Source organism: Gilliamella sp. CG35, from assembly GCF_046635745.1.
GTDB lineage: Bacteria > Pseudomonadota > Gammaproteobacteria > Enterobacterales > Orbaceae > Gilliamella > Gilliamella apicola_I.
Genome location: NZ_JBIDFH010000004.1, coordinates 57672 through 115342, shown reverse-complemented (window position 1 = coordinate 115342; position 57671 = coordinate 57672). Strand labels below are relative to the sequence as shown.

Genomic DNA, 57671 nt, shown 5'->3' with positions numbered 1-57671 from the left:
GAACACATTATTGCCCATATCGAACAAAATTTATTGGTCTTCAAACAAGAAAATAAACCACTGGATATGAGTATCGCTATTCATAGTTATCTAGCACAGTTCCCTCGGGAACAACATTTTGATATTGCAAGATTATTTATCGATCAGGCTATTCGTTTAGGGATTGCCGAAAATGATTTACTCGGTATCCCTGCCGAATGGAAACCTATTAACGATTATGGAGCTAAGGTACAAGCACATGTCATCAACAGATACTAAAGATTTAGAATTAGAACAAACAGCTCATCATCTTGATGAAGTCATGGGGCACATTGCGTCAAGTTCCCAAGCATCTATCGATAAATATATGCCCGTTAAATTAGCACAGGCAATTGCCAATCCTCTTTTTCCTGAGCTTGATAGTTTATTGCGTTCCGGACGTCATATCGGTATAGATGAACTGGATAATCACGCCTTTTTAATGGATTTTCAACTCGAACTGGAACAATTTTATCAACGTTATAATGTCGAATTAATTCGTGCACCAGAAGGCTTTTTCTACCTTCGTCCTCGTTCAACAACATTAATCCCCCGTTCGGTATTATCAGAACTTGATATGTTAGTTGGTAAAGTTCTTTGTTACTTATATTTAAGTCCTGAACGGCTAGCGCATGAAGGTATTTTTACTTTACAAGAACTCTTTGATGAACTTGTTTCGTTAGCGGATGAAAGTAAATTACTTAAATTAGTTAATCAACGGTCGACTGGATCAGATTTGGATCGGCAAAAGCTATTTGATAAAGTCAAAACTGCACTTAATCGATTACGTCGTTTAGGCATGATATTTTTTATTGTAGGAAATGACAGTAGCCGTTTTCGTATCAACGAATCTATCTTCCGTTTTGGTGCAGACGTGCGTAGTAGTGATGATGCACAAGAAGCGCAATTACGTTTAATTCGAGACGGTGAAGCAATCAAAATCGAATCATCGCTTATCCTAGACGATGATAATAACGAAGAACAAGAAGAAGATGTTAATGAGGAGATTGAATAATTATGATTGGACACGGTAAGTTTCACTCATTAACCCTAATAAACTGGAATGGTTTTTTTGCCAGAACATTTGAATTAGATCAACTTGTCACCACGCTTTCAGGGGGGAATGGGGCAGGTAAATCCACAACCATGGCGGCGTTTGTGACCGCATTAATTCCTGATTTAACACTATTACACTTTCGAAACACTACTGAAGCCGGTGCAACATCAGGATCACGTGATAAAGGTTTACACGGTAAATTAAAACCTGGCGTTTGTTATTCCATGCTTGATGTCATTAATTCACGTAATCAGCGAATTATATGTGGTGTTCGATTACAGCAAGTGGCTGGGCGTGATAAAAAAGTCGACATCAAACCTTTTCTATTACAAGGTTTACCTGTTGGCATTAGCCCAACTGAACTGGTAACCGAACGTTTAAATGATAAACAAGCAAGAATTTTATCCTTGCCTGAATTAAAAGATAAAGTCGACACAATAGAAGGCGTTATCTTTAAGCAATTTAATTCAATTACCGATTATCATTCGGTTATGTTTGACTTTGGTGTATTACCTAAGCGCTTACGTTCCTCATCCGATCGTAGTAAATATTACCGATTGATTGAAGCGTCACTATATGGTGGTATTTCAAGTGCGATTACTCGCTCACTTCGTGATTACTTACTTCCTGAAAATAGTGGTGTACGTAAAGCGTTTCAGGATATGGAAGCGGCACTTCGTGAAAACCGAATGACACTAGAAGCTATTCGGGTGACTCAATCTGACCGAGACCTATTTAAACATCTTATCACTGAATCAACCGATTACGTGGCTGCGGATTATATGCGTCATGCTAACGAGCGTCGTGTACATATTGAATCGGTGCTGGGTTTGCGTCGTGATATGTTCAAAACACAAGATTTGCTTATTAGTAACCAGTTCCGCCAAGTTGAAATGGCAAAAGAACTTAAAGAGTTTCAAGATGCACAAAGTGACTTAGAAACCGACTTACAAGCAGCCAATGATCACCTTAATTTAGCGCAAACTGCGCTACGCCAACAAGAAAAAATTGACCGTTATCAAGCTGATTTAGATGATCTCAATTTAAAACTTGAAGAGCAAAATGAAGTTGTACTTGAAGCGAATGAACAGTATCAAACCTATCGAGATCAAGTGGAACACACCGAACACGAAGTGGATGAAATCAAAACGCAATTAGCGGATTATCAACAAGCACTTGATGTACAACAAACCCGTGCCATTCAATATCAACAAGCTTTGCAAGCACTAAAAAATGCTCAATCTTTATGTCAATTACCCAAATTAGGCATAAGCAATATCGAAAATCATTTTGAGATTTTTGAAGAAAAACAAAAAGAAATAACTGATCAAGTGCTTGAAATGGAGCAAAGACTCAGTGTTTCTGATGCGGCGATAAATCAATTTGATCGGGCATATCAATTAGTGGTGAAATTAGTTGGCGATGTTGTTCGTAGTGATGCTTGGCGTGCAGCGAAAGAAGCATTAAGACAATGGCCGTCACAATGTTATCAAGCTGAACAAGCTGAACATTTACAACTCCAACTTGATGAATTAGAACAACGCTTTTTTGAACAAAAAGAAGCCGAATCACTATTAACCCAATTCTGTAAGCGTATTGGTCGCCAAATTGAATATGATCAACTTGACGAGTTAAAACAAGAACTTGAAATACAACTTGATGAAAACGCAATATTTGCCAATGAATCAAGTGAAAAACGAATCGAATTCAGACAAGAACTTGAACAAATTCAATCCAAAATAGCGGATTATCGACAAAAAGCACCAATGTGGATAAAAGCACAAGATGCCTTAATTGCCTTACAAGAGCAAACTGGACAAAGCTTTACCCACAGTCAAGCTGTCACGCAACATATGCAACAGCTACTTGAACAAGAACGCGCATTAGTTACAGAACGCGATCAGATAACGTTCAAACGAAATCAATTAGATATTCAAATTGAACAACTTAATCAACCAAGTGGGGTTGATGATGGTCGTTTATCGGCATTAGCTGAGCGATTTAATGGTGTATTACTTTCTGAAATTTATGAAGATGTCACCATTGATGATGCACCTTATTTCTCAGCCTTATATGGTCCATCACGTCAAGCAATTGTGGTGCCGGATTTGTCGCAAGTTAAAGCGCAACTTGAAAATCTGACCACCAGTGAAGAAGATTATCCAGAAGATATCTATTTTATTGAAGGTGATCCATCCTCATTTGATGATAGTGTTTTTGATTGTGAAGAGATGAATAAGGCTGTATTAGTTAAAACAGGTGAACGCCAATGGCGCTTCTCCAGTTTTCCAAAAGTTCCGTTATTTGGGCGAGCAGCACGTGAAATTCATCTTGAAAAACTATCATTAGAGCGAGATGAACTGCATGAACGTTATGCTAACCTCTCATTTGATTTACAAAAATTACAACGTATTGAACAAAATGTTGGTCAATTTATTGGTGAATATTTATCGGTTGCCTTTGATATCGATCCCGAAGCTGAAGCGCAAAAATTAGCGACAAGACGCAATGAAATTGAACGTCAATTAACATCACAAGAATCGATTGATAAACAAAATCAACAGCAAGTTGCCAATTGTAAAGAGCAATTAGTGACAGTAAACCGATTAGTTGCTCAAATGCATTTACTGGCTGATGATGATTTAGCGGATAGAGTAGATGAATTGCGTGAACAGGTTGCTGAAGCACAAGATGCGGCGCAATACGTCAGCCGTCATCGCCATACAGTTTCTGAGCTTGAACCGTTAGTTGCTGTATTACAAAGTGATCCTGAGCAAAACGAAGCATTACGTGAACAATACAACATCGTTAAAGCACAGCAACACACTATTCGCCAGCAAGTCTTTGCACTTACGGAAGTGATGCAACGCCGGGCTCACTTTAGTTACGAAGATTCAGCTGGAATGTTGAATGAAAATACTGATTTGAACGAAAAATTGCGCGCTCGATTAGAAATTGTTGAAGCACAAAGAACTGAAGCACGCAGTCAAATGCAGCAATATCAAGATAAGTATAATCAATATAATCAAACGTTAGCTTCACTAAAAAGCGCCTTTGAAACTAAACGAGATATGCTTAATGAACTGCATAAAGAAATAGATCAAATTGGTGTGAAAGCGGATGCGATCACTGAAGAACGTGCTCGAGCTCGTCGTGATGAAATTCATCAAAAACTGAATAGTAATCGTCAACATTGTACTTCGCTTGAAAAGCAGCTCATTATGTGTGAAAGCGAAATGACCCAAATGCAAAAACGACTTGCTCAAACACTGCGGGATTATAAACAGCTTAAAGAACAAGTTGTTGAAGCCAAAGCAGGGTGGTGCTTAGTATTACGTCTAGTTAAAGAAAACAGTGTTGAACGCCGATTACATCGTCGTGAGCTAGCTTATTTAAGTGCAGATGAACTACGTTCAATGTCGGATAAAGCGTTAGGTTCATTACGTTTAGCGGTCAATGACAACGAGCACTTACGTGATGTATTAAGACTATCCGAAGATCCAAAACGACCAGAACGCAAAATTCAATTTTATATTGCCGTTTATAAACATCTTCGCGAGCGAATTCGCCAAGATATCGTCAAAACGGATGACCCAATTGAAGCCATTGAACAAATGGAAATTGAATTATCACGCTTGACCGAAGAATTAACTTCACGTGAGCAACAGTTAGCGATCAGCTCAAAAAGTGTAGCAAATATTATCCGTAAAACTATTCAGCGTGAACAAAACCGTATTCGTATGCTTAACCAAGGTTTACAAGCGGTGGCATTTGGACAGGTGAATGGCGTACGATTAAATGTCACGATTCGTGAAGCTCACTCATCACTGTTAGCGGCATTAGCAGATGACCAGAACGAGCATCAAGATCTCTTCAGCAATAACCGCATAACCTTCTCTGAAGCGTTAGCAAAACTTTATCAACGTTTAAATCCTCATATCGATATGGGACAACGAACCGCACAAAACATTGGTGAAGAATTACTTGATTACCGCAATTATCTAGAAATGGACGTTGAAGTTAATCGGGGTGCAGATGGTTGGTTACGTGCTGAAAGTGGTGCATTATCAACCGGTGAAGCAATCGGTACCGGTATGTCAATACTATTAATGGTTATACAAAGTTGGGAAGAAGAATCCAAACGCTTACGTAATAAAGATATCTCGCCATGTCGTTTATTATTCTTGGACGAAGCCGCTCGACTTGATGCCAAGTCTATTGCCACACTCTTTGAACTTTGTGAACGGTTAGAAATGCAGCTTATTATTGCTGCACCTGAAAACATTAGTCCAGAAAAAGGGACAACCTACAAACTGGTACGTAAAGTGATCAACAATCAAGAACATGTTCATGTGGTTGGATTAAAAGGCTTTGCATAACGGAATACTGGATTGATTTATACCACCTCTTTATTGATGAAAGTCGATAAAGAGGTTATTGTCTGATATTAAATTCCTCAATTAGCTTTTAATAAAAAGAATATCAAAATTGACTAGGTACGGGTTAACAATATCCAGAAGAGTGTTTTACCTTCATTTTTGAAACCTACAACTATAGAATGCTGAAAATATAATTAATTGTGATGAAAAACAAAAAATTATTTTAAATGAAGATTACCTTGTTATTCTGATAAAACAACAAGGCTGTCGGTGTAAAAATAGGATTAACTAATTTTGTTGATTGGACTGATTATCTTCTGAGTTATTATTTGTTTTTTCTTTAATTTTTTTTACCCTTCCTGAAGCTACTGAGGCCATTCTACCAATTGTGTCTCTTAATATTTTACCATCGTCGGTTTTAAACGATACTTGTTGTTCAGTACCATTTTGATCCATTTCAAAATAGGCCGCTTCACCAAATCCTAGTTTACTAGCATAGAATAGATGAGGAACACTACCGCGAGTGGAATTATATACTTGTACTGCGGCATTATAAGCTTCTCTTCGTATCAGAACGGAGTTTTCAATTTCATCTAATTGAACCATTAATTGTTGGTAAGTTGTATTGGCTTTTAAATCAGGATATCGATTAGCTAACATTTGAACATTCCCTAAGATCTGAGAAGTCTGTGATGTGCGGGTAGCTGCGTTGCTAATGCTGTCACTTTCAGTAATGGTAAAGTGTGTAAGCTTTTCGTGATTCCCATAGCTCGAAGCAATATCAGAAAGTCGTTGTGCTATATCTTGTCTCTTTTTGACCGTAGCATAAATATTAGCCTGTGTCTGCTTAACATTTTCGGCTAAACCACGTAGTTTATTATAGGCAAAGAATAACCAACCGGTGATAAAAATTAGAATAATAATAATAGTTGATAACATACATATCCTTATTAAATATCCAATAACTCTTATGTCTAACTATAAGATTGTTAAATTGATGATGCAAATTAACATAAAAATACAATTTTAACAACTAGTTGTTAATTATAAAATTTTTGAAACTGATTAAGTTTTAAGGAAAATTTAGATATTCACATAGGATATTTCTTATTTTAGTTATCGCCATTATCATTGATTTGTAAAGATAATTTTAGAAATGCTTTTTTAGTAAACTAACGTGAGTTTTCAATACAAATCGAGTTAGAAGAATAAAATTCTAATTTGTGGTGACCGATTAAATTTCATTTTTAAAGAAAAATATAAGTTAATATAATTAAAAAGCAAATTATCGATTTGCAAATCCTTATTATATTAACTTATTTGCTATCATTATTTTGAATTAATAATTACTCAAATCTGATTGCCAAAGGATATACGGATCATAATCATCATCCCCATCTGGTAAAGCTCCTGTTTTTGGCGCCTGTGTAAAATCGGTTTCAGCTAATTGACCATTATCGAGATACTCTATTTTCCATATCAATAAATTTTTTCTACTTTCGGGTTTATCAAGGTTATAACTAATATGAGAAAGTGAATTATGATAAATAATTTGTCGCCAGCAAGCATCAGAATTTTTAATACAGTATTTGATACTAATTGGCTGATATTTTTTTCCATCTTTCAATAACACGGGTATGGCTTTTTGTTCTTGGCTATCAACAAAAAATGACAAAGAAAGATTATCGGCTAAATGAGCTTTATATTCAGTATAATCGGTATTTGTTTGTGACTGAGGTTGTTTTTGGAAACTATTTTGACTTTCATCTGCATAACTATTACTACCATACAAACTACATAAGAATAATATAGGAATGAATTTTTTCATGATATATTCCATTGTTTGGTTTAGTAAATTGGATTAAGTAATATAGCCAAATGATTAAAGGCTAATAGAAAAGCTATAACAAAAAAATTAGTTATAGCGTACTTAATAGAATAGCTTAAAAAGAAAATAATATGTAGTCATTTCTTGTTAGTGTAGTGATAACATAAGAAAAATTAACCAGTATTAACAAATATTAATCGCAATTTAAAAAAAGAGAATAATTTAAGTGATTAAGCCCTATACCAACCAATAGATTAACCTTATTCAAAAGCAAAGGAATAAAAATAATCAAACCAAATTAAACTCAAAACTAAATTGTTGCTGTCTGATAACGAATAATCTTTATCTTATAATTTAATTGTTTTGATTTGAGTAACTGTTAATAGGACAGTTATACAAGCCATCGTTATACGATTTTTAGTTATATGAGATAAGTATACCTAAATAATGTGGTTGTAAATGTATCTTATGAACGCTTGAAGAATAGCAAACTAGGCTTTAAGGCTTTTTTTACTAGCTTTGATGTGTTTTAAAGAATTTTGAAGAATGTTGCTGATTATTGAATTGGTGCCGTGGGCGGGACTTGAACCCGCATGCCCTTAGAGCACTACCCCCTCAAGATAGCGTGTCTACCAATTTCACCACCACGGCGCCGTAATTAATTTGGAATATCCGATGTCGGATTATCATTTGTTGTTTGTTGTGTTGCTTGTTCGCTTGTATTTTGTTGTGTTGTCACAGGCGTACTTTCATTCACATCAATGTGACTGAATTTACTGGTACCGACCATGTTAGATAACACAATGCTTAATGCAAAGAATAGCACACCTAAAACGGTAGTTGTACGTGTTAAAAAGTTACCACTGCCTGATGAACCAAATAAGGTTGCAGATGCACCTGCCCCAAATGAAGAGCCCATTTCAGCACCTTTACCACGCTGTATTAATACTAGTACAATTATTGCTAAAGCAATAACCAAATAACCTGCTATTAAAATTCCGTACATTTTAACCTGTCACTTTTTAAGTGTTATACAACAAAAATTTATAGATGCGGAATATTAGCGAAAGTGTGACAAACAAGCAAGTATATTTTCTTATTTTCTGTATTTATCGTAATCAATTGTATGTTTCCGGGGTAAAAATCAGTATAATGTCGCCATTTTTATTATAGTATCGTTGTTTTATGAAATTTATTGTTAAGCTGTTTCCTGAAATTACCATTAAAAGTGAATCTGTTCGTTTACGTTTTATAAAAATATTGACCAGTAATATTCGTAACATTTTGAAACGTCATATTGAAGACGTTGCGGTTATTCGTCATTGGGATTTTATTGAAGTCCGTCCAAAAGTTGCCAACAGTGAAGCGCAAATTCTTAATTTATTAATCCGGATTCCCGGTATTCATCATATTTTAGCGGTCGATGAGCTGCCTTATGTGGATATTCACGACATATTCGAAAAAGCATTGAATTACTATGCGCCGTTAATCGAAAACAAATCATTTTGTGTACGGGTTAAACGTCGAGGAAAACATGATTTTACCTCGATTGATGTTGAGCGTTATGTCGGTGGGGGGCTTAATCAATATGTTGCTTCATCTAAAGTGAAATTAACTCGCCCTGACATTACCGTTAATTTAGAAATTGATAAAGATAAGTTGTTGCTTGTTAAAGGTCGATATGATGGTATTGGTGGGTTTCCAACAGGCACACAAGAAGATGTGATTTCGTTAATTTCAGGCGGTTTTGATTCTGGTGTGTCAAGCTATATGCTTATTAGACGTGGCTGTCGTGTTCATTATTGCTTTTTTAATCTTGGCGGTAAGACACATGAAATTGGTGTTAAACAGATGGCGCATTATTTATGGGAGCGTTTTGGGAGTTCGCATAAAGTCCGTTTTATTGCTATCGATTTTGCCGACGTGGTAGGTGAGATTCTTGAAAAGGTGGATGACGGTCAAATGGGCGTTATTCTTAAACGAATGATGATTCGAGCTGCCTCAAAAATTGCTCAGCGCTATAAGGTCGAAGCGTTAGTGACTGGTGAGGCTTTAGGGCAAGTCTCAAGTCAAACTTTAACCAATTTACGCTTAATCGATAATGTCAGTGATACTTTAGTGTTACGTCCTCTTATTACGCATGATAAAGAAACTATTATTAATCTTGCTCGTCAGATTGGAACGGAAGATATTGCTAAAACGATGCCAGAATTTTGTGGTGTGATTTCGAAAAGTCCAACCGTGAAAGCAGTAAAAGAAAAAATTGAAGCCGAAGAGTTGAATTTTGATTTTTCTATTTTAGATAAGGCGGTTGACGAAGCTGAAAATATCGATATCCGCGAAATTGCTAAACAAGCCGATACAACTATCACGCAAGTAGAAACTGTTAGTAAACTTAATGATGAACATGTGGTTATTGATATTCGTTCCCCAGATGAACAAGAAGATCAGCCTCTTGAATTAAGCGATGTTGAAGTTAAGCTTATTCCATTTTATAAGTTGGCCACTCAATTCGGCGATTTAGATCAATCTAAGCAATATTTACTTTATTGTGCTCGAGGTGTAATGAGTAAATTACAGGCTTTATACCTTATTGAACAGGGTTTTTGTAACGTTAAAATATTTAAAGAATAAAATTGCTAAGAATTTTGTATATTGTTAGCACTTTTTGCATATATAATAACGGTAAGGAAAAAATAAAAGCTATATCAATAATAGGATTAATTTTAATTAAAATATAAATATTATGAATCAATAGGATTAAGAGGGTTGTAATGAACAAATTACTTGTAGTTGATGATGATCCAGAGATAGCCTCGTTGTTGTGTGAATTATTAGAATTAGAAGGATTTGAAGTTGTAACAGCTAATAATGGAGTACAGGCTTTAGATAAGTTTGATAATACCATTGATCTTATATTACTTGATATTATGATGCCTGAAATGAATGGATTAAGTGTTTTATCTCAACTTAGAAATAAATACACGGTTCCAGTTATTTTTTTAACAGCTAAAGACAACGAGTTTGACAAAATTATTGGACTTGAACTTGGTGCAGATGATTATATCTTGAAACCATTTAATGATAGGGAGTTAGTTGCGCGGATTAACGCACTATTACGTCGTAAACGTTGGGATAATTTAGTTGGTGGCTTTGGTGAGAAGTCTCTTCAATATACGATTGATAAATTAACCGTTAATCGAAAGCAACAATCTGTTTCTTTTGATGACAAATATATTGAATTAACAGGCACCGAATTTCAAATATTATTAAAACTTCTTGAAAATGCAGGAAAAATAATTTCTCGTGATACCTTGAGTGAAACAGTGCTTGGTAAAGAGTTTATTCCTCTTGCGCGTTCAATTGATGTTCATGTTTCTAATTTACGTAAGAAGCTTCCACCCCGTAGTGATGGCTTACCGTGGATTAAAACATTGCGATCTAAGGGCTATCTATTTGTCGTAGATCAGAATGATGATCTGTTACAAAGTTAGATGTTGTTTATTAAAAAGGTAAGAAGATATGTGGATTTTTGATCGTCTGACTATCCGAATATTCACTATATTCTTACTGACAATAGCTTTTTTTTTGATGCTGATTATCGTTTTGCCGACTCTGGATTCCCGAAATTTAACTTATTTGGCGAATAAAGAAAAAGAAACTGGCAATATACTCGCTAATCAGCTCGAAAAAGAGCTAATCAATGTTCCTAAAAATAGTTTTCGTTGGTGGATGCGTTTTATTGTTGTTATGGATAATCATCAAAAATCCGAACAATTCTTATTTATCTTAACACCCAATGAGCAAATCATAACCGCAGATACTAAAAACATAGATTTAGTAAAAAACTTTAGTGAAAAATCTCATAATGTTGATGATCCTGCTAAAAAGATTTATGGTTCGCAAGAAATCATCGGTCCATTTCTGGTTAATTACGCTAAAGAGCAATATAAATTGTATGTTTTACAACCAGCATCGGATATTCAATCGCAGTTTGTTAGCCTTATCTTCGATCATCCCTTTTTGTTGTTAGCATTAACGATGTTAATTAGCTCGCCATTTTTACTTTGGTTATCTTGGAGTATCGCAAAACCAGCAAGACGTTTAAAAAGTGCAGCTGATCAGGTTGCTAAAGGTAATTTACAAGAGTGGCCAGATCTCGAAACAATTGGTTCTTCTGAGTATAAAGCAACAGGTGCAAGTTTTAACCATATGTTACGGGAACTGAAACGAATGCAAGAATCTCAGCAACGTTTGTTTTCCGATATCTCTCATGAATTACGAACACCATTAACACGTTTACAGCTTGCCGCATCATTATTGCGTCGTAAGCAAGGCGAAGGCACAGAAGTCACTCGTATTAATAATGAAGCCTTAAAACTCGATGCCATGATTGGAGATTTATTATCATTAGCCAGACATCAATATGATAATAATGAGATTCGGGAATTAAATAGTATTAATGTGTTATTTAAGCAAGTACTTGATAATGCCACATTTGAAGCAGAACAAATTGGAAAAGATTTCTTAATTATGAATCCACCCAGCAATCAGACTATTTTGTGTTATCCAGCGGCGTTATGTAGTGCGCTTGAAAATGTAATACGCAATGCTTTTCGTTATTCAAATCATAAAATTGTGGTGGATTTTGTTGCGCATCATAAACACCTAACTATTACTATTGACGATGATGGGTTAGGGGTGGCAGATAATGAATTAGAACAGATCTTTAGACCCTTTTATCGTACCAGCGAAGCACGAGATCGTGAATCAGGTGGGACAGGTTTAGGTTTAGCTATTGTTTGTAATGCGATTACACGAGACCACGGAACTGTTAAAGCAGAGAAAAGTCCGTTAGGGGGACTAAGAGTTGTGATAGTATTGCCTATCCAAAATAAAAAATAGAAGAGAATTGTTGTGTCTAAAGCGCCATTAAATATTGTTTTGTTCGAACCCGAAATTCCTGCTAATACAGGTAATATTATCCGTCTTTGTGCAAATACGGGCTTTAATTTACATATTATTGAACCAATGGGATTCTTTTGGGATGATAAAAAACTTAGGCGTGCAGGATTGGATTATCAAGAGTTTGTCGATGTAAAACGTTATAAAAATATTCATCATTTTTTAGAATCAAATCAACTTGATTTAGCCACCCAAGTTTATGCATTAACCACAAAAGGGCAAAAGTCACATAGTGAAGTTAGTTATAAACACAATGATTTTTTGATGTTTGGCCCAGAAACACGGGGATTACCAGCTTCTATACTTGATGCGCTTCCACAAGATCATAAAATTCGCATTCCTATGTTAGCCAATAGCCGTAGCATGAATTTATCTAACTCCGTTGCGGTGGTAGTTTATGAATCATGGCGACAATTAGGTTATATCGGTGCTAAATAACTATTAGTCGTTGTTTGAAAAACTGGAAATGAAGGATAAAAAAGAGTTTAGATATTTTATCAATGTTAACAAGTAACTTTGTGAGCGTTGTTTGGAATATAGCTAGACTATTTAAGCCTCGCTATATTCTTTCAATCGTTAAGATACTTAACCGATTTTATTTAACACGTGAAACGTATTCGCCTGAACGTGTATCAACTTTAAGTACTTCACCAATTTGTACAAACAGTGGTACACGGACAACAGCACCAGTTGATAATGTTGCCGGTTTACCGCCAGTTCCTGCTGTATCACCTTTTAAACCTGGATCTGTTTCGATAACTTCAAGTTCAACAAAATTAGGTGGGGTAACGGCGATAGGTTGTCCGTTCCATAATGTTAAGATACATTCTGCTTGATCAACTAACCATTTAGCGTTGTCTCCAACCGCTTTCGCATCAGCAGATAATTGTTCAAATGTGTCGTTATTCATGAAGTGCCAAAATTCACCGTCGGTATATAAATAAGTTAGATTCATATCGACAACATCGGCAGCTTCAACTGATTCACCTGATTTGAACGTTTTATCAACGGTTTTACCAGAAAGTAATTTTTTAATTTTAACGCGGTTAATTGCTTGCCCTTTTCCGGGTTTATAAAATTCGTTTTCAACAATTACGCACGGCTCACCATCTTGCATTATTTTAAGACCGGCTTTAAACTCATTAGTACTATAAGATGCCATAAAAGCTCCAACTATCATTCTGAATTACAAAAATGAGCCATATTATACAGCAAAAAGTTGAACTACCAAATAAAGATGACTGGATTTTTGATCTTGCTAATGTTGTGACCGATATCAAGCAACTTTATTGTTATTTAGATTTGGATCCAGATACGATTTCTATATCAATGAAACAAGCGAAAAAACAGTTTCCGCTTCGAGTTCCTATGGCTTTTATTCATCGAATGAAGAAGGGTGACTATACGGATCCGCTATTGTTACAAGTGCTTTGTAATGATAATGAAATGATTGAAGTTAGTGGTTTTAGTGCCGATCCGTTGCTAGAACAAGATAACGCTATTCCGGGATTATTGCATAAATATCACAATCGAGCCTTGTTGATGACTAAAACGGCGTGTGCGATTAATTGCCGTTACTGTTTTAGGCGACATTTTCCTTATCATGAAAATCAGGGTAATAAAAAAAATTTAACGGTTGCATTAGATTATATTGCGAATCATCCAGAACTTGATGAAATCATATTATCTGGTGGTGATCCATTAATGGCTAAAGATCATGAGTTGGATTATTTAATCAGTGAATTAGAAAAAATTAAGCATGTTAAGCGGCTACGCATTCATACCCGTTTAGCGGTAGTGATTCCTTCTCGTATTACCGCTACACTTTGTCGACTTTTTGCTAAAAGTCGTTTACAAATTGTTGTTGTCACGCATATTAATCATCCTAATGAAATTGATGATGATGTGTCACAAGCGGTTAATCAATTAAAGCAACATAATGTGACCGTTCTTAATCAAAGTGTGTTATTGAAAAATATTAATGATAATGTGACGACGTTAGCACAATTGAGTAATAAGCTGTTTGATAATGGTATTTTGCCTTATTACATACATTTATTAGATAAAGTACAAGGTGCCGCTCATTTTTTAGTAGAAGACAAGCACGCTAAACAATTAATGAAGCAGTTATCTGAACAGGTATCGGGTTATTTAGTTCCTAAATTAGCACGTGAAGTCGGCGGTGAAAAAAGTAAGCGAGTCCTAACTTTTAATGATTAATTTATTCGAAATTAAAGGGTGACATGATATCTGATACTTACGGCAGTGATGACTATTTTAGGTTATTTTTATATCATTTATCTTTTAAAATCTCATTGACGAAAAATAAAATAGCCTCTATAATTCCGACCTCTTTAATTAATGCTGTGGAGTTTTTACTCTACAACTTGTTGATAAATTAGATTTGGATATAAATCGTCATGAAACGCACATTTCAACCATCAGTATTAAAACGCAACAGAACTCACGGTTTCCGTGCACGTATGGCTACTAAAAACGGTCGTCAAGTTCTTGCTCGCCGTCGTGCTAAAGGCCGTGCTCGTTTAACTGTTTCTAGCTAATTTAAAGTTGAGTGACTAAACTCACTTTTCCTCGGGAGTTGCGCTTGTTAACTCCCTTTGATTTCAATTATGTTTTTCAAGAATCCACACGAGCGGGATCGCCTTTCCTTACGCTAATTACTCGTAAAAACCAGTTATCGCATCCACGTTTGGGATTTGCTATAGCTAAAAAGCAGGTTAAGCGAGCACATGAGCGTAATCGGATCAAACGACTTGCTAAAGAGTATTTCCGTCATCATCAACATCAATTACCTAACATTGATTTTATTTTAATGGCGAAGCAACCTGTTATAGAATTAGATAATCAACAACTTTTCGCTACATTAGATAAACTATGCCAAAAAATTGTCGGCAAACACCAAATTTGAACAAAATTTTATTGATTATCAAACAGCATGTAATGGCTTGTAAATTATTGATAATAAATATTTTTGTTTTAATGATTCGTGTTTATCAAAAAGTCATTAGCCCTTTATTTGGTCCAAAATGTCGCTTTACCCCAACGTGTTCTCAGTATGCAATAATTGCGCTAAGACGCTTTGGATTATTAAAAGGAGGTTGGCTAACAGTGAAACGTGTATTAAAATGTCACCCTTTACATGAGGGAGGAGAAGATCTTGTTCCTCCTAATATTAAAAACAATAGAGAAAAACACTAATGGGATCTCAACGTAATATTTTAGTTATTGCTTTACTTTTTGTATCGTTTTTTATTTGGAAGGCTTGGGAAGAGGATCATGCCCCTAAACCACCTATTACCAATCAAATGACACAACATGTTAGTGATAATGATTCGAATGATGCTTCACTGCTTGGTAAGAGCATTATTGTCAAATCTGATGTTCTTTCACTTACCATTAATACTTATGGCGGTGATGTGCAAGCGGCTCAATTATTAAAATATGAGCAGACTCTCCATTCAGGTACACCTTTTCAATTGTTAACCTCACGTCCTGATTATGTTTATATTGCCGAAAGTGGTTTAACCGGTAAAGATGGCCCTGATAATGCGACGCAAAACTCTCAACGTCCTGTTTATCAAACAGCGCAGACCGAATATACGTTAGCTGACGGGCAAGATGAACTGCGCGTACCGCTCAGTTATCAAATCAATGGCGTGAAATACACTAAATATTATGTGTTACATCGTGGCAGTTATGCAATTGATGTTGAGTACGCAATTGATAACCAAAGTTCAACGTCTGTTGAAGTTGCGATGTATGGGCAGTTAAAACAGACTATTGAGTTACCTCATGATGCCGTGACTGAAGGCGGTGGTGGATTAGGGCTAAGTGCTTTCCGTGGTACGGCTTACTCTAGCGCTGATACAAATTATAGCAAATACAGTTTTGATGATATTAAAAATAAAGCGTTATCTATCGAAACAACAACAGGCTGGGTCGCGATGTTGCAACACTATTTTGCATCGGCTTGGGTTCCAACACAGGATCAGAAGAATTTATTCTATTCTCGAGCTGCAGCGAAGAATTCGCAAGCAACCATTGGTTTTAAAGGTGAATCCACGACAGTGCAAGCAGGCAGTACGCAAACGATTAGTGCAAAATTGTGGTTAGGGCCTGAAATTCAAAGCGAATTAAAGCAAACAGCAAAACATCTTGATTTAATTGTGGATTATGGTTGGTTATGGTTCTTATCTCAACCTCTATTTTATTTATTGAAATTTATCCAAAGTTTTGTTGGTAATTGGGGAATTGCAATCATTGCTATCACGTTTATCGTTCGTGGTATTTTATTCCCATTAACACGTGCGCAATATCGCTCAATGGCTAGAATGAAGTTATTACAACCTCGTTTACAAGCGTTAAAAGAGCGTTATGGTGATGACCGACAAAAAATGGGCATGGAAACCATGGCGCTTTATAAGCAAGAAAAAGTGAATCCGTTAGGGGGTTGTTTACCACTATTGATTCAAATGCCAATTTTCTTGTCATTATTCTATATGTTAGGTAATAGTGTCGAACTCCGTCATGCGCCATTTGCCCTTTGGATTCATGACTTATCAGCACAAGATCCATATTATATTTTACCGTTATTAATGGGTGGGACAATGTTCTTAATTCAAAAGATGTCACCAACACCTGTCACAGACCCATTACAACAAAAATTGATGACCTATATGCCATTAATCTTTACAGTATTCTTCTTATGGTTCCCATCTGGCTTAGTTTTATACTATATTGTCAGTAATTTATTTACGATTGCGCAGCAACGTATTATCTATTGGGAATTAGAGAAAAAAGGTCTTCACGAAAAGAAAAAGAAATAATGAGAATTTGAAGGAGGAGTAAAATCCTCCTTTTTCGTATCTGTTTTTGAGTATTAATTAATTATGAATATACAGCAACAATTACATTTAACCGGAGATGAAAAGGGATATTGGTTTGTTAGTCAAAATGGGCGTCTATGGTTACCGAATGGTAAAGTGCCGTTTGGACAAGCAAACGAACTGGGTTTTACTCAAGAGCTTGCACAACCAATCGGTGAATGGAATGGACAAACGGCTTGGCTTATTTGCAAGCAAATGAAAAACTCTATGAGTTCTATTCGATCTTTGCTTACCTATGAAGCCGATCAATCATTATTCCATATGGCAGGGCGAGCAGTTCAATTATCTGAATTTTATCGTTCTCACAAGTATTGTGGCTATTGTGGAAGCAAGATGTATATCAGTAAGACGGAATGGTGTTGTATGTGTGATAACTGTAAAGAGCGTTATTATCCACAAATCTCACCTTCTATCATTGTTGCTATTCGAGACAAAAATAAAATTTTACTTGCAAAGCATGTTCGTCATAATCAGGATGATTTATATACTGTCTTGGCGGGATTTACTGAAATTGGCGAAACAATGGAAATGGCCGTTAAGCGAGAAGTTTTCGAAGAATCCAAGATACAAATAAAAAATATCCGTTATGTGGCATCACAACCGTGGCCATTCCCTAATTCGCTAATGATGGCGTATTTAGCTGATTATGACAGCGGAGAGATACAAATAGATAAAAACGAATTAGTTGATGCTGGTTGGTATCATTATTCCAATCTTCCTAAAATCCCAGAATATGGCACAATAGCAAGACGGTTAATCGAAGATACTATTGCGCTATGTCGTGATTACGATAAATTTGGTGAAGATTAAAGTTGTTTTATCTGTTTAATGAATATTTTTAAGTTTAAACGTTTTCATTTTGTTTTCTTAAAAATATTCATATTTTAGTGACGGCTACACCATACCGCTAATGCATTACAATCCCAGTTTTTCATCATGTCACACCATGCAGAACGCCAACGTCTGACAGTGTTACTGCTAAAATTCATCTTTTTTTCGATTTGTAAATTATTTTCACCTGATACTAATAAATCGATAAATTGTAACCATAAGTCTGCTCTAGGTAATTTATTTAATTGGGTATCACCTAAAATATTAAAACTTTGTCGGCAACGTTTACATCGATAGCATGTTCGTGTTCCGACTTTGATTGTTTCTGATGATCCACAATGGAGACAAGTAGGCGTTTTTTCATTGAGTAATGCCATTATTTTGGTGTTTATGACTTGATGTTGTTCTTCTAAGGTTGTGGTGATTTTGGCTTGTTTATTATCGGTATACCACCTGTATAAACAAGTATAATTTATTTTTAAATATTGAATGATTGCATGATCACGTCGTATAACTTTTTCAAGTGAACATGCTAATTTTTTGGCAATATATTGATAGCTTTTATTTTTTATACGGTAAGTGAATATTATTTCTAACCAATTAAATGGTGTCAAACGATTGAAAGGAGTATTCGTCGCCGCGGTAGAATACTTATTGCATGCTTTACAACGATAAGTGTTAGTCGGGTTTGTCCGAATCAAATAAAAATCGCTTTTACCACAAAATGGACATGCTTCAAAACGTTGCAGAGTTATTCTTCTTAAGTTATGAAGAAAATTATTAAGATCATTGTGTAATTCAGATGGAACTAATTCATAAATCATTTATTACTCCCTAATCACTTGCTATCACAAATATTATCAGATATTTAGCTTAACAAGTAGGTGAGCTAACACTTTTTTACATTATTCTGATTTGTAAATTTTGAAGTTTTTTTAAGAAATTTTTTCTCGATATTGAAATTTTAAGAAAACTAAATTAATGGACGATTAACAATTAAGATGATTTGAAAATCTAGATATTTTATAATAGGTTAACTGATTTTGTGTTCATCAAAATCTTAAATAAAGAGGCGGGTAAAAATCGACATGCAAATCTATGCATGTCAATTTTATAAATGGCTAAAATTAATTTTGTTAAGTGTTATTTAACCATTCGGCAACTTGTTTAGAGAAATAGCTTAATATGCCATCTGCACCAGCGCGTTTAAAGCAAAGTAATGATTCCATAATTGCTGATTTTTCATCTAACCAATTATTTTCAATTGCTGCTTTTAACATGGCATATTCCCCAGATACTTGATAGGCAAAAGTCGGAACGGCAAAGGTGTCTTTCACTCGGCGAATAATATCAAGATAAGGCATACCGGGTTTTACCATGACCATATCAGCACCTTCACTTAAATCTTGATAAATTTCTTGCAAGGCTTCATCGCTATTCGATGGGTCAAGTTGATAAGTTTTTTTATTTCCACCTTTTATATTTTTAGCTGAGCCGACTGCGTCTCGGAAAGGGCCATAAAAACTCGAGGCATATTTGGCGGAATAAGCCATTATTTGCGTATTATGAAAACCTTGGGCTTCGAGTTCGTCACGAATTGCGCCAATGCGTCCATCCATCATATCGCTTGGTGCGATAACATCAACACCAGCATGAGCTTGCATCAAGGCTTGTTTAACAAGTGTTTCGACAGAAACATCATTTAGAACATAACCATGTTCATTAATAATACCGTCTTGTCCATGAGTAGTATAAGGATCAAGTGCTACATCGGTTAATATGCCAAGCTCAGGAAACTCTCTTTTTAATGCACGTACGGCTTTTGGGACTAAACCATTTTCATTGTAGGCTTCTTGTGCAAGAAGCGATTTTTTTTCAGGTTCAATAGCGGGAAATAAAGATAAAACCGGAATGCCTAATCGAACAATTTGTTCGGCTTCTTTCAATAACACATCAATGCTCATTCTGTTTACACCTGGCATAGATGCAACTGGTTGAGTAATCTGATTTCCTTCAACAATAAAAACCGGATAAATCAGGTCATTAACACTTAAATTATTTTCGGCAATTAGACGTCGGCTAAAATCTTGTGCCCGATTACGTCTGAGTCGGCGCTTAGGATATTGACCTGTAATAAATGGTGACATAAAAGCTCCTGCTTATTTTTTCTTATTAAAATTAGAGTAATTATCTGATGCCAAAAGCTGTTTAGCAAATTAATTTGCTGTATTAGAATAAATCAAATTTTTACTTTACAACATACGTTGATTAGAGGTAAAATTGCGCACTAATTTTTAGTCCTTTGTGATATTAACCAATTTTGAGGTGAGAGGCACATGCCAGTAATTAAAGTACGTGAAAATGAACCTTTCGATGTAGCATTACGTCGTTTTAAACGTTCTTGCGAAAAAGCAGGAGTTTTAGCTGAAGTTCGTAACCGTGAATTTTACGAAAAACCAACGACAATTCGTAAACGCGCTAAAGCAGCGGCTGTTAAACGTCATGCTAAGAAATTAGAAAGAGAAAACGCTCGTCGCACTCGTTTATATTAATATTTTTGCGATTATTTATACTTAAAATTTAAATTGATATAAAAATCAATTTGTTATATTTTTAATATAAAGAATTCTTACAAGCCGTACACAAGGTACGGCTTGTTGTCTTTCTAAAATGCCAATATTGGTTGAACGTTCATTATGAAAGGTCAAATTCCTCGCGATTTTATTTTAGAACTGATAGCTCGATCTAGCATTCTAGATGTGATCAGTAAACGTGTTAAAATGAAAAAACAGGGAAATAACTATTTTGGTTGTTGTCCTTTTCATGATGAAAAAACGGCTTCTTTTTCGCTTAACGAAAAAAAACAGATCTATTATTGCTTTGGCTGTGGCGCGACGGGTTCTGTCGTCACTTTCTTGATGCAATATGAACGTTTATCATTTCCAGAAGCTATTGAAGAGCTAGCCAATATGCAAGGGATTCGTGTCCCTTATGTCGATAGTGAAAACAAGCAAATCGACCAATCCAAACATATTGAATCTCGAAATATTCGCCGAGATTTATATACATTAATGGCTAAAATTACCCATTTTTATCAGCAACAATTAGCCCAACCAACATCAACAGATGCCAATCAATATCTTGAACAACGCGGATTGAATGCCGAAATTATCAATCGGTATAAAATTGGTTTTGCGCCAAATGAATGGCGATTAACCTTACAAAACGTGGTTAAAAGCAAAGCAGAAGCCGAGCTTTATAATCAAGCTGGTATGTTAGTCACGAATGATAATGGTAACCAATATGACCGCTTTCGTGGTCGAATTATGTTCCCGATTCGTGACAGACAAGGTAATGTGATTGCCTTTGGTGGGCGAACAATCATCAATGATAATGCGAAATATATCAATTCACCCGAAACGCCTATTTTTCATAAAGGGTTTCAGTTGTATGGTCTTTATGAAGCACAAGAAGTGAATCGTAATCCTAAACAACTGATGGTGGTTGAAGGATATATGGATGTTGTCTCGCTTGCCCAATTTGGGATAGATTATGCAGTTGCGGCACTTGGTACAGCGACATCTGAAGAGCATATTAAGCTGTTATTTAGAGCAACAGATTCTGTCCTATTTTGTTATGACGGCGATAATGCTGGGCGTAGTGCAGCATGGCGAGCACTCAATGTTTTATTACCTTGCTTAATTGACGGTAAAGAGATAACTTTTGCTTTTTTACCACAAGATGAAGATCCGGATAGTTTGGTTCGAAAAATAGGTAAAGATGGATTTGAGTCCTATTTACAAACGGCACCAAATTTATCTAAGTTTTTATTCGATGAACTTTTGAAACAAGTTGATTTAAAAACGCCTGAAGGAAAATCTAAATTAAGTTCACTCGCTTTACCTTTAATTGATCAAGTAAAAGCAAAAGCATTCCGTTTAAACTTGTTGCAACAATTAGGTAAATATTTGGGTTTACTTGATGTGTCTCAGCTTGAGCAATTATTGCGTGCAAGTCGCACTAAAAACGATACAAACACGGTGGTTAATACGCCTGTGTCTCAGGTAAAACTTACTACTATGCGTATTTTAATCGGCTTATTAATTCAGTACCCTTATCTTGCTAAGCTAGTCACCGATATTAAAGCTATCAGTCAAGTGAAAATGGCGGGTATTGAAATTTTTATTGAACTACTTGAATTATGCCAACATTACCCAAATATAACTACTGCACAGATCTTAACTGAATATATTGATAAACCGTTTTATAAGCAACTAAATCGGTTAGCAATATGGGAGCACCATTATCAAGACAATCAAATAGAGTCAATTTTTTCGCATACGTTAAAAGAGTTATATGATAATATACTCGCCCAACGGCAAGATGAACTGATCGCAAAAGAGAGAGTCTCCGGCTTAAGTACCGCAGAGAAAAAAGAATTAGCGACACTTATACTTGTTTTATCGAAAAAAGACTAAATATTGGGTATATGTAGAACCAAATTTTACCGCGTTTTACATATATAATATACATGACCGAACAACTTTAATGTGGATACCTTTATGGAGCAAAATTCTCAATCACAGCTTAAACTCCTAATCATTCGAGGTAAGGAGTTAGGATATTTAACCTATGCTGATGTCAACGATCACTTGCCTGAAGAGATTATTGATTCAGATCAGATTGAAGATATAATCCAAATGATTAATGACATGGGGATTCAAGTGCTTGAAGAAGCCCCAGATTCTGATGACTTATTACTTTCAGACAATGTCCCTGATGAAGAAGCCGTTGAAGCAGCAACGGCATTGGTATTATCAAATGTTGAGTCAGAAATTGGTAGAACAACCGATCCCGTCCGTATGTATATGCGTGAAATGGGGGCAGTTGAACTGCTAACTCGTGAAGGCGAAATTGATATAGCCAAACGTATTGAAGATGGGATTAACCAAGTTCAAACGTCGGTATCAGAATATCCAGAAGCAATTACATATCTTTTAGAACAATATAATTTAACCGAAAGTGGTGAGGTACGATTATCCGACCTAATCACTGGTTTTGTTGATCCTAATGCTGAAGGATCAGGTGATGCACTTCCTGAAGATTTGGAAGATAGTGAAGCTGACATCGAACTTGATGACAGTGATGATGAAAGCGAAGATGAAGATAGCGATTCTTCAGCAGACGATGATGTCTCTATCGATCCTGAAGTTGCACGTGCTAAATTTGCTGAATTAAAAGAGCAACACGATAAAACATCAGAAGCGATCAAAAAATACGGACGAGCTCACAAAAAAGCACAAAAAGAGATCGAAAATTTATCTGAAATATTTAAGCAATTTCGTTTAGTTGGTAAACAGTTCGACATTCTAGTCAACAATATGCGAAGCATGATGGATCGTGTAAGAGCACATGAACGTGTCATTATGAAGATTTGTGTCGAACAAAGTAAAATGCCGAAAAAACAGTTTATGACCTATTTTACGGGTAATGAAAATAACATGAACTGGTTTACTAAAGCATCAAGCTCAAAAGGGGCTTTTGCCGCTAATTTAAAAGAGTTTGAAGAGCAAGTTGCTGCACAAATTGAATCGCTTCAAAAAATTGAAACGGAAACTAATCTTTCTATCGAACAGATTAAAGATATTAATCGTCGTATGTCTATTGGTGAGGCAAAAGCTCGTCGTGCCAAGAAAGAAATGGTTGAAGCAAACTTACGTTTAGTGATTTCTATTGCTAAAAAATATACAAACCGTGGTTTACAGTTCTTAGATCTTATCCAAGAAGGTAATATTGGTTTGATGAAAGCAGTTGATAAGTTTGAATATCGTCGTGGTTATAAATTTTCAACCTATGCAACTTGGTGGATCAGACAAGCGATTACTCGTTCGATTGCGGATCAGGCAAGAACTATCCGTATTCCAGTACATATGATTGAAACGATTAATAAATTGAATCGTATTTCACGTCAAATGTTACAAGAAATCGGTCGTGAGCCTACGCCAGAAGAGTTGTCAGAGCGCATGCAAATGCCTGAAGACAAAATACGTAAAGTACTTAAGATTGCCAAAGAACCAATCTCAATGGAAACCCCAGTCGGTGATGATGAAGATTCACATTTAGGGGACTTTATCGAGGATACGGCTCTTGAGCAACCATTAGATGCGGCAACATCTGAAAGTTTACGTAGCGCAACACGTGATATTCTTTCTGGATTAACCCCACGTGAAGCAAAAGTATTACGTATGCGGTTTGGTATTGATATGAATACCGATCATACGCTTGAAGAAGTTGGTAAACAGTTTGATGTAACACGTGAACGTATTCGTCAAATTGAAGCCAAAGCACTGCGTAAATTGCGTCATCCTAGCCGTTCAGATGTGTTACGTAGCTTTTTAGAATAGTATTTTTTTATTTGTAACTATATCGCCACAATTGTGGCGATTTTTTTAACGTGTAAACTGTTAATTATGAATATATTACAACGTTTTAAGATAGATCCATTTTTATTAATTCTGATTTGCGTTGTGCTGACTGCTAGCTTGTTTCCTTGTAAAGGTGAAACCAAAACTGCATTCGAACATTTGACCACCTTCGCCATTGGTTTACTGTTTTTTATGCATGGTGCAAAGCTTTCTTTTCAAGCAATCGTTGTTGGCATTAAAAATTGGCGATTACATTTGCTGATTTTTATTACGACTTTTGTGGTTTTTCCTGTTTTTGGCATCATGATGCAACTGTTGGTGCCAACTTTCCTATCTGAAAATCTTTATTTAGGATTTGTCTACCTTTGCGTTCTACCTGCGACTGTTCAATCCGCTATAGCTTTTACATCAATTGCAAAAGGTAATGTCGCTGCGGCCATTTGTAGTGCTTCAGCATCCACTTTATTAGGTGTCTCTATCACGCCTGTATTAGTTGGTTTATTGATGCATACACAGGCTGTTGCATCCATGAATATCATGGATGCCATTAGCTCAATTATGCTCAAATTAATGTTACCCTTTATTATTGGTCATTTATCCAGACGGTATATTGGCAAATGGGTAGACAAATATAAAAATATCATTTCTAAAACGGATCGTTTATCTATTCTTTTAGTGGTTTATGTGGCATTTAGTGACGCTGTCGTAAATGGAATTTGGTCTCAAGTTGGCGTGTTATCGCTATTTAGTGTCATCTTTTTTTCTATTTTATTATTAATTCTTGTATTATTGTTCACTACTTATAGCGCAAGATTATTGGGCTTTAATAAAGAAGATGAAATCACCATTGTATTTTGTGGGTCAAAAAAGAGTCTTGCTAGTGGTATTCCTATGGCAAGTGTTATTTTTCCTATCTCGATTATGGGAATAATGATTTTACCTTTAATGATTTTTCACCAAATTCAATTGATGATTTGTGCCTTTTTAGCCGCTCGTTATGCGAAGCGAAAAATATAAAAATTATTTTGCTCATTGCCTTATTCTCAAGGATAATAGAGCCGCCATTAACTACAGAAAGATATATTATGTTTCATCTATTTGCTGATTTAGAATTTTCAACAATTATATTATTAGTCTTTGCATTGCTTTTTGTTCTTTTTTACGAAGCAATTAATGGATTTCATGACACAGCTAATGCTGTGGCAACTGTTATTTATACAAGAGCATTGAAAGAACAACTCGCTGTTTTTATGGCTGGCGTGTTTAATTTTTTTGGTGTACTTTTGGGTGGGTTAAGTGTTGCTTACGCAATCGTTCACCTTTTACCAACCGATTTATTACTCAATGTTAGTTCAGCGCATGGACTGGCAATGGTTTTTTCAATTTTATTTGCTGCCATTATTTGGAATTTAGGGACATGGTATGTCGGTATTCCTGCATCAAGTTCGCACACCTTAATTGGTTCAATTATTGGGGTTGCGCTTGCTAACGCATTTATCATGGATACTTCAATTATTGAAGCGCTTAATATTCCTAAAATGATTCAAATTTTCCTGTCATTAATTGTTTCCCCTCTGGTTGGGTTAATCATTGCGGGTTTAATGATATTTTTATTGCGTAAATATTGGACTCGTAAAGGTCAAAGTAAAAAAAGCAGTAAAAAAAGAGAACGTATTTTTATGACGCCAGAACAGCGTGAAAAGCTCTATGGTAAGAAGAAACCTCCTTTTTGGATCCGTATCATGTTAATTATATCAGCAGCAGGTGTTAGCTTTTCACATGGTGCGAATGATGGGCAAAAAGGGATTGGTTTGTTAATGTTAGTTTTAATGGGAATTGCCCCAGCAGGCTTTATTGTGAATATGAGTGCATCTACTTATGACATCACTAATACGCGTAATGCAATTCACAATATTGAAGAGTATTTTGTTTCACATCAAAAAGATTTAACCAGCGTTATTGGTCATCAACCAGCTATCGATTCAACAATTCCAACAACCGATATTAATCAATATCACTGCGACTACTCTCGTTCATTTATGACGATCGGTATTGCTAATTCATTATTTAATAAACTTAATGATTATGAAGCATTAACGGTCGATCAACGTTCACAAGCAAGACGTATTTTACTTTGTTTATCCGATACCGTATCGCATGTTGCAAAACAACCTAATGTTTCCACCGAAGATAAACAATATTTAAAATCTTTAAATAATGATTTACTCAAAACCGTTGAGTATGCACCTGTTTGGATTATTATTGCTGTTGCCTCAGCACTGGCATTAGGCACTATGATTGGTTGGCGACGTGTTGCAATCACCATTGGTGAAAAGATTGGTAAAAAAGGGATGACTTATGCACAAGGTGTGTCAGCGCAAATTACAACCGCATTATCAATTGGTATCGCCAGTTATACAGGAATGCCTGTATCAACAACACAGGTTCTTTCTTCATCGGTTGCCGGTACCATGATTGTTGATGGTGGTGGGGTACAAAGCAAAACGATAAAAAATATTGCATTAACTTGGGTTTTAACATTGCCAATTTCAATTTTGCTATCTGGATCACTTTTTTGGCTTGCTCAAAAATTAATTTAGTAGTAAAAAAGAAGATATTAATTTTACTTTTAATCTGAGCGCCAAAAAAGAAAGGAGTAAAGAACAATGGCTTATAAACATATATTAGTCGCAGTGGATTTATCACCTGAAAGTGAAGTGCTTGTTGAAAAAGCGGTATCGATGGCAAGACCTTATAATGCTCAAGTCTCATTGATTCATGTTGGTATTAATTATTCTGATCTTTACACAGGTTTAGTTGATATTAATATGAATGATATGAAGGATAAAATTACCGAAGATGCCCATATTGCTTTAAATAAATTAGCCGATGATGCTGGTTATCCTATTGCTCATACATTATCAGGTAATGGGGAGTTTGGTCAGGTATTGATTGAAGCTATTCATGAATTCAACGTCGATCTTGTTGTATGTGGTCATCATCAAGATTTCTGGAGTAAATTAATGTCTTCCGCTCGTCAACTTATCAATAATACGCATATTGATACTTTGATTGTTCCATTAAAAGATGAAGAACCCGCTGAACAAACCGCCAAAGGAAAAGTTAATGATCAACCCGCTTAAATAGCGGGTTTTTTATTCTTTATACGTTACTATAAAATACTACCGATTCTTATTTCTTAAGTTAGATGAGTGTAACATGACTACTTTGCCATTTTTTGATAAGGCATGTTGACGTTTTCAGGGCTATACTCAAAGGTATAAATTAATCAATAAGGAGATTTACGATGAATATTGCATTAGTGACAGGGGCATCTTCAGGTTTTGGTCAAGCAACGTGTCGTAAGTTGATTGCTGATGGTTACAAAGTTATCGGAACTGCTAGGCGAGAAGATAAATTAAAAAGTCTTGCCAGCGAACTGGGGTGCAATTTTTTACCATTGGTTTTAGATGTGACCAAAAATGATGCGGTAGAATCCCTATTGTTACAACTTCCTAAAGAATTTCAACCCATTGATATCCTCATTAATAATGCTGGCTTGGCGTTAGGGATGGAACCTGCCTATCAAGCTAATTATGACGATTGGGAAACCATGATTGAAACAAATATTATTGGGTTAGTGCATTTAACTCATCAAATCTTACCGGGAATGGTTGAACGTAATTTTGGTTATATCATTAATCTTGGATCGGTTGCGGGGAGTTATGCCTATAAAGGTGGTAATGTGTACGGTGCATCTAAAGCTTTTGTAAAACAATTTAGTGCCAATTTACGAACAGATCTACTGGGTAAAAAAATTAGAGTGACCAATATTGAACCGGGATTATGTGGCGGAACTGAATTTTCTAATGTGCGATTTCATGGTAATAATGAACAAGCCGCTGCTGTTTATAAAGGTGTGGATTATATTACACCTGACGATATTGCCAATACCATTTCATGGTTAGTCAATACACCACCACATTTTAATGTGACTTCGATTGAAATTATGCCTGTGGCTCAAGCTCAAGCAGGATTATCAGTATTTAAAGAGTAAAAACAAAATAAATTAATTGTTTTTAGAATAGTAAAAAATTAAGTTTAGTAAACAAAATAGACTTGCACTTAAGCTAATGGATTGCTATTCTTTTATCCTATAATTTTGATTAAGGTTTATGGCAATGACTTTCTCTGAAGTAACAAAAACATTTGCGACAAGTTTGCCGGGCACAGATAGTTATGTCAAACTGCGTAAAGCTATGCGCTCATTAATTCAAGACGATCCAAAAAATGCTGCCGTGTATTTTTTGATTTTTGGGTTTGCGCGAACTTATGTCATGTTGTATGAAGATCAGGAAGTATCACCCCAGTTTGCCGAAGATAATCAAAAATTGATGTTATCGTATTTAAATATCCTTGATGAAGCATTGAAAAAACAAGATGCACAAAGCATATATCAAGCATTGAACAAAGTGGTCAATGAATACGAAAATAGCAAAAAAGTATTTTGATATAGCAGCCCGACATGAAAATGTCGGGCTGTTTTATTTTGTATAGCAATAAAAACAGAGTAGGGAATATCATGAACATAATAATGACAATCACAGGCATTATTATCACCTTAGGCACCATTATGCGATCTAGGGCGGGTTGATATTTTTCTAAAAAATATAAGAAAACCCGCCAAAAAAGGCGGGTTTTTATTTTGTATTGAAGATATGAGGTTCAAAATTTCTTATAAGATGAAACGACTTCAGGCAAGATAAGAAAAAAATCTTATTTAACTGCAATGAGTTTTTATCAGACGTTTTGGCTCAATGGTATTTTGGATGGTCAATGACATAACTTAGGATAGTAAGGGTAGGTGTGATATGAAAGTATTAAAATTTGGAGGAACATCTGTCGCTAATGCAGAACGTTTTTTGCGAGTAGCAGAAATTATTGAGAATAATGCTAAACAAGAGCAAACAGCGACAGTATTATCGGCGCCGGCAAAAATCACTAACCATTTAGTAGCGATGGTTGAGAAAACGGTTGATGGGCAAGATATTAAAAATAACCTTTATGAAGCGGAAAAAATCTTTGCGGATTTGTTAGAAGGTCTTTCAAAAGCACAACCAAATTTTGCTTACGAAGCCATGAAACATTTTGCATTAAATGAGTTAAATCATATCAAACAGCTACTTGAAGGTATTCGTTTATTAGGACAATGCCCCGATAGCATCAATGCTTCTATCATTTGTCGAGGTGAAAAACTCTCTATTGCCATTATGCAAGCTCTGCTTAAAGCAAAAGGGCATTTAGTCACGGTTATTGATCCAGTGGCAATGTTAATTGCAGAAGGTGACTACTTGGAATCAACGGTTGATATTGCTCAATCCACACATCGAATTAGTGATATGCATATCCCTGAAGACCATATAATATTGATGCCTGGTTTTACCGCCGGAAATGATAAAGGGGAACTCGTTGTGCTTGGGCGTAATGGCTCTGACTATTCCGCTTCCGTGTTAGCGGCTTGTTTGCAAGCTAATTGTTGCGAGATTTGGACGGATGTCGATGGTGTTTATACTTGTGATCCTCGTATTGTACCGGATGCTAAATTACTCAAAACTATGTCTTATCAAGAAGCCATGGAGCTATCTTATTTTGGTGCCAAAGTGCTTCATCCAAGAACTATTTTACCTATTGCTCAGTTCCAAATACCTTGTCTTATCAAAAATACCAATAATCCTGATGCGCCGGGAACATTGATCGGTGCCAATGTCGTTGACTCAACAACACCAGTAAAAGGCATAACTAATCTCAATAACATGGCTATGATTAATGTATCTGGCCCTGGTTTGAAAGGAATGGTCGGCATGTCGGCACGGGTCTTTTCTGCCATGTCTTATGCCGGTATTTCGGTAGTACTCATTACGCAATCTTCATCAGAATATAGTATTAGCTTTTGTATTCCTCAAACAGAATTATATCGAGCTCAAGAAGCATTAAATGATGAATTTTATTTAGAATTAAAAGATGGATTACTGGAGCCGATTGAAGTAATTGATAAGCTTGCTATTATCTCGGTGGTTGGTGATGGTATGCGCACGCTACGAGGTCTATCAGCTAATTTCTTTACTGCTTTGGCGCGAGCCAATATTAATATTGTGGCTATTGCTCAAGGTTCATCTGAACGCTCAATTTCGGTCGTTGTGGATAATGATGTCGCCGTAATGGGTGTGCGTGTTACTCATCAAATGCTATTTGGCACCGACAAAATGTTAGATGTCTTTGTCGTTGGTGTAGGTGGTGTAGGGGGAGCACTGGTTGATCAGATAGGACGCCAACAAAAATGGCTTAAAAATAAACAGATTGATCTGCGGGTCTGCGGTCTGTTTAATTCTAAACACAGTTTATTAAATCGTGATGGCATTGATCTAAAAAATTGGCGAGAACAGATTAAACAATCTGACATTCCTTATACCTTAGAAAGCATAATTGAATTTGCTAAAAATAATCGTCTTCTCAATCCAATTTTGGTTGATTGTACTTCTAGTAGTGAAGTGGCTGATAAATATGCAGACTTTTTAGCCAATGGTTTCCATGTGGTTACCCCTAATAAGAAAGCGAATACCAGTTCAATGGCTTATTATTTACGTTTACGACAAGAAGCTGAAAAAAGTAAACGTAAGTTCCAATATGATACCAATGTGGGGGCAGGGTTACCCGTTATTGAAAATCTACAAAATTTACTCAATGCCGGTGATGAACTCATTAAATTTTCGGGTATTTTGTCGGGTTCGCTTTCTTTTATTTTCGGTAAACTCGATGAAGGCATGTCGTTATCAGAGGCGACGAAGCTAGCAAAAGAGAAAGGCTTTACTGAACCCGATCCAAGAGATGATTTATCAGGGACAGATGTTGCTCGAAAACTATTAATCTTAGCCCGTGAAGCAGGATTACAACTTGAGTTAGATCAGATAAAAGTGGAATCGGTGTTACCCAAAGAATATGCGCAAGGAAGTATCGAAGAGTTTATGACAAAATTACCGCAACTGGATGCTGAATTTAAAGCAAAATCCGAAAAAGCGATACAAGAGGGGAAAGTATTGCGTTATGTAGGCAGCATTGAGGGCGGACAATGTAGTGTTAAAATTGAAGCCGTCGATAGTGAAGACCCACTTTATAAAGTTAAAAATGGTGAAAATGCATTAGCATTTTATACTCGCTACTATCAGCCAATCCCATTAGTCTTGCGAGGTTATGGTGCAGGTAATGATGTCACTGCAGCGGGTGTGTTTGCCGATATTTTGCGTACAACATCAGGAAAAATCGGAGGTTAAATGACACATCAATCCATAACAGTATATGCTCCTGCATCAATGGCGAATATCAGTGTGGGATTTGATATTTTAGGTGCAGCAATTAGCCCAATAAGTGGAACGATGCTGGGTGATTGTATCACTGTTGAATCATCAACTGAATTTAAACTGGTTAGTAAAGGGCAGTTTGTTAAAAAATTGCCACGAGACCCTAAATACAACATTGTTTATCAATGTTGGCAGCGTTTTTGTAAAGCAATGGGTAAAACGTTACCGGTTAGTATCACACTTGAAAAAAATATGCCTATTGGTTCTGGTTTAGGGTCAAGTGCGTGTTCAGTCGTGGGGGCGTTTGTCGCCTTAAATGAGTATTTTGGTCAACCTTTTAATCAAATTGAAATGCTTAAAATGATGGGTGAACTGGAAGGACGAATTTCGGGTAGTGTGCATTATGATAACGTTGCGCCTTGCTATTTAGGTGGCATGCAACTGATTCTGGATGAAATGGGCATAATCAGTGAATCTATTCCTCATTTTGAAGATTGGTATTGGGTTATGGCTTATCCGGGAATCAAAGTCTCAACGGCTGAAGCACGGGCTATTTTACCTGCACAATATCAAAAATCAGATTGTGTCGCTCATGGTCGTTATGTAGGCGGCTTTGTGCATGCCTGTTATACCAAGCAATCTAAATTAGCCGCTGCCATGCTGATCGATAATATTGCTGAACCTTATCGCAAACAGTTGTTACCAAACTTTGATGAAACACAGCAACGTGTAAAACAACTTGGTGCGTTAGCTTCAGGCATTTCAGGTTCTGGACCAACCATGTTTGTTATTGCGGATAAATTAGAGACTGCACAGCAAATCGAAATACTTCTTAAAAGTCGCTATTTACAAAATAGTGATGGGTTTACGCATATTTGTAAAATTGATCAACAAGGGGCAAGAGTAATTTAAGTTTATCCATTTTTGAAACGTGAGTTAAACTTAAACCTATTCTAATTTATGACTGACTAACCGCTAAAAAGGTTGTCAAAAAGTGTAACCAATTAAAGCATAAAGATTATCGGAAAATATCATGAAATTGTATAATTTAAAAGATCACGCTCAGCAAGTTAGCTTTGCTCAGGCCGTTAAGCAAGGATTAGGACGAAACCAAGGGCTTTTTTTTCCAGAAATATTGCCAAAATTTTCTGCAAACGAAATTGAATCATTATTAAAACTCGATTTTGTAACGCGAAGTGCCAAAATCTTATCCGCATTTATTGGCGATGAAATCAGTCATCAAGATATGCAACGTTTAGTTAATAATGCCTTTCAATTTCCTGCGCCAGTCAAAGCAGTTGAAAAGGATATTGGTACTTTAGAGTTATATCACGGCCCAACACTTGCCTTTAAAGATTTTGGTGGGCGCTTTATGGCGCAAGCATTAGTTCAAGTTGCTGCCGATGATAAAATCACTATTTTAACGGCGACATCAGGTGATACTGGTGCTGCCGTTGCCCATGCTTTCTATCATCTACCTAATATTCGGGTGATAATTTTATATCCACAAGGAAAAATCAGCCCTCTACAAGAAAAACTCTTTTGTACATTGGGCGATAATATTCATACTATTGCTATTCAAAGTGATTTTGATGCCTGCCAAGCTTTGGTTAAAAAAGCCTTTGATGATGAAGAGTTAAAGACAGCAATTGGTTTAAATTCAGCAAATTCAATTAATATTAGCCGGTTACTCGCCCAAATTTGTTACTATTTTGAAGCCTATGCCCAGCTCACGCCAAAGCAACGAGAACAGTTGGTCATTTCGGTGCCAAGTGGTAATTTTGGTGACTTAACTGCCGGATTATTAGCCAAGACGATGGGGTTACCGATCAAACGCTTTATAGCCGCGACTAATGCTAATGATACCGTTCCTCGTTATTTAGAGACGGGCAAATGGGAACCTCATCCTACTATTGCCACGCTATCTAATGCAATGGATGTGAGCCAACCTAATAACTGGCCACGTATAGAAGAAATTTATCACCGTGAAGGTTGGGTTTTAAAAACACTTGGACATGCCGCTATTTCCGATGAAGTTTCTAAACAAGCCGTTCGTGAACTGGATAAAAAAGGTTATTTATCTGAACCGCATGGCGCTATTGCTTATCGTGCGCTTCGTGACCAACTGCAAACCGGTGAATATGGATTATTTTTAGGTACTGCACACCCTGCAAAATTCAAAGAAGTGGTTGAAGATATTTTGGGGCGAACCATTCCATTACCTAAAGCATTAGCTGAGCGTGCAGATATGCCGTTACTTTCGCATAATATGCCTGATGATTTTGTCAAATTACGTGATTTTTTGATTCAGTTAGATTGGTAATTCGCTTTCCGTCGCTGAATTGGCGACGGTCTGTTTGGCTGGATATTTAAGTGTTCAGGCTAATTTTCAAAAACAAATTGACTTTATTAAGGTAAACCTTGTTTAAATTAACATTTTCAGATATTGTAATGTAAATTATGTCATTATAGAGATGTTTTATGTACTGTCCGTTTTGTAATGCTGAAGATACTAAAGTCATTGATTCTCGTTTGGTTGGAGAAGGCTACCAAGTCCGTCGCCGTCGTCAATGTGTGGAATGTAATGAACGTTTCACCACATTTGAAGTTGCTGAATTAATCATGCCTAATGTCATCAAAAGCAATAAAGTTCGTGAACCATTTAACGAAGAAAAGCTCCGTAATGGCATTAAGCGTGCACTTGAAAAGCGTCCTGTTAGTTTTGATGCTATTGAAGATGCCATTACACGTATTAAGTCTAAACTGAGAGCAACGGGTGAGCGAGAAGTTCCTGCAAAACTAATTGGTGACTATGTCATAGAGGAGCTTAAAAATTTAGACAAAATTGCTTATATTCGTTTTGCTTCTGTCTATTTTAGTTTTGATGATATTGAACAATTTAGTAATGAAATTGCTAAATTACAACAAAAATAATTAATAATATGACAACAATTTCTGATCAAGATCACGTTTACATGCATCAAGCGATTGAGCTTGCAAAACTGGGTCGTTTCACGACAACGCCTAATCCTAATGTCGGGTGTGTCATCGTTAAAGATAATCAAGTTATTGGTACTGGTTATCATCAAAAAGCGGGTCAACCACATGCAGAAGTTTATGCCCTACAAATGGCGGGACAGCAAGCAAAAGGTGCAACCGCTTATGTTACTTTAGAGCCTTGTAGTCATTTTGGTCGAACGCCACCTTGTGCCGATGCATTAATTCAATCAGGGGTTAGACGTGTCGTTATCGCAATGCAAGATCCCAACCCTAATGTTTCAGGTAAGGGCATTAAACGTTTACAAGATGCTGGTATTGAGGTAACCCAAGGGGTTTTAGCTGACCAAGCGGAAGCGATTAATAAAGGTTTTTTAAAACGCATGCGCACAGGCTTGCCTTTTGTCCAACTTAAACTGGCGGCTTCGTTAGACGGAAAAATCGCTATGGCATCGGGTGAAAGCAAGTGGATAACTTCAAACAAGGCAAGAGAAGATGTACAACAGTTTCGTGCTCAAGCCAGTTGTATTTTAAGTACTCGGGCGACGGTACAAGCAGATAATGCAAGTTTAACGGTTAGATATAATGAATTGCCGGATGACGTACAAAAAATATATTCATTAGAAGATGTTAGACAACCAATTCGAGTCATTATCGACAGTCAAGATGAGTTAACAGGAACTGAAAATATTTTTAATCAATCTGGTGAAACATGGGTGATACGAAAAAACGATACTCCCATAGAAAAGCCAAATATCAAAATAATTATTGAACCAACGCATTGCAAGCAAATAGATTTATCTAAATTATTTTCGCTATTGGCTGAAAAACAGATGAATACGGTTTGGGTTGAAGCTGGCGCTCATCTGGCAGGTGCATTAATTGAACAAGATTTAGTGGATGAACTTGTTATCTATTATGCCCCTAAATTATTGGGACATAATGCGTTAAATATGTGTATATTGCCCAATCTGCAAAAACTTGCATTCGCACCACAATTTCACTTTGAGTCAGTTGAAATGATTGACGAAGATTTGAGAGTTATTCTTAAACGAAAATAGTCTTCATTTCCAATATTCATTTAAATAGGTTTAACAAAGATGCAAGTTATAGTGACTATTTGCAAGTCTGATAAATGCAAATTTATGGAACTCAATAGTTATCACAATTCCACTAGATTGTGATTATCTCCTATGAGCTAAGGTGATCCACACTCATAGGAGGATAAATATTAATTACCCTTGTAAAATAGCCAATAACTCTTCGGGAGTTTGAACGGCATGTATGCGTGCTAAGGTATTTTCAGCAATCACCGCTCGAGTAAGTTGACGCAGTATATTTAGATGCTCATTAGCTTTTGCTGCAATGCCTACGACAACATAAGCAATATTATCATCTTCATCCCAGTGAATGCCTTTAGGAAAATAGATAATCTTCAAACCTGTTTTTAATACGCTATCACGTTTATCGGTGGTACCATGAGGAATGGCAATACCATTACCTAAAAAAGTCGATATTTGTGCATCTCTATCATACATTGCTTGAGTATAGTCATTGGTGACTAAATTGGATGCTATCATACTATCAGCGACTAACTTAATGGCTTCTTGTTTGGAATAGTTACCATTTAAAATCGAGATATCATTGATTGATAAGGTTAAATTACTCATATGGTGTTCCTGTTTAAAAATTATCCTGAATAATTGTTTAATGTCTAACTAATTGTTAATTAATTAACGCATTGTTATCGATTTTGATTTTCTTTTCTCATGCATACGCAGTAAACCCAGTAACACAGCGCCAACCAGTGCACCAATAAAAATGCACGCTACCCATAAAAATGGTTTATTAACCAGTGGCAGTACTAAAAAGCCACCATGTGGAGCAGGCACTTGAATTTGGCATAGAAATGTCAATACGGATGCAATTGCCGACGATAACATCATGATTGGAATGACCCGCAAAGGATCTTTTGCCGCAAATGGAATTGCGCCTTCGGTAATATGTGTGGAACCGAGAACATAATTGACAATACCTGCAGCACGTTCTTCTTCTGTAAAGGCTTTATGACGGAAAATGGTCGTCGAGAAGGCGATAACAAAAGGCGGTGCAATGCAAGCAGCTGAAACCCCAGCCATAAAATAGTAATTTCCTTCACCCAATAACATAGTACCTGTTACATAAGCTGCTTTATTAATAGGACCACCAAAATCAAAGGAACACATAGCACCAATAACAATACCGAGTAAAATTGGATTAGTATGTTGTAATGAACCAAGCCATACAGCCATTGTGTTATTCGCTATGGCGATGGGTTTACCCAGATAATACATCCCTGCACCAATAACAAATACACCGATTAATGGCATAATAAAAATTGATTTCAGTCCTTCGAAAGAGCGAGGTAGATGATCTAACCATTTTTTGAGATACAGCATCAGATAACCAGCAGCAAATCCAGCGAGAATACCGCCTAAAAAACCTGCTCCAGTAGCCGTAGCCATTAATCCACCTACAAAACCAGCAACCATCCCTTGCTTACCTGCAATGGAATTGGCTATAAAAGCGGTGAAAATAGGCACCATAATGTCAAATGCTTTTCCCCCGATTTGTTTAAGCATTGCTGCAAATTCATTATATTGTTCATTATTAGGATCTGCGGAATAAATACCCCATAAAAATGATAAAGCTATGAGTACACCACCAGCGACAACGAAAGGCAGCATGTTTGACACACCACTCATTAAGTGTTTATAGAGCTGGCGTCCAATCGATTCTTTGACTTCCACTTGCTTTAAGATCGCATTATTAACACTATTCTGTACGCCTTTACGAATAGGAACTGTCCCTGAAGTAATCTGCTCTATTAATGCTACAGCTTTGTGTATACCCTCTTTAACGGGAACTTCAATAACAGGTAAACCATTAAAGCGATCAGGATTAACATCTTTATCTGCCGCAATAATCACCCCAATGGCATTTGCCATATCAGCTTCGGTAATTGCATTATCAACACCACTTGCACCATTGGTTTCTACTTTAATTTCAATTCCTGCTTTTTGCGCAGCTGATTTTAGCGCTTCTTCTGCCATATAGGTATGTGCGATACCGGTTGGGCAGCCTGTTACAGCAAGTATCTTCTTCATAACGCCCCCTTTATTTAATTTGGGTAACTACAAGTTTCTCCATATAGGTACTGATTTTATCGAGTAGACCTAATCCATCTGATTCTGCAACATTAGCCCCTGTTGCAGAGGCTTTTTTCATTGCTTTTTCAACGTGTTCTTGTGTTGGTAGCCATTCACTAAGAAATGCAGCAAGTGACGCATCGCCTGCACAAGCAGAACTGATCAAATTGATTGGTACGGCATTACAAAACCAAACATGCTGACCATCTGAAAAGTAAAGACCTTTTTCCCCCATAGTTAATAAAATATTTTGAGCACCAAGTGAATGTACCGTTGATAACGATGCAATGACTTGTTCCGTTGTTTGGGTTTCTAATCCAAAAATGTCTTTCAGTTCATCATTATTGGGTTTGATTAATAGCGGTTTATAAGTAAGTAATTGAGCGAGTTTAGGATGACTAATATCTAAAATAACTTGAATATTTTTGGTTTGGCATATATCTAAAACAGATTGATAATATTCAGGCTCGATGTTTTTAGGTAGGCTACCACTGATGACTAAATAGCTATTGTGATCAAGAGAATCAATGATGTTTAGCATTTCAGCTTTCTTTTTATCTGGCACAAAAGGCCCTTTCCCCACTAACTTATATTCATTTTGTCCATCATTAATAAAAACGTTAATGCGAGTGATATCATCGATAAAACAAGGTTTGATTTCAATCTGCATTTTGGTGAGTTCATCAATAATATATTTTCCTGAAAATCCACCAAAAAAGCCCAATGCACATGTCGATTTATTAAATTTTTTCAAAACAATTGAAACGTTAACAGCTTTACCATTGGGACTATATTCTGTATGTGAAGTACGATTCACTGCATTGGGATTAAGACCTTGGCAACGGATATTCATATCAATTGCCGTATTAAGTGTTAAAGTATAGATCATAGGATTGACCTCTTAGAGTTTACCGGCACATCCACATGTTGTAATGATTTTTTTAACCACTTCTTTCATTGCTGCTTTTGCTGGTTTCATGTAATGTCGAGGATCATTGGCATTTGGATTTTCGATAAAATAGTGTTTTAGTGCATCAGAAAAGGCGATTTTGAGTTCCGTTGCAACATTGACTTTGCAAATACCACGTTGAATGCATTCACGAACATCTTTGTCTGGAACACCTGAAGCGCCATGTAATACCAGTGGGATATCAACCATAGAACGAATTTCAGAAAGTCGATCAAAATCTAATTTAGGTTCGGATTTATACAGACCGTGAGCAGTCCCAATTGCAATGGCAAGTGAATCAATTCCTGTTCGTTCAATAAATTCAACTGCTTGTTTAGGATTGGTATATAAAGCATCTTTAGCATCCACCACAAGATCATCTTCAACGCCACCAAGCCTACCTAATTCAGCTTCAACACTCACATCATAGCGGTGAGCATAATCAACAACGCGTTTTACTAACGCAATATTTTCTTCAAAAGAGAAATGCGAACCATCAATCATGACTGAGCGTATCCCTGAATTAATTTTTTCAACGATATCATCATATTCTTCATGATGATCGAGATGGATGGCTAACGGTACTTTGTGTTTTTTAGATAGCGCTTCGGCAATGGCAATAATATTTTCTGTACCGGCATAACAGTATGTACCAGGCGTACCGGCTAATATTACAGGGGAGTGTAATTCGGCAACCGTTTCAACAATAACTTGCATGGTTTCTAAATTATGTATGTTAAAAGCTGGAACGGCATAATGTTCATGCTGTGCTTTTTTTAACATATTATGACTTGAAATGATCGACATATGACAACCCCTTAAATTGATTTGCAACCAGAACTAAATTTTAAAATGAAAGTATTTTTATTAAATTATGATTGCAAAACGAAAGTTATGCCAGTGTCATTACCGTGAGTTGGATCACAAAACTGAACATTTATTCAACAGTAAAAGTAATTTAAATTGATAAAGATAAATTTAAATGGTTAACATGTAACCCTGTGATTTTGATAATGTTAAGATGTGGTATCTTCGATAAAACATAACTTATTAATTATTGTTGACCACTTGTATGATAAATTCTATTATCATTAATCTTAATTCGTTTTATGTAATACAGGACATTAAAATTGGCTAAAGTGTCTTCAGCCCTTTTGAAACGTAGATTGGATATTGCGGAAATAGTAAGAAAAAAAGGTGAAATCAAAGTTGAAGAGTTATCATACATGCTTCAAGTTTCAACTGTTACTATTCGTCAAGATTTAACCTATTTAGAACAACAAGGATATTTAAAGCGTTCTTTTGGTGGGGCAATTTATTTGTCACCAGAAGGTACAAATAATAAAACGCATATTGTAGCGGCGAATAATTCATTACTTGTTGATGATATTTATGATATTGATTTAGTGAAGAATTGCTTAAATTATATTAATGATGGCGATACCATTTTTTTAAGTCATGGCAGACTTACAAGAAAGCTTATTCCCTATTTGCATGTTAAAAAATCATTAAAATTAATCATGAATGATATTAATAATGCACAATTAGCGAAAGAGTTCACCGATGCTAATATTGTGCTTACTGGTGGTGTATTATTAAAAAATAATATTTTGCATAATGATATCAGCGATTCAATTTTAGATGATTATTCGATTTCACATTTTATTGTTGAATTAACCGCCATTAATCATGATAACCAAATAATAATTGAAGATACTGAGCAAATCAGTATATATCAACAATTAATCAAAAAAGCTCATCACATCATTGGTATTTTACCTCAGCGTGTTGTTTATAATGATGATCATAGCATTGGAAAGCTAAAAAATATGGATGTGATGATCTTATCCCGACCGGCTGTAACCGAATATCATCAGCAATTATTAGATTCTAGTTTCAAACAATTTGCCGCAAATAAATTTAGTGTCATTTACCAAAATGAATTAGGAGCATAATGTGAATTTTAAGATTTGTTCTATCGGGGAGCTACTAGTTGAATTTTTAGCAAAGGAACAAAATCAGCGTTTTGATCAAACAGGCGAATTTATAGGCCCTTTTCCGAGTGGTGCGCCAGCTATATTTGCTGACCAAGTGGCAAAGTTAGGGTTTCCGGTCGTGTTTTTTAGCTGTGTTGGTAAAGATACCTTTGGCAAAATGTGTGTTAATCGGCTTAAACAAGATGGTGTCATGACGGATGGCATCACTTTTCATAATAAAGCTAATACGGGTAGCGCCTTCGTATCATACCGCAATTCTAATGAAAGAGATTTTATTTTCAATATTCCTAATAGTGCCTGCGGTCTTCTTTCATTCAACCATATCAACGAAAACTTGTTGAAAGATTGTACTCATTTACATGTTATGGGCTCATCGTTGTATTCGTTTCGAGCAATTGATGCAGTGCGCAAAGCATTAGATATCATCAAACGAAAAGGAGGAACTATTTCTTTCGACCCAAATTTACGCAAAGAAATGTTTAATATTCAAGAGATGGAGCAATCTTTTGGTTATATCATGGAATATACTGATATCTTTTTACCTAGTGAAAGTGAAGTGAATTATTTTGCCGACCATAATAATGAAAACGAACAAGAAACCATAATAAAATTGCTTCAAAAAGGGATCAAACATATTGTTGTGAAATGTGGAGCGAAGGGGTCAACTTATTATGGTTATGATGAACAAAATACGATTAAAAAGATTCATGTCGATAGTTTTACAACGCAATCAATCGATCCAACAGGCGCAGGAGATTGTTTTGCAGCAACATTTGTCAGTTTAATGCTTGCGGGATTTAGTGTTGAAAAAGCTTTGCAATATGCAAATGCAAGTGGTGCATTAGCCGTTTCACAAAAAGGTCCAATGGAAGGCACCTCTACCTTAACAGAATTAGAAAGATTTATTTTTAATTCCAAAGTTAATTAAATATCGTAAACTTTTTTAATGTGGGTGGCAGATAAAAAAAGTCCCAATAACTAGGTTATTGGGAAAACATAAGGAATAGGAAAACAATGAAATAAATACATTGTCGGATATATTATGCACTATTTTTTAGTAAATGTATGTAACTCGATGTAAATTTTTTTCTAAAATGTTTGTATTTATAATGTTAAATTTGCGTAAAATTCAAAATAATTATTATAAATCAACTAAATAGTTATAAAAAAATCTCAAGTAAAGAATTTAAAAATAATTTTCCTTGTTCAGTTATTTTCCAATATTCTTTATCCTCAGTAAGGTAATTTTTTTCAATTGCTAAATTAATTTGCCTGTCAATTGTTTGTAAAGGTAAAAAAGTCCGTTGCTCAAATTCAATTTTAGGTGTTGCTTCAAATAATCTAAAACGATTCATAAAAAATTCGAATGCAAGATCTTCCTTTGGTACGGTATAAAATTTTTCGATATAACACCCTTCAAGATACCCTTTGGGATGACGTGTTTTTACGGTACGAATAATGTCCCCATTAGGTTGGGTTATTTTACCATGTGCACCACACCCAATCCCTAAATAGTCACCAAATCGCCAATAATTTAAATTATGCTGGCATTTCAATTCCGGTTTTGCATAAGCCGACGTTTCATATTGTTGATAACCATGTTGAGTTAACAATTGGTGTCCAACTTGATAAATTTCCCAAAGTTTATCATCATCAGGAAGGACAGGTGGTTTAGATCCAAAAAGTGTATTAGGCTCAATGGTTAATTGATACCAAGATAAATGGGGAGGATTAATGGCTATGGCTTGTTTAAGATCAAACAAGGCATCATCTAAACTTTGATTGGGAAGTCCATGCATTAGATCTAAATTAAAACTGTCCAATTTTAGTTTATGTGCTAATTTCCCGGCATTGATTGCTTCTTGGGGATTGTGAACGCGTCCTAATCTGATGAGTTTATCAGTTTGAAAACTTTGAACTCCAATTGAAATACGATTTATTCCTGCTTGTTGATAGCCTGTAAATCTTTCTGCATCAACAGAATTTGGATTAGCTTCGATGGTGATTTCGGCCTGTTTTTCAATTGGAATTAGTTCATTAATTTTGGTTAACAGATGATCAATCAATTCGGCTGAAAATAAACTTGGCGTACCACCGCCGATAAAGATCGAATGGATCGAGCGTTCAGGACAAAGAGCTATATCTTGCTGTAAATCTTTAATCAAATGATCAATATAAGCACGATAATCAGGTGTTTTTTTGATGGTATGAGAATTGAAATCACAATAAGGACATTTTTGTACACACCAAGGCATATGTATATATAAGCTAAGTGGAATTTTATATGAAAACATCTGCCTATCCTGAAACTTAATAGCGGTTGATGAATGGTTATATAAATGTTGCACTATTTTACTTCAATTCATGAAAAAAAGCTTTTTTTTACTATTTTGGTATTTTTAAATTTCGTGTAAAGAGCGTACAATCACGATTAATTTTCGATATTAATTATCGATTAGACTATTTTTTGTAGGAGAAAGTATGAGTATTGTTAACGATATCTTGGATAATGGTTTGTCAGCAGCGTCAATAAGCCCTTCAGTAAAACAATCGCATTTTGGTGAATTACCCATTTTAACGGTTAACCATAAAACATGCACGGCAGCGATATCACTACAAGGTGCGCATTTATTATTTTGGCAACCTTCAACCGAAACGTCCCCAGTTATTTGGTTAAGTGAAAAAACCTTTTTTAAAAAAGGAACGGCTATTCGTGGCGGTGTACCCATTTGTTGGCCTTGGTTTGGGCAATTAGGTAATCCTTCACACGGTTTTGCACGTATTGTTGAATGGACGTTAGACTCATGCAAGGAAGATGCTAATGGTGTCGATATCATCTTGTCATTAACGAATAATCCCCAAACTGAATCCTATTTTGCCAAACCTTTTAAAATTTGGTTAACGATTCATGTCGGCAAGAGCTGTGAAGTTACATTAAGTTGTCAAGGTGATTTTGAGGCAACAAGTGCATTACATACTTATTTTGGTATTAGTGATATCGATGATGTGACTGTTAAAGGGTTAGGTAATACTTATCAAGATCGTTTGTCTGTTGAAAATAAACCAACAATTAATGGACAATTAACCTTTAATCAAGAAGTCGATCGTATTTATACCCATGCTGAAAACACCCTAACCATAAATGATACTAGTCGAACAATTGAGCTCACAAACATTAATGCTAGTGATGTTGTTACATGGAATCCATGGACAGATAAAGCTAAAGCGATGGCTGATTTTGATGACCAAGAATATAAAAAGATGGTGTGTGTTGAAAGTGCGTGTATTAATCAAACACTTAAATTATCACCAACACAAAAAACGTCATATGGCTTTAAAATTAAATTGGTCTAATATTGCATAGCGAGTTATGTTTAAACGCAATCAATTCTATTGACCAATTGATTAATTGTTTGCGTTTACAAGCATAACGCTTTATAATCCTCAAGCTTTTTAAAGCGCCAATTTCATAACCAACTACTGGGTCGCCTGTAATTGGTTTTTTATTTAAATAACATAGAGAAATAAACATGTTTACATTAAAAGCAGAAGTTAGAAAAGAGCATGGTAAGGGTGCGAGCCGCCGCCTGCGTCACGCTGGTCAATTCCCAGCTATTATTTATGGTGGAACTGAACCTGCAATATCTGTTGTGCTTGATCACAACCATATTTTCAATATGCAAGAAAAACCAGAATTTTATTCTGAAGTGCTCACTATTGAAGTTGACGGTAAAGCGGTTAAAGCAAAAGTACAAGCTGTACAACGTCATCCATTCAAGCCTAAATTAGTTCATATGGACTTTGTGCGCGTTTAGATTCACGCATTGGTGTATCATCCAATAATGCTTCTAACAAAAGGTCACCCAGACGGTGACCTTTTTGTTTTTGTGTTAGATTAAATTAGGCAAATGCCTATTGTTATGATTTATAGCATTAACTGGGTGACACTGACAACTCAACATAATAGAATAAAACATATTGATATCATTTTAGTTAGGAGAAAACCATGTCTGATGTCCCAGTTTGCAATTTAGTCATTTTTGGCGCTAAAGGGGATTTGACAAGGCGTAAATTATTACCATCTTTATATCAATTAGAAAAGTATGGAAAACTGCCTGAAGAAACCAAAATATTAGGGGTTGGTCGTGCAGATTGGGATAAATCTGCTTACAGTGAAGTGGCTAAAGAAGCACTTACAACATTTATGTCAGAACCATTAGATGAAGATATTTGGCAACGATTTAGCCAACGTCTTAATTTTCATAAGTTAGATGTTAATGATATCGCTGGTTTCAACGATTTAAAAAATAAACTCGAGCAGAATCGTACAGCAATTTTTTATTTTGCAATGCATCCGGGGACTTTCGGTACAATTTGTAAAGGTTTAGCGCACGCTGGATTAAACCAAAAACACAATCGAATTGTAATGGAAAAACCCCTTGGTACGGATTTGCAATCATCTCGTGATATTAATGATTCTGTTGCACAATTTTTCGATGAATCGCAGGTTTATCGTATCGACCATTATTTAGGAAAAGAATCGGTTTTAAACCTTTTAGCTTTACGTTTTGCTAATCCGGTTTTTGCCTCTTTATGGAACCGTAATTCTATCGATCATGTCGAAATTACCGTTGCTGAACAAGTTGGCATTGAAGGTCGATGGGGTTACTTTGATAAAGCTGGTCAAATGCGTGATATGGTTCAAAATCATTTGTTACAAATTTTGACAATGATTGCGATGTCTCCACCGGCTAATTTGAAAGATGAAAGTTTGCGTAATGAAAAAATAGCGGTGCTCAATGCGCTAAGACCTATTGATAAGACAAACCTTCATGATAAAGTTGTTCGTGGTCAATATACATCAGGATTTGTTAATGGAATAAACGTACCAGGTTATCTAGAAGAAGATGGCGCTAATAAAGAAAGCAGCACAGAAACATTTGTTGCTATTCGAGTTGATATTGACAATTGGCGTTGGGCTGGTGTGCCTTTCTATTTACGTACAGGAAAACGCTTAGCGAGCAAATGTGCGGAAGTCGTGGTTTATTTTAAATCATTGCCTTTGAATATATTTAGTGAATCCTATCCTGCATTACCACAAAATAAATTAACCATTCGCTTGCAACCTGATGAAGGCTTGGACATTGAAATTCTGAACAAAGTACCGGGTTTAGATAGCACACATAATTTACAAACGACTAAACTTGATTTAAGCTTTAATGAGGCTTTTCAACAGCATAGTGCCGATGCTTATGAACGACTATTGCTTGAAGTAATGCGAGGTCGCCAAGCATTGTTTGTTCATCGTGATGAAGTAGAAGCGGCTTGGAAATGGGTAGACTCTATTATTAATGCTTGGAATTCGGAAAAAGAGCCGCCGAAAACTTACCAAGCTGGTACTTGGGGACCGGTTGCTTCTGTTGCTTTAATTACAAAAGATGGGCATTCTTGGCACGAATTTGAATAAAGGAACATCAATATGTTTACACTTAATAGATATGCAAATAGTCAGGTTTTAAATGAAGAACTCACTGCTCGTATAGTGAATGATCTTAAGCAGGCTATTGAACAAAAAGGTCATGCATCTATTGCGGTTTCGGGTGGTAAAACGCCTATTCCTTTATTTACTTTGCTTAGTCAACAAGACTTAGCATGGAATCGCGTTTATATCACTTTGGTTGATGATAGATGGGTCGATGATACGGATGATGCCAGTAATGAAAAATTAGTCATGACTTATTTATTACAAAATAAAGCAAAACTTGCTAATTTTGTTGGTTTAAAAAATAGTTGTGATAATCCGTTTGATGGTGCTGAAGTTACAGAACAGCTTTTAGATAAAGTACCGATGCCTTTTGATGTTTTGATTTTGGGAATGGGTGAAGATGGTCATACTGCCTCGCTGTTTCCGGGAGCTGATAATTTAAAATTGGGCTTGGATATGCACTCAAATCGAAAAGTGATTGGTATGACACCCTTAACGGCACCACTTGACCGTATCACTCTAACACTGCCTATCATATTAAGTAGTAAAAATATTTACTTACATTTAGTCGGTGAAAGTAAAATTAATGTGTTAGAACAAGCTGAACAAGGTACCGATTTTAACCAGATGCCAATAAGGGCAGTTATACAGCAAGACAACGTTAATGTGATAGGATTTTGGGCTCCTCGCTAATTAATTTTTGTTTGCCAACCAACAGGTTGGCAAATATCTATCTTTAATATTACTTTGATTTTAATGAAATTAATACACAACTAGTTGCTGTGAATTTAATTTTTTAATCAAAGTTGTTATCTGTTTATTGTCATCAATACTGTTTTACCTTTCTTAATATCTGCAATGTTTACATTTTATACATGTTAATAATCTTGGTTAGCAAAGATAAGTTTAGTTGAACATTCAAATAATCTTAAATTTTACAGAGTGATGACCTTTTTTTAATTAACTTAATATAAAACCGATAGTTAATTCGCAACACGCTAATGAAAAAATCCAACTGCAATTATTAAAAAATTAATTAATTAAATATCTATTATTTTGTAAATTTTTGTGGTAAAAAGTGGGATAAAGTGGTAATAAAGTACAAATTATTTAATATTTTGATTTATAACAAATAAAAATTAGCAAAATTTTCATGAATAAGGGCGCTTGAATGTTTAGTGGTGCAATTTCAGTCAATATCGATAGTAAAGGGCGAATGGCTATCCCCACTCGCTATCGGGAATTATTGTCTGAAGGCATGGTATGCACAATTGGTTTATATCATCCTTGTCTTGCCCTTTATTCGATGACTGAGTGGAAAATGATTGAACAACAACTTTCGACTTTATCCTCTATTGTCGAAGCGGAACGAAGGATCAAACGCCTATTATTAGGTTATGCAACCGAGTGTTCAATGGATAATTCCGGTCGAATATTATTACCACAAACGTTACGTACCTACGCTAAGCTAGAAAAACTGACAATGTTTGTTGGACAATCCAATAAATTTGAAATCTGGGATGAAGGAATATGGTATCAACAAATTGGTGAGGACATTGCCGCTTTGCCAACCGATATGGAAAACTTATCCAGTAATTTGAAAAGTTTAACAATTTAATATGAGTAAAAATTGATGGATTATCAACATACTACAGTTTTATTGAACGAAGCGATAGACGCATTAAATATTAAAAAAGATGGCATCTATGTTGATGGAACCTTTGGACGAGGTGGACATTCACGTCTCATACTTGAACAACTTGGCGAACAAGGTAGATTAATCGCTATTGACCGTGATGAACGAGCTGAATTAGCAGCAAAAAAAATTGTTGACCCTAGATTTACTTTTATTCGAGGAGAATTTTCCAATGTATATCAATACATTGATAATTTAGGTCTATTAGGTCAGATAGATGGTTTTTTATTAGATTTGGGGGTATCTTCGCCACAACTGGATGACCCTGAACGGGGTTTTTCTTTTATGCGTGATGGCCCTCTCGATATGCGTATGAATATTCATCAGGGTTTGACAGCAAGTGAATGGTTACTTAAAAGTGATGAAGATGATATAGCTTGGGTGTTAAAAACTTTTGGCGAAGAAAAATTTGCGAAACGAATCGCAAAAGCAATTGTTGAACAGAATAAAGTTTCGCCTATAACCCGAACATTGGAATTGGCGAATATCATTGAAAAAGCGACACCAAGAAAAGATAAAAATAAACATCCTGCAACACGTAGCTTTCAGGCAATTCGTATCTATATTAATAGCGAATTAGAAGAAGTAGAACATGCGTTAAATAATAGTCTGTCAATTCTTGCGAATGAAGGAAGACTTGCTGTGATTAGCTTTCATTCTTTAGAAGATAGAATTGTGAAACAGTTTATAAATAAACAAAGTAAAGGTCCTGTTTTACCAGCGGGATTGCCACTAACAGAGCAACAAATAAAACAATATGGCAGCGCTAAATTAAAGTCACTTGGAAAAGTTAAACCAAGTCCTAATGAAATTGATCATAATCCACGTGCTCGAAGCGCAATACTGAGGATAGCAGAAAAGAAAAATGAACACTAACCCAAACAGTGAAAGTTATCAAGACAATATCTACGTTGAAGTAGATAGTCAAAGAAAACCGAATAAAAGCTTGTTTGGCTTAATTATTGGTGATTTATTTGGTCATCAAAAAATGTCCTTATTTCTATTGTTACTGATTGTCGTATCAGCTGGTGCAGTACTAATTACAACGCAACAAGTTCGCAAGCAGTTATTTGAACGTGAGCAACTTTTGTTAGAGCAAGATGTATTAGAAAGTGAATGGCGTAATCTAGTTATCGAAGAAAATGTACTTGCCGATCCAAAACGCGTAGAAGCTAAAGCTAAAAATCAACTAGGGATGTCTTACGTGACTCCTGAAAATGAAACCGTGATAGTGATAAAGAGTAAATAATGAAAATTCTCACTAAAAACAAGAAAGCGGTTAAAACTAATAAATTGAATAGTAAAAAGCAGTTTTTTGCACCCGGGCGATTTTATGTTGTCTACAGTTTAATTATTGCTGCCATTATTGCGCTTATTATTCAAATGGCAATTTTACAAATCATTCATCCTGATAAACTGATTGCTGAAGGTAATAAACGTTCTTTACGTCGTCAGGATATGGATGCACCAAGGGCTATGATAACTGATCGTAACGGGCGAGCATTGGCCGTGAGTGTACCGATGTATGATGTTTGGGCTGATCCAAAATTAGTTATTCAAAAAGGTGGCGTGAATACGAATGATGCAAGATGGCAAGGATTAGCAAAAGCATTAAATATACCAATAGCCATACTGGAGCAAAAATTAAGTAATCCATCGATGCGATTTGTTTATTTATCCAGACAAGTTACGCCAACAATATCGGATTATTTGAAAAAGTTAAAGTTACCGGGAGTTGCATTTGCTAAGACCTCGAAGCGTTTTTACCCGGCAGCTGAAAGTATTGCCCAATTAATCGGTTTAACGGATACCGATGAAAACCGTAATGAGAAAGGATCAGAAGGGATTGAAAAAAGTTATAACAAATGGTTAACCGGTGAATCGGGTCAACGAATAATAAGACGAGATAGATTTGGACGCGTCATTGAGGAATTAGAGCGCACTGAGAGTGAAAAGGCATCGGATTTAGTATTGAGTATTGATGAACGCTTACAGTCTTTGGTTTATAGCGAGCTTAGTCAGGCTGTTGAGTTTAACAAAGCTGACAGTGGTACTGCGGTCTTAGTTGATGTTCATACAGGAGAGATTTTAGCGATGGCAACAAGTCCATCGTATAACCCAAATAATCGATCATCAATTAATTATAATTCATTGCGAAATCGTGCGGTTACTGATGCATTTGAACCGGGTTCGACCGTAAAACCGCTGGTTGTAATGGCCGCTTTAGAAAAAAAGATTGCAGATCTTAATACGATAGTTGATACCAGACCTTTTTATGTCAATCGCTATGAAATCAAAGATGTGTCATATCAAAAATCCCTGAATTTGGCAGGAATTTTAGAAAAATCAAGTAATGTCGGTGTCAGTAAACTCGCATTACAAATGCAACCCGCCGAACTAGTTGAATATTATAGTCGTTTCGGGTTGGGACAACCCACATCACTGGGTTTAGGCGGTGAAGTCAGTGGTTCAATTGCAGCAGATAGAGCGCGAAAATGGGCGGATATTGAACGAGCTACCTTTTCTTTTGGTTATGGTTTAAGTGTCACGCCATTACAATTAGCAAGAGCGTACGCAACTATCGGGAATTATGGGATTTATCGACCTGTTTCGATATTAAAAGTCACTGAACCAGTGCAAGGTGAACGAGTTGTACCCGAAAAAATTGCTAAAACGGTAGTCCAATTAATGGAAGCTGTTGCTGTCACTGGTGGTGGTACAAAAGCTTCTGTACCAGGCTATAGTGTTGCTGTTAAAACTGGTACGGCAAAAAAATTATCTGGTGGGCGCTATGTTAATCAATATTTAGCCTATACAGCAGGCATTGCGCCAGCAACAGCACCAAAATATTCTCTGGTTGTTGTGATTGATAATCCTAAAGCGGGTCAGTATTACGGTGGCTCTGTATCAGCACCTGTTTTCAGCCGAATTATGGGGGGAGTTTTAAGAACTATGAATGTCAAACCAGATCGCCAAGTTGATGGCCAAATGATTATTTATTGATAGGTGGTATTAATGGCTACATGCACATTTAAAACTTTATTTAGTTTATTAGGTGGAAATAAAGATCAAGCGATCAAAGATTTTTCGCTCAATCATATATGTATTGATAGCCGTATGGTCAATAAAAATGATGTGTTTGTCGCTATCAAGGGAAATGTCGTTGATGGTAAATCATTCATTCCTCAAGCTTTAGAAGCTGGTGCGGTGACTATATTAATTGAAACAAATAGAAAATCTGATGATTTACGTATCAATTATATCAAGCATGGAAAAAGAAATATTCCTCAGGTTAAAGTTTTTCAACTATCTAAAAAACTTTCTAGCATTGCTGATCATTTTTACCATTCACCTTCTAAAAAATTATCTGTTATTGGTGTGACAGGTACTAATGGTAAAACGACAGTCACTCAGCTTATTGCCCAATGCGTTAATCTGTTAAATCAGAAAGTTGCACTTTTAGGAACGATTGGAAATGGGATCTATAATCATCTTCAACCGTCAAACAATACAACGGCTTCATCCGTTGAAATTCAAACATATTTAGCCGATTTTGTTAAAAAACATGTCAAAGTGGTTTCCATGGAAATTTCTTCGCATGGTTTAGTGATGAATCGTGTCAAAGGTGTTACGTTTGCTGCAACAGTTTTTACTAATTTAAGTCGAGATCATCTTGATTATCACAAAACAATGGGTAAATACGCTAAGTCAAAATGGTCGTTATTTACGCCTAATAATAAAGAAAGACAAGTCGAAAGTGCAGGCAAAGCAATTATTAATTATGATGATAATTATGGGAAACGTTGGATTGAAAAGCTTTCTCAGGTAACAGCCGTATCGTGTCAACCCAAATCGTTAAGTAAATTAAAAAACTTAAATATACCTTATGTTGGTGTGTCGATGATTGAATATCATGATAAGGGTGCCAAAATTCATATGCATTCTAGTTGGGGCGATACTATTATACACAGTCGTTTATTGGGTGAGTTTAATGTCTCAAATTTATTATTATGTGTAGCGACGCTATTAACGCTTGATTTCCCATTTTTTGCTGTTGTGAATATGGCTTCATTTCTCAAACCTATTTGTGGGCGAATGGAGGTTTTACATGCCAATAATAGCCCGACATTTATTGTGGATTATGCTCACACGCCAGATGCTTTACAAAAAGCACTTCAAGCAAGTCGTATTCACTGTAAGGGTGCATTATGGGTTATTTTTGGTTGCGGTGGTGATAGAGATGTAGGCAAAAGACCTTTAATGGGAGAAATCGCTGCGCAATATGCTGACAAAATTATTTTGACGAATGATAACCCACGAACAGAAGATGAAACAAAAATTATTGATGATATTCAGCAAGGTATCATCAATAATTCAAATGTTCAGATTATTACTGACAGAGTACAAGCAATCAAAAAAGCACTTGCAGAAGCAAAAGCAAATGATGTGATATTAATTGCGGGTAAAGGTCATGAAGATTACCAAATCGTGGGTCACACGAAACATCACTATTCAGACCAAGAAACAGTGAAACAGCTTTTAGGGGTAGAGAATCAATCATGATTCCATTAAATATTAAGCAAATCAGAACAATTGTAGACGGTGAATTATTAAATATTCATGACGGAAATTTTACGATTGATGTTATTAGTACTGATACACGTACAATTACAAAACAATCACTTTTTATTGCACTTGTTGGTGAGAATTTTGATGGTCATCATTTTGCCGAACAAGCAATTAAAGATGGTGCCGTTGCCGTGATCGTAAATCACCCAATTGATGATAATTCTATTCCACAAATAGTGGTTAAAGACACACGTCAAGCGTTGGGGCAAATTGCCGGTTTTATTCGTCAACAAAGTTCCGCTAAAATTGTTGCCTTGACCGGCTCATCGGGTAAAACGTCAGTTAAAGAAATGACGGCAGCCATTCTACAAAATTGTGGAACAACGCTTTATACTCAAGGTAATTACAATAATGACATTGGCGTACCATTAACACTATTGAGATTAACAAAAGATGATCAATTTGCTGTGATAGAACTAGGTGCTAATCATATTGGTGAAATTGCTTATACAACTCAGTTAGTTCATCCACAAACAGCATTAATTAATAATATTGCAGAAGCGCATATTGAAGGTTTTGGTTCACTTGAAGGTGTCGCTACAGCGAAAGGTGAGATTTTTGAAGGGTTGACTAAAGATGGTATTGCTATCATCAATTTAGATAGCTGTTCAGATAAATGGTTTGAGCAATTAACAGATAAAACTGTTTGGACTTTTTCATTAGAGAATCCATTAGCCAATTTCTATGCAAGTCATATTAAAATGGCAGATGTGACCACATTTAAATTACATACACCGTTTGGTGAATGCGAAATCCAATTACCATTAATAGGGTTACACAATGTTTCAAATGCAATTGCAGCTTCAGCTTTAGCGATTTCTGTCGGAGCAAGCTTAGATTGTATTCAACAAGGATTATCAACATTAAAACCAGTTAAAGGAAGGCTTTTCCCGATTAAATTAAACCAAAATCAATTAATTTTGGATGACACTTATAACGCCAATGTGGGTTCAATGTCTGCTGCAATTAATGTTCTGGCAAAACAATCGGGCTATAAAGTTTTCGTCGTTGGCGATATGGGTGAATTAGGGCAAGACGCTCAAAAATATCATCAACAAATTGGCACATTAGCTAAACAACAAAAACTTGATTGTGTTGTCAGTGTCGGTAAATTGAGCCAATTCATTAGCCAAGCAAGTGAAGTCGGTCATCATTTTTATAATAAACAAGATGCAGCAGATTACCTTATAACGTTATTGCGTCAGTATCCAACCTTAACCATGCTAGTTAAAGGTTCTCGCAGTGCTAAAATGGAAGACGTTATAGAACTAATTAAACAACAAAAAATAAATTAGGATTAAAATTATGTTGGTTTGGATATCAGAATATTTAGTGAAATATTTTACCTTTTTTAATGTATTTTCTTATTTAACCGTAAGAGCTATTTTGGGTCTATTAACCTCGCTAACGATATCGTTAATAATGGGGCAAAAAGTCATTGATTGGTTACAAAAATTACAAATTGGACAAGTAATACGTAATGATGGACCGGAATCCCATTTAAGCAAAAAAGGAACGCCAACAATGGGCGGGACGCTAATCGTTGCGTCGATTTCGTTATCAGTATTTCTTTGGGCAGATTTACGTAATCCTTATGTTTGGGTGGCGTTATTTGTCCTGATTGGTTATGCCATTATTGGCTTTACTGATGACTACTTAAAAGTTATTCGAAAAAACACGGCAGGTCTTATCGCTAGATGGAAATATTTTTGGCAATCTGTTATTGCATTTATTGTTGCCTTTGGCCTTTATGTATATGGAAAAGATAGCTCAGTAACCGTGTTGGTTGTCCCTTTTTTTAAAGATGTCATGCCTCAGTTGGGATTAGTATTTATTTTACTCACTTATGTTGTGATTGTTGGGTCAGGTAATGCTGTTAATTTAACGGATGGACTTGATGGACTTGCAATTATGCCAACGGTATTTGTGGCAGCGGGCTTAGCGCTGGTATCGTGGGCGACAGGGAATACAATTATTGCAGAATATTTGCATATACCTTATATCAAATTTAGTGGTGAATTAATGATTGTCTGTACTGCTATCATTGGTGCAGGGCTTGGTTTTTTATGGTTTAACACTTATCCCGCTATGGTATTTATGGGTGATGTCGGTTCATTGGCTTTAGGTGGAGTACTTGGAATTATCGCCGTACTTTTACGCCAAGAATTTTTATTACTCATTATGGGGGGAATATTTGTTATTGAAACCCTATCTGTCATTTTACAAGTAGGTTCATTTAAATTGCGTGGCAAACGAATTTTTAGAATGGCTCCAATTCATCATCATTATGAATTAAAAGGGTGGCCAGAACCTCGAGTTATTGTACGTTTTTGGATTATTTCGTTAATGCTCGTCTTAATTGGTTTATTAACCTTGAAATTACGTTAATTAAATTAAATCAGGATTGAATCATGATTCGCTATCAGGGTAAAAATGTTGTTATCATTGGGTTAGGTGTCACAGGGCTTTCTTGTGTTGACTATTTTCTTGCGCAAAATGTTATTCCTAAAGTAATTGATACTCGTTTATTACCTTCAGGATTAGAACAACTGGATCAACGAGTTGCCTATCATTTAGGCGATTTAAATGTCGATTGGCTATTCGATGCTGATTTAATAATTGTTAGCCCTGGTATCGCTTTATCAACCCCTGAACTCAAACAAGCTGCCGATAAAGGTATCGAAATCATTGGCGATATAGAGCTTTTTTGTCGTGAAGTTAATCAACTACCTAATAAAAAGATTGTGGCAATCACAGGCGCTAATGGCAAAACGACGGTGACGACATTAGTTGGTGAAATTGTTAAGTCTACAGGTATCAAAGTGGGTGTCGGTGGCAATATAGGTCAACCTGCACTATCTTTACTGGCTCAAGATTGCGATGTGTACGTACTTGAGCTGTCTAGCTTTCAGCTTGAAACCACGCACAGTTTGCATGCAACGGTTGCAACGATATTGAATATCTCAGAAGATCATATGGATAGGTATCCTTTAGGACTCAAACAATATGTAGAGGCGAAACAACGAATTTATGTGAATGCAAAATACTGTGTAGTAAATCATGATGATAAACTAACTTTTCCAAAAGAAAAAGATAGTCATAATGTGTTATTTGGCTTACATTCAGGCGATTATCATCTGGATGATGATTATGCACATTTGATTGCGCAGGAAAAGCCCGTTTTATCGACTAACACAATGAAACTAACGGGAAGCCACAATTATCTCAATGCGTTAGCAGCATTAGCTATTGCAGATAAATTATCAATATCACGACAATCTAGTTTAGCAACAATAGCCAACTTTCATGGTTTACCTCATCGTTTTGAATTAGTTTTGGAACAAAATGGGGTCAAATGGATTAATGATTCTAAAGCAACCAATGTAGGTAGTACGGAAGCTGCTTTAAAAAGTGTCGTATGTCATGGAAAATTATTTTTATTGCTTGGTGGTGATGGAAAATCAGCTGATTTTTCTCCATTAATTCCATATCTAAAAAATAGTCATCTTGAGATTTTTTGTTTTGGTCGAGATCGTGAGTTATTAGCAAAATTAGCACCCAAAATCACAACAATGACTGCGACATTAGCTGAGGCTATGCAAATAATCGCTCAAAAAGTAGAGGTTAACGATATTGTTTTACTCTCACCAGCTTGTGCAAGTTTAGACCAATTTAAAAACTATATAGAGCGAGGAAATCAATTTGCACTTTTGGCTAAACAATATGCGCAAAGGAGTGAAAAATGATTTCGTTGGCTATAAAAAAGCAAGTTAATCCTCACGTCCCTTTTGATAATCAATTGCTTTGGACGGTATTTGGATTGATGATATTCGGATTAGTTATGGTGACATCAGCATCAATGTCATCGAATGATAGTAATCCTTTTTTCTATACTCAGCGTGAACTCATACAGCTGGGTATTTCACTTGTTTTAATGTGTATAACGTTATCGATCCCAATGAAACGTTGGCAGCAATTTGGAACAGTATTACTCATTATGACAATTATCATGCTTGTTGCTGTTTTAGGCGTAGGGTCTTCCATTAATGGCGCAGCAAGATGGATTCCGCTAGGCGTTTTTAACTTTCAACCGGCCGAGCTTGCTAAATTGGCTTTATTTGTATTTTTAGCAAGTTATTTGACTCGAAAGTCAGATGAAGTACAAAATGGATTTTGGGGCTTTTTCAAGCCAATGGTCGTTATGGCTGTGCTTTCCATTTTGCTATTACTTCAACCCGATCTAGGCACAGTGATTGTATTATTTATTGTTACTATCGGAATTCTATTTATCGCTGGTGCAAAGTTGTGGCAATTTATCGCTATTTTATCGACAGGTGTTGCAGCGGTTGTCAGTTTAATATTATTTGAATCATACCGTTTAAAACGGTTATTAACATTTCTTAATCCTTGGGAAGATGCTAATGGTGTAGGTTACCAGTTAGTGAATTCATTAATAGCAATTGGTAATGGAGGATTTGCTGGGCAAGGAATGGGTAACTCGATTCTGAAATTAGGTTATTTACCTGAACGCCATACCGATTTTATTTTCGCTATTATTTCGGAAGAATTTGGTTATCTTGGCGTCGTTTTCCTGCTGACATTACTTTTTTCTCTGGCTTTTAAGGGATTGGCGATTGGGTATCGAGCATTAAATGAAGGATTACAATTTTCTGGCTATTTAGCTTGCCAAATCGGTATTTGGTTTGGTTTTCAAACCTTTGTTAATGTGGGGGTAACATCTGGAATGTTACCTACTAAGGGATTAACGTTACCTTTCATTAGCTATGGTGGATCGAGTTTAATTGTAATGAGTGTGGCTGTGGCGATCCTACTTAGAATCGATTTTGAATTTAGACAACAACAAGCCCAAGCAAGAATAAGGTCAATAAAGTAATGAAAAAATTATTAGTTATGGCAGGTGGTACAGGTGGACATGTTTTTCCAGGTATTGCCGTTGCGCATTAT

The 57671-nt window shown here is 35.9% G+C and carries 53 protein-coding genes and 1 tRNA gene (2 of these 54 cut by a window edge); 42 read left to right on the top strand and 12 right to left on the bottom strand.

The genetic code is table 11. The features are described from left to right. The 3 genes in view from mukF to mukB are tightly spaced (at most 43 nt apart) and all read left to right on the top strand, a layout consistent with a single transcriptional unit that may run on beyond the window. Nucleotides 1–258: the 3' portion of a chromosome partition protein MukF gene (mukF, locus tag ACGH4F_RS03080; RefSeq protein WP_411589939.1), read on the top strand. 1065 nt of this gene lie to the left of the window's left edge; 258 of the gene's 1323 nt are visible here — the last part of the coding sequence; its start codon lies beyond the left edge, outside the window; it ends in the stop codon at nucleotides 256–258. A 43-nt stretch (nucleotides 259–301) separates the two neighbouring features. Continuing rightward, complete coding sequence (gene mukE, locus ACGH4F_RS03075) at nucleotides 302–1033, top strand: chromosome partition protein MukE (RefSeq protein ID WP_411589970.1); 732 nt, start codon at nucleotides 302–304, stop codon at nucleotides 1031–1033. A 2-nt stretch (nucleotides 1034–1035) separates the two neighbouring features. Then, the gene (mukB, locus tag ACGH4F_RS03070) at nucleotides 1036–5454 is read left to right on the top strand and encodes a chromosome partition protein MukB (protein WP_411589938.1); all 4419 of its coding nucleotides are present in this window, start codon (nucleotides 1036–1038) and stop codon (nucleotides 5452–5454) included. A gap of 288 nt (nucleotides 5455–5742) precedes the next feature. On the opposite strand, the gene ACGH4F_RS03065 is transcribed toward mukB, so the two are convergent. From ACGH4F_RS03065 to secG, 4 genes are all read right to left on the bottom strand, one after another. Next, a complete protein-coding gene (locus tag ACGH4F_RS03065) occupies nucleotides 5743–6393 on the bottom strand; it encodes a LemA family protein (protein ID WP_411589937.1) in 651 nt (216 codons plus the stop codon). 400 nt (nucleotides 6394–6793) lie between these two features. Next, nucleotides 6794–7282 (bottom strand): hypothetical protein, encoded by a 489-nt coding sequence (locus tag ACGH4F_RS03060; protein ID WP_267352374.1) that lies wholly within the window; start codon nucleotides 7280–7282, stop codon nucleotides 6794–6796. Nucleotides 7283–7847: 565 nt separating this feature from the next. After that, nucleotides 7848–7933 (bottom strand) — tRNA-Leu (locus ACGH4F_RS03055). Nucleotides 7934–7940: 7 nt separating this feature from the next. Then, nucleotides 7941–8288, bottom strand: a complete 348-nt coding sequence (gene secG, locus ACGH4F_RS03050) for a preprotein translocase subunit SecG (RefSeq protein WP_267361386.1) — start codon at nucleotides 8286–8288, stop codon at nucleotides 7941–7943. Nucleotides 8289–8467: 179 nt separating this feature from the next. Between secG and thiI the strand changes: the two genes are divergently transcribed. The 4 genes from thiI to trmL all read left to right on the top strand — a co-directional run bounded on the left by thiI (nucleotide 8468) and on the right by trmL (nucleotide 12685). After that, entirely contained in the window at nucleotides 8468–9916 is a 1449-nt protein-coding gene (thiI, locus tag ACGH4F_RS03045) for a tRNA uracil 4-sulfurtransferase ThiI (protein ID WP_267361388.1), read from the top strand. 140 nt (nucleotides 9917–10056) lie between these two features. Continuing rightward, nucleotides 10057–10776 (top strand): response regulator, encoded by a 720-nt coding sequence (locus ACGH4F_RS03040; RefSeq protein WP_065558927.1) that lies wholly within the window; start codon nucleotides 10057–10059, stop codon nucleotides 10774–10776. A 28-nt stretch (nucleotides 10777–10804) separates the two neighbouring features. Further along, nucleotides 10805–12187, top strand: a complete 1383-nt coding sequence (gene cpxA, locus ACGH4F_RS03035) for an envelope stress sensor histidine kinase CpxA (protein WP_411589936.1) — start codon at nucleotides 10805–10807, stop codon at nucleotides 12185–12187. 12 nt (nucleotides 12188–12199) lie between these two features. Further along, nucleotides 12200–12685 (top strand): tRNA (uridine(34)/cytosine(34)/5-carboxymethylaminomethyluridine(34)-2'-O)-methyltransferase TrmL, encoded by a 486-nt coding sequence (trmL, locus tag ACGH4F_RS03030; protein WP_411589935.1) that lies wholly within the window; start codon nucleotides 12200–12202, stop codon nucleotides 12683–12685. 157 nt (nucleotides 12686–12842) lie between these two features. Here trmL and efp read toward each other — a convergent pair whose 3' ends face one another. Next, nucleotides 12843–13409 carry an elongation factor P gene (gene efp, locus ACGH4F_RS03025; RefSeq protein ID WP_034882790.1) on the bottom strand — a complete coding sequence of 189 codons (567 nt, stop codon included), beginning with the start codon at nucleotides 13407–13409 and terminating at the stop codon, nucleotides 12843–12845. 32 nt (nucleotides 13410–13441) lie between these two features. Here efp and epmB point away from each other — a divergent pair, with 32 nt between their 5' ends. The 6 genes from epmB (at nucleotide 13442) to nudC (ending at nucleotide 17964) form a co-directional block, all read left to right on the top strand. Then, entirely contained in the window at nucleotides 13442–14467 is a 1026-nt protein-coding gene (gene epmB, locus ACGH4F_RS03020) for an EF-P beta-lysylation protein EpmB (protein WP_267380890.1), read from the top strand. Nucleotides 14468–14667: 200 nt separating this feature from the next. Beyond that, nucleotides 14668–14808 carry a 50S ribosomal protein L34 gene (rpmH, locus tag ACGH4F_RS03015; RefSeq protein ID WP_039105005.1) on the top strand — a complete coding sequence of 47 codons (141 nt, stop codon included), beginning with the start codon at nucleotides 14668–14670 and terminating at the stop codon, nucleotides 14806–14808. An 11-nt stretch (nucleotides 14809–14819) separates the two neighbouring features. Beyond that, nucleotides 14820–15176 carry a ribonuclease P protein component gene (gene rnpA, locus ACGH4F_RS03010; RefSeq protein ID WP_411589934.1) on the top strand — a complete coding sequence of 119 codons (357 nt, stop codon included), beginning with the start codon at nucleotides 14820–14822 and terminating at the stop codon, nucleotides 15174–15176. A 32-nt stretch (nucleotides 15177–15208) separates the two neighbouring features. Beyond that, nucleotides 15209–15466 carry a membrane protein insertion efficiency factor YidD gene (gene yidD, locus ACGH4F_RS03005; RefSeq protein WP_267352429.1) on the top strand — a complete coding sequence of 86 codons (258 nt, stop codon included), beginning with the start codon at nucleotides 15209–15211 and terminating at the stop codon, nucleotides 15464–15466. After that, nucleotides 15466–17094, top strand: coding sequence for a membrane protein insertase YidC (gene yidC, locus ACGH4F_RS03000; RefSeq protein WP_267380889.1), 1629 nt, complete (start codon nucleotides 15466–15468; stop codon nucleotides 17092–17094). The genes yidD and yidC overlap by 1 nt, the downstream gene beginning before the upstream one ends. Nucleotides 17095–17157: 63 nt before the next feature. Further along, nucleotides 17158–17964, top strand: coding sequence for an NAD(+) diphosphatase (gene nudC, locus ACGH4F_RS02995; RefSeq protein ID WP_267352368.1), 807 nt, complete (start codon nucleotides 17158–17160; stop codon nucleotides 17962–17964). Nucleotides 17965–18038: 74 nt separating this feature from the next. On the opposite strand, the gene ACGH4F_RS02990 is transcribed toward nudC, so the two are convergent. Together ACGH4F_RS02990 and hemB are read right to left on the bottom strand one after the other, a co-directional pair. Beyond that, the gene (locus ACGH4F_RS02990; RefSeq protein WP_411589933.1) at nucleotides 18039–18809 is read right to left on the bottom strand and encodes a transposase; all 771 of its coding nucleotides are present in this window, start codon (nucleotides 18807–18809) and stop codon (nucleotides 18039–18041) included. 312 nt (nucleotides 18810–19121) lie between these two features. Then, nucleotides 19122–20132: a porphobilinogen synthase gene (gene hemB, locus ACGH4F_RS02985; RefSeq protein ID WP_411589932.1), complete on the bottom strand. Its 1011-nt coding sequence runs from the start codon at nucleotides 20130–20132 to the stop codon at nucleotides 19122–19124. A 189-nt stretch (nucleotides 20133–20321) separates the two neighbouring features. On the opposite strand from hemB, the gene rpsU reads away from it, so the two are divergent. From rpsU to ribD, 13 genes are all read left to right on the top strand, one after another. Continuing rightward, nucleotides 20322–20537 carry a 30S ribosomal protein S21 gene (gene rpsU / locus ACGH4F_RS02980; protein WP_034882800.1) on the top strand — a complete coding sequence of 72 codons (216 nt, stop codon included), beginning with the start codon at nucleotides 20322–20324 and terminating at the stop codon, nucleotides 20535–20537. Between the two features lie 144 nt (nucleotides 20538–20681). Beyond that, nucleotides 20682–22463: a DNA primase gene (gene dnaG, locus ACGH4F_RS02975; RefSeq protein WP_267361398.1), complete on the top strand. Its 1782-nt coding sequence runs from the start codon at nucleotides 20682–20684 to the stop codon at nucleotides 22461–22463. A gap of 84 nt (nucleotides 22464–22547) precedes the next feature. Further along, on the top strand, nucleotides 22548–24389 hold the full coding sequence (rpoD, locus tag ACGH4F_RS02970) for an RNA polymerase sigma factor RpoD (protein WP_267352364.1): 1842 nt from the start codon (nucleotides 22548–22550) through the stop codon (nucleotides 24387–24389). Nucleotides 24390–24455: 66 nt separating this feature from the next. Continuing rightward, a complete protein-coding gene (locus ACGH4F_RS02965) occupies nucleotides 24456–25427 on the top strand; it encodes a bile acid:sodium symporter family protein (RefSeq protein ID WP_411589931.1) in 972 nt (323 codons plus the stop codon). A gap of 68 nt (nucleotides 25428–25495) precedes the next feature. Continuing rightward, a complete protein-coding gene (gene pitA / locus ACGH4F_RS02960; protein ID WP_267380885.1) occupies nucleotides 25496–27010 on the top strand; it encodes an inorganic phosphate transporter PitA in 1515 nt (504 codons plus the stop codon). Nucleotides 27011–27076: 66 nt separating this feature from the next. Beyond that, nucleotides 27077–27553 (top strand): universal stress protein UspA, encoded by a 477-nt coding sequence (uspA, locus tag ACGH4F_RS02955; protein WP_065558916.1) that lies wholly within the window; start codon nucleotides 27077–27079, stop codon nucleotides 27551–27553. A 164-nt stretch (nucleotides 27554–27717) separates the two neighbouring features. Beyond that, nucleotides 27718–28467 (top strand): SDR family oxidoreductase, encoded by a 750-nt coding sequence (locus ACGH4F_RS02950; RefSeq protein WP_267380884.1) that lies wholly within the window; start codon nucleotides 27718–27720, stop codon nucleotides 28465–28467. A 124-nt stretch (nucleotides 28468–28591) separates the two neighbouring features. Continuing rightward, nucleotides 28592–28921: a hypothetical protein gene (locus tag ACGH4F_RS02945; protein ID WP_065558914.1), complete on the top strand. Its 330-nt coding sequence runs from the start codon at nucleotides 28592–28594 to the stop codon at nucleotides 28919–28921. 360 nt (nucleotides 28922–29281) lie between these two features. Then, nucleotides 29282–31738: a bifunctional aspartate kinase/homoserine dehydrogenase I gene (thrA, locus tag ACGH4F_RS02940; protein ID WP_411589930.1), complete on the top strand. Its 2457-nt coding sequence runs from the start codon at nucleotides 29282–29284 to the stop codon at nucleotides 31736–31738. Beyond that, entirely contained in the window at nucleotides 31739–32677 is a 939-nt protein-coding gene (gene thrB, locus ACGH4F_RS02935; RefSeq protein ID WP_220216570.1) for a homoserine kinase, read from the top strand. Nucleotides 32678–32798: 121 nt separating this feature from the next. Beyond that, on the top strand, nucleotides 32799–34088 hold the full coding sequence (gene thrC / locus ACGH4F_RS02930; protein WP_411589929.1) for a threonine synthase: 1290 nt from the start codon (nucleotides 32799–32801) through the stop codon (nucleotides 34086–34088). 158 nt (nucleotides 34089–34246) lie between these two features. Next, nucleotides 34247–34699 (top strand): transcriptional regulator NrdR, encoded by a 453-nt coding sequence (nrdR, locus tag ACGH4F_RS02925; RefSeq protein ID WP_065558910.1) that lies wholly within the window; start codon nucleotides 34247–34249, stop codon nucleotides 34697–34699. 8 nt (nucleotides 34700–34707) lie between these two features. After that, the gene (gene ribD, locus ACGH4F_RS02920; protein WP_267352357.1) at nucleotides 34708–35823 is read left to right on the top strand and encodes a bifunctional diaminohydroxyphosphoribosylaminopyrimidine deaminase/5-amino-6-(5-phosphoribosylamino)uracil reductase RibD; all 1116 of its coding nucleotides are present in this window, start codon (nucleotides 34708–34710) and stop codon (nucleotides 35821–35823) included. A 174-nt stretch (nucleotides 35824–35997) separates the two neighbouring features. Here ribD and ACGH4F_RS02915 read toward each other — a convergent pair whose 3' ends face one another. The 4 genes from ACGH4F_RS02915 to ACGH4F_RS02900 form a co-directional block, all read right to left on the bottom strand. Further along, nucleotides 35998–36432: a PTS sugar transporter subunit IIA gene (locus ACGH4F_RS02915; protein ID WP_411589928.1), complete on the bottom strand. Its 435-nt coding sequence runs from the start codon at nucleotides 36430–36432 to the stop codon at nucleotides 35998–36000. 63 nt (nucleotides 36433–36495) lie between these two features. Further along, nucleotides 36496–37908 (bottom strand): PTS fructose transporter subunit IIC, encoded by a 1413-nt coding sequence (locus ACGH4F_RS02910; RefSeq protein ID WP_267352355.1) that lies wholly within the window; start codon nucleotides 37906–37908, stop codon nucleotides 36496–36498. Between the two features lie 10 nt (nucleotides 37909–37918). Continuing rightward, nucleotides 37919–38839, bottom strand: a complete 921-nt coding sequence (locus tag ACGH4F_RS02905; RefSeq protein WP_267352354.1) for a 1-phosphofructokinase family hexose kinase — start codon at nucleotides 38837–38839, stop codon at nucleotides 37919–37921. 12 nt (nucleotides 38840–38851) lie between these two features. After that, nucleotides 38852–39706, bottom strand: coding sequence for a tagatose bisphosphate family class II aldolase (locus ACGH4F_RS02900; protein ID WP_411589927.1), 855 nt, complete (start codon nucleotides 39704–39706; stop codon nucleotides 38852–38854). A 332-nt stretch (nucleotides 39707–40038) separates the two neighbouring features. Here ACGH4F_RS02900 and ACGH4F_RS02895 point away from each other — a divergent pair, with 332 nt between their 5' ends. Both ACGH4F_RS02895 and ACGH4F_RS02890 read left to right on the top strand, forming a co-directional pair. Continuing rightward, entirely contained in the window at nucleotides 40039–40854 is an 816-nt protein-coding gene (locus ACGH4F_RS02895) for a DeoR/GlpR family DNA-binding transcription regulator (protein WP_267352428.1), read from the top strand. Nucleotide 40855: 1 nt separating this feature from the next. Beyond that, the gene (locus tag ACGH4F_RS02890; protein ID WP_267380877.1) at nucleotides 40856–41824 is read left to right on the top strand and encodes a sugar kinase; all 969 of its coding nucleotides are present in this window, start codon (nucleotides 40856–40858) and stop codon (nucleotides 41822–41824) included. Nucleotides 41825–42056: 232 nt separating this feature from the next. On the opposite strand, the gene hemW is transcribed toward ACGH4F_RS02890, so the two are convergent. Next, on the bottom strand, nucleotides 42057–43190 hold the full coding sequence (gene hemW, locus ACGH4F_RS02885; protein WP_411589926.1) for a radical SAM family heme chaperone HemW: 1134 nt from the start codon (nucleotides 43188–43190) through the stop codon (nucleotides 42057–42059). Between the two features lie 187 nt (nucleotides 43191–43377). Here hemW and ACGH4F_RS02880 point away from each other — a divergent pair, with 187 nt between their 5' ends. The 14 genes from ACGH4F_RS02880 to murG all read left to right on the top strand — a co-directional run. Then, nucleotides 43378–44250, top strand: a complete 873-nt coding sequence (locus ACGH4F_RS02880; RefSeq protein ID WP_267352350.1) for a D-hexose-6-phosphate mutarotase — start codon at nucleotides 43378–43380, stop codon at nucleotides 44248–44250. A gap of 176 nt (nucleotides 44251–44426) precedes the next feature. Next, complete coding sequence (rplY, locus tag ACGH4F_RS02875) at nucleotides 44427–44711, top strand: 50S ribosomal protein L25 (protein WP_065558900.1); 285 nt, start codon at nucleotides 44427–44429, stop codon at nucleotides 44709–44711. Between the two features lie 191 nt (nucleotides 44712–44902). Continuing rightward, nucleotides 44903–46363, top strand: coding sequence for a glucose-6-phosphate dehydrogenase (gene zwf, locus ACGH4F_RS02870; protein WP_267361429.1), 1461 nt, complete (start codon nucleotides 44903–44905; stop codon nucleotides 46361–46363). A 12-nt stretch (nucleotides 46364–46375) separates the two neighbouring features. Then, the gene (gene pgl / locus ACGH4F_RS02865; RefSeq protein WP_267380874.1) at nucleotides 46376–47074 is read left to right on the top strand and encodes a 6-phosphogluconolactonase; all 699 of its coding nucleotides are present in this window, start codon (nucleotides 46376–46378) and stop codon (nucleotides 47072–47074) included. A 478-nt stretch (nucleotides 47075–47552) separates the two neighbouring features. Beyond that, nucleotides 47553–47999 (top strand): division/cell wall cluster transcriptional repressor MraZ, encoded by a 447-nt coding sequence (mraZ, locus tag ACGH4F_RS02860; RefSeq protein WP_065558897.1) that lies wholly within the window; start codon nucleotides 47553–47555, stop codon nucleotides 47997–47999. Between the two features lie 15 nt (nucleotides 48000–48014). Next, a complete protein-coding gene (gene rsmH, locus ACGH4F_RS02855; protein ID WP_267361431.1) occupies nucleotides 48015–48953 on the top strand; it encodes a 16S rRNA (cytosine(1402)-N(4))-methyltransferase RsmH in 939 nt (312 codons plus the stop codon). After that, entirely contained in the window at nucleotides 48943–49326 is a 384-nt protein-coding gene (gene ftsL / locus ACGH4F_RS02850) for a cell division protein FtsL (protein WP_267352346.1), read from the top strand. The genes rsmH and ftsL overlap by 11 nt, the downstream gene beginning before the upstream one ends. Further along, on the top strand, nucleotides 49326–51080 hold the full coding sequence (gene ftsI, locus ACGH4F_RS02845) for a peptidoglycan glycosyltransferase FtsI (RefSeq protein ID WP_267361433.1): 1755 nt from the start codon (nucleotides 49326–49328) through the stop codon (nucleotides 51078–51080). The genes ftsL and ftsI overlap by 1 nt, the downstream gene beginning before the upstream one ends. Nucleotides 51081–51092: 12 nt before the next feature. Then, the gene (gene murE, locus ACGH4F_RS02840; protein ID WP_267380872.1) at nucleotides 51093–52640 is read left to right on the top strand and encodes a UDP-N-acetylmuramoyl-L-alanyl-D-glutamate--2,6-diaminopimelate ligase; all 1548 of its coding nucleotides are present in this window, start codon (nucleotides 51093–51095) and stop codon (nucleotides 52638–52640) included. Further along, complete coding sequence (murF, locus tag ACGH4F_RS02835; protein WP_411589925.1) at nucleotides 52637–54001, top strand: UDP-N-acetylmuramoyl-tripeptide--D-alanyl-D-alanine ligase; 1365 nt, start codon at nucleotides 52637–52639, stop codon at nucleotides 53999–54001. Before murE ends, murF begins: the two co-directional genes overlap by 4 nt. Before the next feature lie 10 nt (nucleotides 54002–54011). Then, the gene (gene mraY / locus ACGH4F_RS02830; RefSeq protein WP_267352342.1) at nucleotides 54012–55094 is read left to right on the top strand and encodes a phospho-N-acetylmuramoyl-pentapeptide-transferase; all 1083 of its coding nucleotides are present in this window, start codon (nucleotides 54012–54014) and stop codon (nucleotides 55092–55094) included. 23 nt (nucleotides 55095–55117) lie between these two features. Then, nucleotides 55118–56452: a UDP-N-acetylmuramoyl-L-alanine--D-glutamate ligase gene (gene murD / locus ACGH4F_RS02825; RefSeq protein ID WP_411589924.1), complete on the top strand. Its 1335-nt coding sequence runs from the start codon at nucleotides 55118–55120 to the stop codon at nucleotides 56450–56452. Further along, nucleotides 56449–57600 carry a cell division protein FtsW gene (ftsW, locus tag ACGH4F_RS02820; protein ID WP_411589923.1) on the top strand — a complete coding sequence of 384 codons (1152 nt, stop codon included), beginning with the start codon at nucleotides 56449–56451 and terminating at the stop codon, nucleotides 57598–57600. The genes murD and ftsW overlap by 4 nt, the downstream gene beginning before the upstream one ends. Continuing rightward, nucleotides 57600–57671 carry the 5' end (the start) of an undecaprenyldiphospho-muramoylpentapeptide beta-N-acetylglucosaminyltransferase gene (gene murG, locus ACGH4F_RS02815; protein ID WP_411589922.1) on the top strand. The gene runs 981 nt beyond the window's last position, so only the first 72 of its 1053 coding nucleotides appear in the window; the start codon lies at nucleotides 57600–57602; the stop codon falls past the right edge of the window. Before ftsW ends, murG begins: the two co-directional genes overlap by 1 nt.

Bases quoted from the DNA above. Each gene is read 5' to 3' on its own strand.
- mukE (WP_411589970.1), top strand. From the start codon at position 302: ATGGGGCACATTGCGTCAAGTTCCCAAGCATCTATCGATAAATATATG.
- mukB (WP_411589938.1), top strand. From the start codon at position 1,036: ATGATTGGACACGGTAAGTTTCACTCATTAACCCTAATAAACTGGAAT.
- ACGH4F_RS03065 (WP_411589937.1), bottom strand. From the start codon at position 6,393: ATGTTATCAACTATTATTATTATTCTAATTTTTATCACCGGTTGGTTA.
- ACGH4F_RS03060 (WP_267352374.1), bottom strand. From the start codon at position 7,282: ATGAAAAAATTCATTCCTATATTATTCTTATGTAGTTTGTATGGTAGT.
- secG (WP_267361386.1), bottom strand. From the start codon at position 8,288: ATGTACGGAATTTTAATAGCAGGTTATTTGGTTATTGCTTTAGCAATA.
- thiI (WP_267361388.1), top strand. From the start codon at position 8,468: ATGAAATTTATTGTTAAGCTGTTTCCTGAAATTACCATTAAAAGTGAA.
- ACGH4F_RS03040 (WP_065558927.1), top strand. From the start codon at position 10,057: ATGAACAAATTACTTGTAGTTGATGATGATCCAGAGATAGCCTCGTTG.
- cpxA (WP_411589936.1), top strand. From the start codon at position 10,805: ATGTGGATTTTTGATCGTCTGACTATCCGAATATTCACTATATTCTTA.
- efp (WP_034882790.1), bottom strand. From the start codon at position 13,409: ATGGCATCTTATAGTACTAATGAGTTTAAAGCCGGTCTTAAAATAATG.
- epmB (WP_267380890.1), top strand. From the start codon at position 13,442: ATGAGCCATATTATACAGCAAAAAGTTGAACTACCAAATAAAGATGAC.
- rpmH (WP_039105005.1), top strand. From the start codon at position 14,668: ATGAAACGCACATTTCAACCATCAGTATTAAAACGCAACAGAACTCAC.
- yidD (WP_267352429.1), top strand. From the start codon at position 15,209: ATGGCTTGTAAATTATTGATAATAAATATTTTTGTTTTAATGATTCGT.
- yidC (WP_267380889.1), top strand. From the start codon at position 15,466: ATGGGATCTCAACGTAATATTTTAGTTATTGCTTTACTTTTTGTATCG.
- nudC (WP_267352368.1), top strand. From the start codon at position 17,158: ATGAATATACAGCAACAATTACATTTAACCGGAGATGAAAAGGGATAT.
- ACGH4F_RS02990 (WP_411589933.1), bottom strand. From the start codon at position 18,809: ATGATTTATGAATTAGTTCCATCTGAATTACACAATGATCTTAATAAT.
- hemB (WP_411589932.1), bottom strand. From the start codon at position 20,132: ATGTCACCATTTATTACAGGTCAATATCCTAAGCGCCGACTCAGACGT.
- rpsU (WP_034882800.1), top strand. From the start codon at position 20,322: ATGCCAGTAATTAAAGTACGTGAAAATGAACCTTTCGATGTAGCATTA.
- dnaG (WP_267361398.1), top strand. From the start codon at position 20,682: ATGAAAGGTCAAATTCCTCGCGATTTTATTTTAGAACTGATAGCTCGA.
- rpoD (WP_267352364.1), top strand. From the start codon at position 22,548: ATGGAGCAAAATTCTCAATCACAGCTTAAACTCCTAATCATTCGAGGT.
- ACGH4F_RS02965 (WP_411589931.1), top strand. From the start codon at position 24,456: ATGAATATATTACAACGTTTTAAGATAGATCCATTTTTATTAATTCTG.
- pitA (WP_267380885.1), top strand. From the start codon at position 25,496: ATGTTTCATCTATTTGCTGATTTAGAATTTTCAACAATTATATTATTA.
- uspA (WP_065558916.1), top strand. From the start codon at position 27,077: ATGGCTTATAAACATATATTAGTCGCAGTGGATTTATCACCTGAAAGT.
- ACGH4F_RS02950 (WP_267380884.1), top strand. From the start codon at position 27,718: ATGAATATTGCATTAGTGACAGGGGCATCTTCAGGTTTTGGTCAAGCA.
- ACGH4F_RS02945 (WP_065558914.1), top strand. From the start codon at position 28,592: ATGACTTTCTCTGAAGTAACAAAAACATTTGCGACAAGTTTGCCGGGC.
- thrA (WP_411589930.1), top strand. From the start codon at position 29,282: ATGAAAGTATTAAAATTTGGAGGAACATCTGTCGCTAATGCAGAACGT.
- thrB (WP_220216570.1), top strand. From the start codon at position 31,739: ATGACACATCAATCCATAACAGTATATGCTCCTGCATCAATGGCGAAT.
- thrC (WP_411589929.1), top strand. From the start codon at position 32,799: ATGAAATTGTATAATTTAAAAGATCACGCTCAGCAAGTTAGCTTTGCT.
- nrdR (WP_065558910.1), top strand. From the start codon at position 34,247: ATGTACTGTCCGTTTTGTAATGCTGAAGATACTAAAGTCATTGATTCT.
- ribD (WP_267352357.1), top strand. From the start codon at position 34,708: ATGACAACAATTTCTGATCAAGATCACGTTTACATGCATCAAGCGATT.
- ACGH4F_RS02915 (WP_411589928.1), bottom strand. From the start codon at position 36,432: ATGAGTAATTTAACCTTATCAATCAATGATATCTCGATTTTAAATGGT.
- ACGH4F_RS02910 (WP_267352355.1), bottom strand. From the start codon at position 37,908: ATGAAGAAGATACTTGCTGTAACAGGCTGCCCAACCGGTATCGCACAT.
- ACGH4F_RS02905 (WP_267352354.1), bottom strand. From the start codon at position 38,839: ATGATCTATACTTTAACACTTAATACGGCAATTGATATGAATATCCGT.
- ACGH4F_RS02900 (WP_411589927.1), bottom strand. From the start codon at position 39,706: ATGTCGATCATTTCAAGTCATAATATGTTAAAAAAAGCACAGCATGAA.
- hemW (WP_411589926.1), bottom strand. From the start codon at position 43,190: ATGTTTTCATATAAAATTCCACTTAGCTTATATATACATATGCCTTGG.
- ACGH4F_RS02880 (WP_267352350.1), top strand. From the start codon at position 43,378: ATGAGTATTGTTAACGATATCTTGGATAATGGTTTGTCAGCAGCGTCA.
- rplY (WP_065558900.1), top strand. From the start codon at position 44,427: ATGTTTACATTAAAAGCAGAAGTTAGAAAAGAGCATGGTAAGGGTGCG.
- zwf (WP_267361429.1), top strand. From the start codon at position 44,903: ATGTCTGATGTCCCAGTTTGCAATTTAGTCATTTTTGGCGCTAAAGGG.
- pgl (WP_267380874.1), top strand. From the start codon at position 46,376: ATGTTTACACTTAATAGATATGCAAATAGTCAGGTTTTAAATGAAGAA.
- mraZ (WP_065558897.1), top strand. From the start codon at position 47,553: ATGTTTAGTGGTGCAATTTCAGTCAATATCGATAGTAAAGGGCGAATG.
- rsmH (WP_267361431.1), top strand. From the start codon at position 48,015: ATGGATTATCAACATACTACAGTTTTATTGAACGAAGCGATAGACGCA.
- ftsL (WP_267352346.1), top strand. From the start codon at position 48,943: ATGAACACTAACCCAAACAGTGAAAGTTATCAAGACAATATCTACGTT.
- ftsI (WP_267361433.1), top strand. From the start codon at position 49,326: ATGAAAATTCTCACTAAAAACAAGAAAGCGGTTAAAACTAATAAATTG.
- murE (WP_267380872.1), top strand. From the start codon at position 51,093: ATGGCTACATGCACATTTAAAACTTTATTTAGTTTATTAGGTGGAAAT.
- murF (WP_411589925.1), top strand. From the start codon at position 52,637: ATGATTCCATTAAATATTAAGCAAATCAGAACAATTGTAGACGGTGAA.
- mraY (WP_267352342.1), top strand. From the start codon at position 54,012: ATGTTGGTTTGGATATCAGAATATTTAGTGAAATATTTTACCTTTTTT.
- murD (WP_411589924.1), top strand. From the start codon at position 55,118: ATGATTCGCTATCAGGGTAAAAATGTTGTTATCATTGGGTTAGGTGTC.
- ftsW (WP_411589923.1), top strand. From the start codon at position 56,449: ATGATTTCGTTGGCTATAAAAAAGCAAGTTAATCCTCACGTCCCTTTT.